Source organism: Lysobacter sp. ISL-50, assembly GCF_018612875.1.
Classification (GTDB): domain Bacteria; phylum Pseudomonadota; class Gammaproteobacteria; order Xanthomonadales; family Xanthomonadaceae; genus Lysobacter.
On sequence record NZ_JAGGRI010000022.1, the window covers coordinates 1 to 55,265 of the forward strand.

Consider the following 55,265-nt stretch of genomic DNA (forward strand, 5'->3'; position numbering starts at 1 on the left):
GCGAAGATCATCAAGTGACGAACTGACCCGTGCGCGCCAAAGGCGCGCACGGCTTTGTCAGTTCGTCATCCCCGCGAAGGCGGGGATCCAGAGACGAGGAAGAAGCCCCGAAGTCCGGCGCCGCCCCTCATCGAAGGCCAAGATGCTCAAAGCGGCAATCCCCGGATCGCCGCCAGCAACAAAGAAACCCGCGACGGGCCCAGCCCGTCGCCGGTTTTCTCAACCGCGGTCCCGCGACCGCGATTGAGAAAACCGGTAGTCCAAGTCCGGCCCGGAGAGGGCAGGGGCCGTATTCATCGTCCAGGAGGCGGGTGCTTGCACTCTCCGATCGGATGCATGTAGAATGCGCGACCACCGTGCCACCCCTGTTTATTCCGGGGCGGCGCAACCAGCGAAATGAGGAGCAGGATGCGCCTCGTATTCGCCAGACAGGGACATGTCGCACGGCAGCGCTCCATACGTTCTGGGCCCTCGGGCATCCAAAGAACGCTAAATGGAGCCATTCGTGCGTTTTATTCCGTCTGGGCGGGCCGGGAAACCGGGCCGCCTTAGCTTTTCCAGGCAAGGAAGCTCCGGGGCGAGGGTGTTGCCCTGGAGTGTTTGCGTTTTCGTGGGGTCGGCGCACCCAGAAGCCGTCCCGTCGCTCTTTTAACCAAGGAATTCCGTCATGGCGGACCAAAAGATCCGGATCCGGCTCAAAGCGTACGATCATCGTCTGATCGACCGCTCGGCCAGCGAGATCGTCGAGACGGCCAAGCGGACCGGCGCGCAAGTGCGCGGCCCGATCCCGCTGCCGACCAAGATCGAGCGCTACACCGTTCTCGTCTCCCCGCACGTCGATAAGGACGCGCGCGACCAGTACGAGACCCGCACGCACAAGCGCGTGCTCGACATCGTAGACCCCAACGACAAGACCGTGGACGCGCTGATGAAGCTCGAACTCGCGGCTGGCGTTGATGTCCAGATCAAGCTGACCTGAGGCACCCACCATGACCGCGAAGAAATATTCGTTGGGCATCGTCGGTCGCAAGGCCGGCATGAGCCGCTTCTTCACTGAAGACGGCAAGTCGGTTCCGGTGACCCTCATCGAAGCGACCCCGAACCGTATTACCCAGATCAAGACCACGGAAACCGACGGCTACAGCGCCGTGCAGGTGACCGTCGGCGTGCGCCGCGCGGCGCTCGTCAACAAGCCCGAAGCCGGTCACCTCGCCAAGGCGAAGGTCGAAGCAGGCCGCGGCTTGTGGGAACTGCGCGTGGAAGACGACAAGATCAACGCTTTCGAAGTGGGCGGCGAAATCAAGGCCGACATCTTCGAAGTGGGCCAGATCGTCGACGTCCAGGGCATCACCAAGGGCAAGGGCTTCCAGGGCACGATCAAGCGCTGGAACTTCAGCATGGGCGATGCGACGCACGGTAACTCGCTGTCGCACCGCTCGCCGGGTTCGATCGGCCAGCGCCAGACGCCGGGTCGCGTTTTCCCGGGCAAGAAGATGTCCGGTCACATGGGCGCCGTCCAGCAGAGCACGCAGGGCCTGGAAGTGGTCAAGGTCGACGCCGAGCGCGGCTTGATCGCGATCAAGGGCGCCGTGCCGGGCGCTCCGGGCGGTGACGTGATCGTCCGCCCGTCGAGCAAGGGAGCATAACGATGGAACTTGCCATCAACGGTAGCGACAAGAAGCTGTCGGTTTCCGACGCCATCTTCGATCGCGAATTCAGCGAAGACCTGGTTCACCAGGTTGTTGTGGCCTACCGCAACGCGGGCCGCGCCGGCACCAAGGCGCAGAAGACGCGTTCGGAAGTCAACGGCACCACCAAGAAGTCGAAGAAGCAGAAGGGCGGCGGTGCGCGTCATGGCGCGCTGACGGCTCCGATCTTCGTCGGCGGCGGCGTGACCTTCGCGGCCAAGCCGCGCAGCTTCGCCCAGAAGGTGAACCGCAAGATGTACCGCGCGGCGATCGCCGCGATCCTGTCGGAGTTGAACCGCCAGGGCCGCATCACCGTCGTCGAAAAGCTGGATATCGACTCGCCGAAGACCTCGGGCATGATCGCCATGCTGAAGTCGCTGGAAATGGGCCGTCGTCCGCTGCTCGTCACCGAGGAAGCGTCCGAGAATCTGTACCTCTCGGCCCGCAACCTGCCTTATGTGGAAGTCCGCGACGTGCAGGGACTCGATCCGGTGGCCCTCGTCGGCGCCGATTCGATCGTGTTCACCGCCGATGCGGTCAAGAAGATCGAGGAGTGGCTGGCATGAACGACGCCAAGCTCTACAGCATCATCCGCGCACCGCGCGTGTCCGAAAAGACCGCGCGTCTGCAGGAAGTCTCCAACCAATACGTCTTCGAAGTGGCGACGGACGCTACCAAGGCCGACATCAAAGTCGCCGTGGAAAAGCTGTTCGACGTGAAGGTCGAGGCTGTCAATGTGGTCAACGTGAAGGGCAAGCAGAAAGCCTTCAAGAACCGCATGGGCCGTCGCGCCGACTGGCGCAAGGCGTACGTGAAGCTGGCCGATGGCCAGTCGATCGACGTGATGGCCAAGGCCTGAGGAAAGATCCATGGCATTGATGACTTTCAAGCCCACTTCCGCCGGCCGCCGCAATGCGGTCCGCGTCGTGACGCCGGGCCTGCATAAGGGCGCGCCGCACGCGGCGTTGGTCGAAAAGCAGAGCAAGAGCGGCGGCCGTAACCACCACGGTCGCATCACCACCCGTCATATCGGCGGTGGCCACAAGCAGCATTACCGCATCATCGACTTCAAGCGCGACAAGGAAGGCATTCCGGCGCGCGTGGAGCGGATCGAATACGATCCCAACCGCACCGCGCACATCGCGCTGCTGTGCTACGTCGATGGCGAGCGCCGTTACATCATCGCCCCCAAGGGCCTGAAGGACGGCGATCAGGTGATCGCGGGCCGCGACGCTCCGATCCGCGTCGGCAACACGCTGCCGCTCACCAACATCCCGGTCGGCTCCACGGTGCATTGCATCGAAATGAAGCCGGGCAAGGGTGCCCAGCTCGCCCGCGCCGCCGGCGCCGGCGTGCAGCTGGTCGCTCGCGAGCAGGGCTACGCCACGCTGCGTCTTCGCTCCGGCGAAATGCGCAAGGTGCCGGTCGAGTGCCGCGCCACCATCGGCGAAGTCGGCAACGACGAGCACAGCCTCGAGAAGCTCGGCAAGGCCGGCGCCAAGCGTTGGCGCGGTATCAAGCCGACCGTTCGCGGCGCGGCCATGAACCCCGTCGATCACCCGCACGGTGGTGGTGAGGCGAAGGCTGGCCAGGGCAACCCGCATCCGGTCACCCCGTGGGGTGTTCCGACCAAGGGTTACAAGACGCGCAAGAACAAGCGCACCACGCAATTCATCGTGCGCGATCGCAGGGGTTAATCGGACATGGCACGTTCACTCAAGAAGGGCCCGTTCGTCGATCATCATCTGATGAAGAAGGTCGAAACCGCGGGCAACAACAAGAAGCCGATCAAGACCTGGTCGCGTCGTTCGATGGTGCTGCCGGAAATGGTTGGCTTCACGATCGCCGTCCACAACGGCAAGAATCACATCCCGGTGCTGGTCAACGAAAACATGGTTGGCCACAAACTTGGCGAGTTCGCTTTGACCCGTACGTTCAAGGGTCACGGCGGCGACAAGAAGTCGGGCAAGTAAGGAGATGACTATGGAAGCGAAAGCCATCCTGCGCACCGCGCGCATCTCCCCGCAGAAGGCCCGCCTGGTCGCTGACCAGGTGCGCGGTCTGTCCGCTGAGCGCGCCGTCAACCTGCTGAAGTTTTCGGACAAGAAGGCAGCTGCACTGATCCGCAAGGTCGTGGAGTCCGCCATCGCCAACGCCGAGAACAACCAGGGCGCCGACATCGACGAGCTCAAGGTCAAGACCATCATGGTGGACGAGGGTCCCGCACTGAAGCGCTTTATGGCTCGTGCGAAAGGCCGCGGCACCCGCATCCTCAAGCGCACCAGCCACATCACTGTGGTTGTGGGCGCGGGCAAGTAAGGCGGAGTCAGACAATGGGTCATAAAGTTCATCCGACCGGAATCCGCCTGGGCATCGCCAAGGACTGGAATTCCAAGTGGTTCGCCAACAAGAAGCAGTACGCCGAGTACCTGGCGGCTGACCTGAAGGTTCGCGAAATGCTTCGCAAGAAGCTGGCTCAGGCCGGCATCTCGAAGATCTTCATCGAACGTCCGGCGAACAACGCCCGCGTGACGATCCACACCGCCCGTCCGGGCGTGGTGATCGGCAAGCGCGGCGAGGACATCGAGAAGCTGCGTAAGGAAGTCAGCGCGCTGATGGGCGTTCCGGCGCACATCAACGTGACCGAGGTCCGCAAGCCGGAACTCGACGCGCAGCTCGTCGCCGAGTCGATCGCTCAGCAGCTGGAACGCCGCATCATGTTCCGCCGCGCCATGAAGCGCGCGGTCGGCAACGCGATGCGCCTGGGTGCCCTGGGCATCAAGGTCAACGTCGCCGGCCGTCTCAACGGCGCCGAAATCGCGCGTTCGGAGTGGTACCGCGAAGGTCGCGTGCCGCTGCACACGCTGCGTGCCGACATCGACTATGGCTTCGCTGAAGCCAAGACGACCTACGGCATCATCGGCATCAAGACCTGGATCTATAAGGGCGAAGTGTTCGACTTCTCCCAGGTGGGCCAGGAGAAGCAGGACGATTCGCCGCGCAGCGATCGTGGTGACCGCGGCGACCGCGGTGATCGTAACGACCGTCCGGGCCGTCCTGCCCGCGAACAGAGGTAATCCGTCATGTTGCAACCCAAGCGAACCAAGTACCGCAAGGTACACAAGGGCCGCAATGATGGCCTGAGCTGGAGCGGCAACGCCGTCAGCTTCGGCGAATACGGCCTCAAGGCAACCGCGCACGGTCAGCTGACCGCGCGCCAGATCGAGGCGGCCCGCCGTTCGATCAGCCGTTACGTCAAGCGTGGCGGCAAGATGTGGATCCGCGTGTTCCCGGACAAGCCGATCACCAAGAAGCCGATTGAAGTCCGAATGGGCTCCGGTAAGGGCAACGTCGAGTACTGGGTCGCTCAGATCCAGCCTGGTCGCATGATTTACGAGATCGAAGGCGTGGCTGAAGACGTGGCGCGCGAAGCGTTCCGTCTGGCCGCGGCCAAGCTCTCGGTGACCACCACTTTCGTTACCCGGACGGTGCGCTAATGGAACTCAAGCAACTTCGTCAGAAGTCGGCCGATGAGCTCAAGGCTCATCTGGTCGAGCTGCATAAGGAGAGCTTCGCTCTGCGCATGCAGAAGGCCACCGGCCAGCTGGCCAAGACCCACGAACCCCGCCGCGTGAAGCGCGAGATTGCTCGCGTGAACATGCTGCTGGGCGAGAAGAAGTAAGGACCCGCCATGACCGACAACAATACAGACAAGGCGCTGCGCACGGTTGAAGGCCGGGTCGTCAGCAACAAGATGGACAAGACCGTCACCGTGCTGGTCGAGCGTCAGGTCAAGCACGCGCTGTACGGCAAGTACATCCGTCGCTCGACCAAGCTCCACGCCCACGACGCCGATAACGCCTGCAAAGAAGGCGACATCGTGCGGGTGAAGGAAATTGCTCCGATGTCCAAGACCAAGAACTGGAGCGTGGTTGAAATCGTCAGCCGCGCGGCCGTCTAAGAGGAGGCTGAACCATGATCCAGATGCAAAGCTACCTCGGCGTTGCCGACAACTCCGGTGCTAAGGAAGTGATGTGCATCAAGGTGCTCGGCGGCTCCAAGCGCCGTTACGCGCACATTGGCGACATCATCAAGGTCACCGTGAAAGACGCGATCCCGCGCGGCAAGGTCAAGAAGGGCGACGTCTACGACGCCGTCGTGGTCCGCACCCGCAAGGGTGTGCGCCGTCCGGACGGCTCGCTGATCCGCTTCGATGGCAACGCTGCGGTGTTGCTCAACAACAAGCATGAGCCGATCGGCACCCGTATCTTCGGACCCGTGACTCGCGAGCTTCGCTCGGAGAAGTTCATGAAGATCGTCTCGCTCGCGCCTGAAGTGCTCTGAGCAGAGGAACTAGACCATGAACCGTATCAAGAAGGGCGATCAAGTGATCGTCACCGCCGGCAAGGACAAGGGCAAGAAGGGCGATGTGGTGCGCGTGCTCGGCGACAAGGTCGTCGTGTCGAACATCAACATCATCAAGCGCCACACCAAGCCGAATCCGCAGGCCAACCAGCCGGGCGGCGTGATCGAGCGCGAAGCGCCGATTCACATTTCCAACGTCATGCTGTTCAACCCTGCCACCGGCAAGGGCGAACGCATCGGTTTCAAGATGCTGGAGGATGGACGCAAACTGCGTGTGTTCCGCTCCAGTGGTGAGGCGGTTGACGCCTGAGGAATGCTGAAATGACCACCCGGCTCGAAGAGTTTTACAAGAAAGAAGTGGTTCCGTCGCTGACCGAAAAGTTCGGCTACAAGAACCCGATGGAAGTGCCGCGCCTCGTCAAGATCACGCTGAACATGGGCGTGGGCGAAGCGGCCACCAACAAGAAGATCCTGGAAAATGCCGTCGCCGACATGACCAAGATCGCCGGCCAGAAGCCGATCGTGACCAAGTCCCGCGTGTCGGTGGCTTCGTTCAAGATCCGCGACGGCTGGCCGATCGGCGCCAAGGTCACCCTGCGCCGCGCCAAGATGTACGAGTTCCTGGACCGCCTGGTCAACATCTCGTTGCCGCGCGTGCGCGACTTCCGTGGTGTCTCCGGCCGTTCGTTCGACGGCCGTGGCAACTACAACATGGGCGTCAAGGAGCAGATCATCTTCCCGGAAATCGATTTCGACCAGGTTGACGCCCTGCGCGGCATGGACATCGCGATCACCACGACCGCGAAGACCGACGCCGAGGCGAAAGCCCTGCTCGAAGCCTTCCGCTTCCCGTTCCGCAACTGAGTCTAGGATTGAACTATGGCTAAGACTTCCATGATCAACCGCGACATCAAGCGGACCAAGCTGGTGAAGAAGTACGCCGGCAAGCGCGATGCGTTGAAGAAGATCATCTCCAGCGACAGCGCTTCGTACGAAGACAAGGCCGAGGCGGTCATCAAGTTGCAGAAGCTGCCGCGCGACTCGTCGCCGAGCCGCCAGCGCAACCGTTGCGCCCTGACCGGTCGTTCGCGCGGCGTCTACAAGAAGTTCGGCCTGGGCCGCAACAAGCTGCGCGAAGCCACCATGCGCGGCGACGTGCCGGGCCTGCGCAAGGCAAGCTGGTAAATCTCTGGTACTATTACCGGCTTTCCCGGTTCCACCGCCGCGGCCCTCGGGCCGCGGCGGCGTTGTTGAAGCAACGTAACTAGCTGTATCTATTACTGAAATTCGCAATCCCGCGGATATCGGTGCTACTCATAGGTGATATTCAATGAGCATGACTGATCCCATCGCCGACATGCTGGTCCGCATCAAGAATGCGGCCGCTGTGCGCAAGCAGACGGTGAAAATGCCGTCGTCCAAGGTCAAGGTGGCTATCGCCGCCGTGCTGAAGGACGAGGGTTACATCCTGGATTCGCGCGTGACCGAAGTCGGTCCGGGCAAGTCCGAACTCGAAATCTCGCTGAAGTACTACGAAGGCAAGCCGGTGATCGAGCGCCTCCAGCGCTACTCCCGTTCGGGCCTACGCCAGTACCGCGGCAAAGACGGGTTGCCCAAGGTCCTCGGCGGCCTGGGTATCGCCATCATCTCCACCTCCAAGGGCATCATGACTGACGCCCAGGCGCGCCAGCAGGGCGTCGGTGGTGAAGTCCTGTGCTTCGTGGCCTAAGGGAGTAATCAGACATGTCCCGAGTTGCCAAGAAGCCGATCGCTCTCCCGAAGGGCGTCGAAATCAACATCCAGGCCGACACGATCGTCGCCAAGGGCCCGAAGGGCTCGCTGTCGATCGGTAAGCCCGCCGCCATCAATCTGAAGGTCGAGAACGGCGAAGCCCTGTTCACGACCGAAGACGCGGCGCTGATCCCGCTGACCGGCACCCTGCGCGCCATCCTCGCCAACATGGTGAAGGGCGTGTCGGAAGGCTTCGAGCGCAAGCTCGAGCTGGTCGGCGTCGGTTACCGCGCCTCGATGCAGGGCAGCGACCTGAATCTGGCCCTGGGTTTCTCCCATCCGGTTCTGTTCAAGGCCCCGGAAGGCATCACCATCGCGACCCCCACCCAGACCGAAATCCTGGTCCAGGGCGCGGACAAGCAGCGCGTCGGTGAAGTCGCCGCCAAGATTCGCGGTTTCCGTCCGCCGGAGCCCTACAAGGGCAAGGGCGTGAAGTACGCCGGCGAAGTCATCATCCGTAAGGAAGCCAAGAAGGCCTAACGGGTAGGGCGCCGGTCCTAGGGCCGGCGTCAAAACACCAAGCTTTCAGCTTTCGGAGATCAGAACATGAACAAGAACATCGCTCGTCTGCGTCGCGCCAAGTCGACCCGCTCGCACATCCGCAATCTCGGCGTCGCCCGTCTGACCGTGCTTCGCACCGGTCAGCACCTGTACGCCCAGGTCTTCACCGCCGACGGTTCCAAGGTCCTGGCCACGGCTTCGACCGTGCAGGCCGACGTCAAGGAAGGCCTGAAGAACGGCAAGAACGCCGAAGCCGCCGTCAAGGTCGGCAAGCTGATCGCCGAGCGCGCCAAGGCCGCGGGCATCGAGAAGGTCGCTTTCGACCGCTCGGGCTACCGCTACCACGGCCGCATCAAGGCGCTGGCCGATGCCGCGCGCGAAGGCGGTCTGCAGTTCTAATACGGCTTGCCGTATTCAGACTGATATCAGGCTTGAAAGCGTGGAGATTCGTCTCCACGCCTTTCGCATCGAACAGCTTCACCCGCCGACACGGGTTTGTGTCGGGCGCTTTGGCGGATTCCTGCCACTGCGCGGCACCCGAATCACTTCACAATCATAAGCGGCCACGCCGCAAATCCCTTTAATCAAAGAGACATCGAAATGGCAGACGATAGAGCCCCGCGGGGCCGCGACCGTGATCGCAACCGCGAAGAGATCGACGACGGCATGATCGAAAAGCTGATCGCGGTCAACCGCGTCAGCAAGACCGTCAAGGGCGGTCGCCAGTTCACCTTCACCGCGTTGACGGTGGTCGGCGACGGCAACGGCAAGGTCGGCTTCGGTTACGGCAAGGCGCGCGAAGTGCCGGTCGCGATCCAGAAGTCGATGGAATACGCCCGCAAGGCGATGAACAACGTGGACCTCAATGGCGGCACCTTGTGGCATGCCGTGAAGTCCGGCCATGGCGCGGCGCATGTGTACATGCAGCCTGCCTCGGAAGGTACCGGCGTGATCGCCGGCGGCGCGATGCGCGCCGTGCTCGAAGCGGTCGGCGTCAAGAACGTGTTGGCCAAGGCCACCGGTTCGCGCAACCCGATCAACCTGGTTCGCGCCACGCTGAAGGGTCTGACCGGCATGCATTCGCCGGCCAAGATCGCGGCCAAGCGCGGCAAGAAGGTGGAGGATCTCAACCATGGCTAAGGCTGCTAACAAGCCCGTCGAGGGCGGCACCGTCACGGTGCGCCTGGTCAAGGGTCTGCGTGGCTGTCAGTCGCGTCACCGCCTGTCGGTGAAGGCGCTCGGCCTGAACAAGCTCAACGACGTGCGGACGCTGAAAGACAGCCCGCAGGTTCGTGGCCTGATCAATACGGTCCACTACCTGGTTCAGGTCGAGGGCTAAGGAGAACATCATGCGTCTCAATACACTCAAGCCGGCTGACGGCGCCCGCGAAGACCGCAAGCGCGTCGGTCGCGGTATCGGTTCCGGCCTCGGCAAGACCGCCGGCCGCGGCCACAAGGGTTCTTTCGCCCGTTCGGGCAAGGGCAAGATCAAGGCCGGCTTCGAAGGCGGTCAGATGCCCATGCAGCGTCGTCTGCCGAAGATCGGCTTCCGCTCCAAGCTGAAGAACGATACGGCCGAAGTCCTGCTGTATCAGCTGGACAAGCTGGAAGCCGGCGAGATCGATTTCGCCGCGCTCAAGGCCGCGAAGCTCGTTCCGAGCAACGCCAAGCAGGCCAAGATCGTGAAGAAGGGCGAGCTGACCAAGAAGTTCGTGCTCAAGGGCGTGCTGGCCACGGCCGGCGCGAAGGCCGCGGTCGAAGCGGCCGGCGGCAAGGTCGAGGAGTAAGGGCTCAATGGCGCGCAGCGGCAACGCAATGGCTGGAATCGGCGGCGGACTCGGCAAGTTCACCGAGTTGCGTCAGCGTTTGCTGTTCGTCATCGGCGCGTTGATCGTCTATCGCATCGGCAGCTACATCCCGGTGCCGGGTATCAACCCGGAGGCGATGGTCAAGTTCATGGAGACCAAGCAGGGCACCATCGTGGACATGTTCAACATGTTCTCCGGTGGCGCTCTGCACCGTTTCAGCCTGTTCGCGTTGAACGTGATGCCGTACATCTCGGCATCCATCATCGTGCAGCTGCTGGTGCAGATCGTGCCGAGTCTGAAAGCCATCCAGAAGGAAGGCGAATCGGGCCGTCGCAAGATCAACCAGTGGTCGCGCATGGGTGCGATTCCGCTCGCGGTGTTCCAGGCATGGGGCATCGCGGCGGGTCTGCAGTCGAGCGTGGCGCCCGACGGTCTGCCGGTGGTGTACGCACCGGGCATGGGCTTCATCCTGACCGCCGTGATCTCACTGACCGCCGGCACCATGTTCCTGATGTGGCTGGGCGAGCAGATCACCGAGCGCGGTATCGGCAACGGCGTGTCGCTGATCATCTTCGCGGGTATCGTGGCGGGCCTGCCGGCCGCGGTGCTGGAGATGTTCGAGCAGATCCGCAACGGCGACATGAGCGCGATCGCGGCCATCGCCGTCATCGCCCTGGTGTTCGGCTTCACCTACCTGGTGGTCTTCGTCGAACGCGGCCAGCGCCGGATCACGGTCAACTACGCCCGTCGTCAGGGCGGTCGCAACGCCTACATGAATCAGGCGTCGTTCCTGCCCCTGAAGCTCAACATGTCGGGCGTGATCCCGGCGATCTTCGCTTCGAGCATCGTGATGTTCCCCGCGACCGCGGCGACCTGGTTCGCCCAGAGCAACAGCGGCAGCGGCGTGTCCGGCTTCCTCCAGCGCATGAGCCAATGGCTCAGCCCGGGTGAACCGGTGCACATGATCCTGTATGCTGGTCTGATCATCGGCTTCGCGTTCTTCTACACGGCGCTGGTGTTCAATTCGCAGGAAACCGCCGACAACCTCAAGAAGTCGGGCGCGCTGATCCCGGGCATCCGTCCCGGCAAGGCCGCCGCGGATTACGTTGATGGCGTGCTGACGCGGCTTACCGCGGCCGGCGCGATTTACCTGGTCATCGTCTGTCTCCTCCCGGAGATCATGCGTACCCAGCTCGGCACCTCGTTCTACTTCGGCGGCACCTCGCTGCTGATCGTGGTGGTCGTGATTATGGATTTCATCGCTCAAATCCAGGCTCATCTGATGTCGCATCAGTACGAGAGCCTGTTGAAGAAAGCGAATTTGAAGGGCGGCTCGCGCGGCGGTCTCGCGCGCGGGTGAGTCAGGACCGGTTCGCGCGCAAGAGTAGCGCGCGGGGCTGAGCAGGGCAGGTCATCGCATTGTTCAGCCAGTTCAGACTCGTCGCCGGAGCATGGGCACACTCCCCATGCCGTGGTTCCGTGGCACCTCTGGTGCCGCGGGGCTTCCTATTAACCCGAGACCTAGATATAATTTCCAGTTCACTCCGCCGGGATTGATCCGTCTCGGCCGCCAAATCAGTTGGAGATCGCCTTATGGCGCGTATTGCGGGCGTTAATTTGCCTGCCCAGAAGCATGTCTGGGTTGGCCTGCAAAGCATTTTCGGCATCGGCCGTACCCGTTCGAAGCAAATCTGCCAGACGGCAGGCGTGACTTCGACGACGAAGATCCGTGACCTGTCCGAGCCCGAAGTCGAGCGCCTGCGCGCCGAAGTCGGCAAGTTCGTGGTCGAGGGCGATCTGCGTCGTGAGGTCGGCATCGCCATCAAGCGTCTGATGGACCTGGGCTGCTACCGCGGCCTGCGTCACCGCCGCGGCCTGCCGCTGCGTGGTCAGCGTACCCGGACCAATGCACGTACCCGTAAGGGTCCGCGCAAGGCCATCAAGAAGTAAGGGGACCTAGACCATGGCCAAGCCGGCAGCAGTCAAGACCAAGAAGAAGATCAAGCGCATCGTCACCGACGGTATCGCCCACGTCCATGCTTCTTTCAACAACACCATCATCACGATCACCGACCGCCAGGGCAACGCGCTCTCGTGGGCGACTTCGGGCGGCGCGGGTTTCCGCGGCTCGCGTAAGTCGACCCCGTTCGCCGCCCAGGTGGCAGCCGAAAAGGCTGGCCGTGCTGCGCTCGACTACGGCGTCAAGTCGTTGGAAGTGCGCATCAAGGGCCCGGGTCCGGGTCGCGAGTCCGCCGTTCGTTCCTTGAACAACGTCGGGTACAAGATCATCAACATCATCGACGTGACGCCCATCCCGCACAACGGGTGCCGTCCGCCGAAAAAGCGTCGCGTCTGAGGAGCTGAAGAAAAATGGCTCGTTATATTGGCCCCACCTGTAAGCTCGCTCGTCGCGAAGGCGCTGACCTCGGTCTGAAGTCGTCCGCGCGCGCGCTCGACTCGAAGTGCAAGCTCGAGCAAAAACCCGGCCAGCATGGCCCCACCGCCCGCAAGGGCAAGCTGTCCGACTACGCCACCCAGCTTCGCGAGAAGCAGAAGGTCAAGCGTATCTACGGTCTGCTGGAACGTCAGTTCCGCAACTACTACAAGAAGGCCTCGACCAAGAAGGGCAACACCGGCGAGAACCTGCTGCAGTTGCTGGAAACCCGTCTGGACAACGTCGTCTACCGCATGGGCTTTGCCGTGACTCGTCCGGCTGCCCGTCAGCTGGTCTCGCACCGCGGCGTCACGGTCAACGGCAAGTCGGTCAACCTGCCTTCCTACCAGGTCAAGGCCGGCGATGCGATCGCTCTGTCCGAGCGCGCCCAGAAGCAGCTTCGCGTGCAGGAATCCCTGACCGTGTCGTCGCAGATGGACCTGTCGCCGTCGTGGGTCGAAGTGGACAGCAAGAAGTTCAGCGGCGTGTTCAAGGCGGTTCCGGATCGTGCGGACCTGCCGGCCGACATCAACGAAGCGCTGATCGTCGAGTTGTACAGCAAGTAATAGTGCAGGGCATCCGCCGGCATCCCTCGGGATTCCGGCGGAGAACCCGCAACCCAGGTCGGTGCGCCAGTCGCATCGGCCGCTCCCTCGATCCGAGGGGGCTCCAAGAGCTAAAGCCTCTCGCCGCCCCCCGGCCGAGGTCATTGGAGACACCGAAACATGACGGTTACCGCCAACCAGGTACTGCGCCCGCGCGGTCCGCAGATCGAACGCCTCGCCGGCAATCGCGCGAAAGTCGTGATTGAACCGTTGGAGCGCGGTTACGGCCACACGCTGGGCAACGCGCTGCGTCGCGTGCTGCTGTCGTCGATCCCGGGTTTCGCCATCACCGAGGTCGAAATCGACGGCGTACTGCATGAGTACACCACGGTCGAAGGTCTGGAAGAAGACGTGCTGGAAGTTCTGCTGAACCTCAAGGACGTCGCCATCCGCATGCACACCGGCGACGCTTCGACGCTGTCGCTGGCCAAGCAGGGTCCCGGCATCGTCACCGCCGGCGACATCAAGACCGACCACAACGTTGAAATCCTCAACAACGACCACGTGATCTGCCACCTGACCAAGGACACGGCGATCAACATGCGTCTGAAGATCGAACGCGGTTTCGGCTACCAGCCGGCGGCTTCGCGCCGTCGTCCGGACGAAGAAACCCGCGCGATCGGCCGCCTGATGCTGGATGCCAGCTTCTCGCCGGTCCGTCGCGTCGCTTACGCCGTGGAAGCCGCGCGCGTCGAGCAGCGTACCGACCTGGACAAGCTGGTTCTGGATATCGAAACCAACGGCACGATCGACGCCGAGGAAGCCGTGCGCACCGCCGCCGACATCCTCACCGATCAGCTGTCGGTGTTCGGCGACTTCACCCACCGCGACCGCGGTGCGGCCAAGCCGGCGACCAGCGGTATCGACCCGATCCTGCTGCGTCCGATCGACGACCTCGAACTCACCGTTCGTTCGGCCAACTGCCTCAAGGCCGAGAGCATCTACTACGTCGGCGATCTGATCCAGAAGACCGAAGTCGAGCTGCTCAAGACCCCGAACCTCGGCAAGAAGTCGCTCACCGAGATCAAGGAAGTGCTGGCTCAGCGCGGCCTGTCCCTCGGGATGAAGCTGGAAAACTGGCCGCCGGCCGGCATCGCTTCGCATGGGATGATGGGGTGAGTCCCAGCGCTTGCGCGGCATAGCCGCGCGCTGGGACGAACGCCCGGCGCACTGCGCCGGGCCGGGAACGAAAGGAGTCCACGCCGAGGGCAACCGAAGCGTGGATTCTTCACTCGAATCCTGCCGCATCCGCAACACCGCACCACGCACCAAGCCCCACCCCGCCGACGGACCCAGAAGTCCGCGGCCAGCCGATCAAGGAACGATCGGTTCGGACCACCCGCAGTCCAATGCACCAACGCCTGGATGGCGACAGCGAAGTCCAATCGTTTCAACATTCATCAGGAATCACAGTCATGCGCCATCAGAAAGCCGGCCGTAAGTTCAGCCGCACCAGTGCTCACCGCGACGCCATGTTCACCAACATGGCCGCTTCGCTGATCAAGCACGGTCTCATTCGCACCACCCTGCCGAAGGCCAAGGAGCTGCGTCGCGTCGCCGAGCCGCTCATCACGCTGGCGAAGAAGGACGGCGTCGCCAATCGCCGCCTGGCCTTCTCGCGCCTGCGCGACAAGGAAGCCGTCGGCACCTTGTTCGTCGAGCTCGGCCCGCGTTACGCCTCGCGTCCGGGCGGCTACCTGCGCATCCTCAAGTGCGGTTTCCGCGCTGGCGACAATGCGCCGATGGCCTATGTCGAACTGGTCGATCGTCCGCAAGCCGCGGCCGAGTAATCGAGCCGCGCCGGGCGACTGGCGCTGCGACGTGCAAGATCCGAAAACGACAAGGTCCGCGGCCGCTCATCCGGCCATGGACCCGTCAGCGAAACCCCGGCCCAGGCCGGGGTTTTTGCTTTTAGGCGACGGTTACGCCGGCAACGGTTGCAGCGGAAAATGATCACGACAGGCAGGTCCAGGTAGCGATTGGTTTGCGCGCGCAACTTTCGCCGCCGGGCGCAGTCGATGTTGACTGCGACGAAACGCCACGTTGCGCCACGACATGCCTATCCGACATTGGCGCGACCCGACCCAGACCCGTATGGTGTGAATATGAGCCCCTTCAAAGCCTCCTTCCGTATCCAGTACCTGCTCGGCTTCCTGGCCTGCGCGGCGCTGCTGGCGTATGCGTTCTACCTGCAGCTTTACCAGCACCTCGAGCCGTGCCCGCTGTGCATCTTCCAGCGCGTGGCGTTCGCCGCCCTGGGCGTGGTGTTTCTGATCGGCGGTCTGCATGGGCCGAAGAAGCCCGGCGGCCGTCGCAGCTACGGCGTCCTGGCGCTGTTAGCGTCGTTGGCGGGCATCGCCGTCGCCGGCAATCACGTGCGCCTGCAGCACCTGCCGCCGGATCAGGTCCCGGCCTGCGGCCCGGGGCTGAACTACATGGTCGAGGCGATGCCGCTGGCCAGCGTGATCCGCAAGGTCATGACCGGTTCGGGCGAATGCGCCGCGGTCGATTGGACCTTCCTGGGCCTGGCCATGCCGGCCTGGAGCCTGATCTGCTTCATCGTGCTGGCGCTGTGGGCGGCCTATGCCGCGTTCCGCGCACGTTGAACCGAGTAAGCCTTCTGTTTCAGCCGTCCCAACCCTCCCATTCACTCCAACCCTCCACACACCGCGACACCAACTGGAATCAAGGAAATGAGCGCTTCCGATCGCAACAGCAACCTTCGTGCCGTCAATCTGCCCGCCGACTGGAGCCCGACCTCCTGGCGTGAGCGCACCGCACTGCAGTTGCCCAGCTATCCGGACGCGACCGAGTTGGAGTCGGCGTTGCAGGAACTGCGTCAGTTGCCGCCGCTGGTGACCTCGTGGGAGATCCTCTCGCTCAAGCAGCAACTGGCCGAGGCGCAGGAAGGCAAGCGATTTTTGCTGCAGGGCGGCGATTGCGCCGAGAGCTTCGACCAGTGTTCCTCCGACGTCATCTCCAACCGCCTGAAGGTGTTGTTGCAGATGAGCCTGGTGCTGGTCCACGGCATGCGCAAGCCGGTGGTGCGCGTGGGTCGCTTCGCCGGCCAGTACGCCAAGCCGCGTTCGGCCGACAGCGAGACCATCGACGGCGTGACCTTGCCGAGTTACCGCGGCGACATGGTCAACGCGCCGGCCTTCAACGAGGCCGCGCGCAAGCCCGATCCGCGCCGCATGATCAAGGGCCACGCGCGTTCGGCGATGACGATGAATTTCGTCCGCGCCCTGATCGACGGCGGCTTCGCCGACTTGCATCATCCCGAGTACTGGAACCTGAGCTGGGTCGGTCACTCGCCGCTGGCCGACGAATACCGGCGCATGGTCAATGCGATCGGCGACGCGGTGCGTTTCATGGAAACGCTGTCGGGTTCGGAAGTGCACAACCTCAACCGGGTGGATTTCTACACCTCGCACGAAGCCTTGCTGCTGCCGTACGAAGAATCGCTGACCCGGCAGGTGCCGCGTCATTGGGGCTTCTTCAACCTCAGCACCCACTACCCGTGGATCGGCATGCGCACCGCCGCGGTCGAGGGCGCGCACGCGGAATATTTCCGCGGCATCCGCAATCCGATCGCGCTCAAGGTCGGTCCGTCGGTGACGCCGGATCAGCTGCTGCGCACGATCGATCTGCTCAATCCCGAGGATGAGCCGGGCCGCCTGACCTTCATCCACCGCATGGGCGCGACCGCGATCGCCGAGAAGCTGCCGCCGCTGCTCGATGCGATGCGCCGCGACGGCCGTCGCGTGCTGTGGGTGTGCGATCCGATGCACGGCAACACCGAGAGCACCAGCAACGGTTACAAGACCCGTCGCTTCCGCAACATCCGCTCGGAGATCGAAGACTCCTTCGAACTGCATGCGGCGGCGGGCACGCGCCTGGGCGGCGTGCATCTGGAGCTGACCGGCGAAGACGTGACCGAATGCCTGGGCGGCGCGCGCGAGCTCACCGAGAGCGATCTGGAACGCGCCTACCGCTCCACGGTCGATCCGCGCCTGAACTACGAGCAGGCGCTGGAAGTGGCGATGCTGATCGTGCGCAAGCAGGTGCAGATCGCCGCGCCGGCCTGAGGCTGCCCGCGCTCCGGCTTCGGCAACAAAAGCCCGCCGCATGGCGGGCTTCATTGCCGCCGGGCTGCATGCTTTTGTGCGAGATTTTTCGACATCCCTGCCGCGATCCGGACGCACCGACGCATCCGATGCGTGGCCCGGCCGAACCGCTGCGCTCAGACCGGCCTGACCCAATCGCGCAGCTTGCGCGCGCCGGCATCGGCGACCCGCAAGCCGCGCGAACTGCGCCGCCGGCGCGGTAGGCCCTGCTCCGCCACGCGCAGTCCGCTATCGGCGCCGGTTGCGAACGCGCGATCATCGACGTCGAACGCTTGTGGACCGGCAAACGGCGGGTGGACAACGCCCGCGTGCGGCAGCCGACGCCGATCGTGCGCGGCGAACGGGACCACGTCACCACATCGACGCCGATGCCGAGCGCTTGCGCGCCGAGATCGGCGGCGCGGCCGAACGCAGCGACGTCAAGATTTCAGGCGGCAATCACGCGTCGCATCCGCAGCCGCGGCGGACCGCATTGCGATCTACGGTCGGCGCGTTTGTGTGCGACTAGCCGCGCGATCCCCGCGCGCCGCTCAGGGACTCAGCGTCGCGCGATAACGTGGCGGCGTGCGCGCCTGGGCGGCCTGCTCGAAGGCGTAGCCCAGCGAGAGCAGTTGGGCGTCGCTCCAGCGTTTGCCGATGAACGCCAGGCCGATCGGCAGGCCCGAGGCCTCGCCCATCGGCACCGTCAGGCTGGGATAGCCGGCAACCGCGGCCGCGCCCCAGTTGTCGCCGCTCAAGACGTCGCCGTTGACCGGGTCGACCATGAACGCAGGCGAGGTGGTCGGAGCGATCAGGGCGTCGAGCTTGTGCTGCCTGAGCGCGGCATCGATGCCTTGCGCGCCGGCGAGCTGGCGCGCCTGCGCCGCGGCCTTGCGATAGGCCGGGTCCTTGAGGCTGTTCTTCCGCGCCGCCTGTTCCAGCAGCTCTTGGCCGAAATACGGCATTTCGTGCGCGGCGTTGGCGCGGTTGAAGGCGATCAGCTCGTCCATGGTCTTGATCGGCGCGCCGCTGTCGCGCAGATAGCGTTCCAGGCCGTCCTTGAACTCGTACAGCAGCACCTGCAATTCGGCTTCGCGCCATTTGCCGTCGTTGGGCATGCGCACCTCGACGATGGTCGCGCCGGCGTCGCGCATGAGCTTGAGCGCGCGCTGCAGCGCCGCGTTGCCCTCGGGCGGCAGCTTGACCGCGCTGTCGCGCAGCAGGCCCAGGCGCGCGCCGTTCAGCGAGTCGGCGTCGAGCGCGGCGACGTAATCGGCCAGGCGCTTGCCGGCCGCGGCCCGCGCCGCGGCGTCGTCGCCGGCCTCGGCCGCGGCAAGCACGCTGAGCAACTGTGCCGCGTCGGCAACGCTGCGCGCCATCGGCCCGGCGGTGTCCTGGCTGCTTGAGATCGGAATGATGCCGGCGCGGCTGACCAGCCCGACCGTGGGCTTGAAGCCGACCAGGCCGCTCATCGCCGACGGGCACAGCACGCTGCCGTCGGTTTCGGTGCCGACCCCGACCGCGGCCAGGTTCGCCGCGATCGCGGTGCCGGTGCCGCTGCTGGAGCCGCAGGCGCTGCGGTCGAGTACGTAGGGATTGCGGGTCAGCCCGCCGCGCGCGCTCCAGCCGGAGATCGAGCGATCGGAGCGGAAGTTGGCCCACTCACTGAGGTTGGTCTTGCCCAGGATCACCGCGCCGGCCGCGCGCAGCGCCGCGACCAGCGGCGCGTCGCGCTTGGGCCGGTGCTCGGCCAGGGCCAGAGAACCGGCCGAGTTGACCATCGGCGTGGTGTCGATGTTGTCCTTCACCAGCACCGGAATGCCGTGCAGCGGACCGCGGAGTTTGCCGGCCTTGCGCTCCTCGTCGAGTGCGCGCGCTTCGGCGATCGCGTTCGGATTGATTTCGATCACCGCGTTGAGCCGCGGGCCGTTGTCGTCGAGCGCGGCGATGCGGTCCAGGTAGGCCTGGGTCAGGCGCACGCTGCTCAGATTGCCGTCGGCCATGCGCGCGGCGAGGGTGGCGATGTCGGCCTCGACGATGCGTAGCGGATCGCCCTGTGCGAATCCCCTCGGCGCCGCGCCGTTCGCCGCCGCCGGGCGCGAGCTTCGCGATGCGCCGTCGCCGGCGCAACCGGCCAGGGCCAGGGCGAGCGCCAGTAGGCTGAGACGAGCGGTGAAATGGGGGCTGGGCATGGCCGGTTCCGGATCGGGACGCGCGAGGAATTCACGCGAGTATGCACGTGGTTCGGCGCAGTGGAAGCCGGATGCGATCGGGTAAGGCGGGCCGTGGCGTCTCGCGGCGCGTCGGCGGTGGAAGACGTGAGTCGGCGGCGTGCCTGGGATCTGCAGATGCGGCACAGCGGCGTTTTTTCGAGTTCGCGCGGCGTTCGGGGCCGTCGCGGGATCGCGCGGACTTAAGCGCAGGCGAATGCGCATCGGCGCGGAAAGAATGCGCGACGCCGATCGCTCTCACGCCGCGACTGCGAGCGCAGTTCGCGGCGCGGTGGGCGATCAGTCCTCGTCGGCGAGGTTCGCCGTCGTCGCGCGCATGCGGCGATACACGAACTGCGGCGCGGGCGCAGAGGATTCGGCGATCGCCAGCGCGCGCACCCGCGCGTGGTCGGGCGACTTTTCGCAGACCGGATCGAGCGTGTCGGCGCGGCCGCTCAGCGCCAGCGCCTGACAGCGGCAGCCGCCCCAGTCGCGTTCGCGATGTTCGCAGCCGCGGCACGGTTCGGGCATCCAGCCGGTGCCGCGATAACGGCGGAAAGCTTCCGAGTCGCGCCAGATGTCGCCCAGGCTGCGTTCGCGCACCGATTCGAAATGCAGATCGGCGATGGTCTCGGCGGCGTGGCAGGGCAGCACCTTGCCTTCCGGGGTGATGTTGACGAAGCGCTGCGCCCAGCCGCCCATGCAGGCCTTGGGCCGGCGCGCGTAGTAGTCGGGCGTGACGTAGTCGATGGTGAGCCGGCCGCGCAGCCGCAGGCGCGCGTCTTCGACCACGGCGGTGACCGCATCGAGTTGCGCGCGCGTGGGCATCAACGCAGCGCGATTCTTCAGGCCCCAACCGTAGTACTGCGTGTGCGCGACTTCCAAGCGCCCGGCGCCCAGTTCGAGCGCGAGTTCGATCATGTCCGCGACGCGTTCGGCGTTGTGCCGATGCACGACGGCGTTGAGCGTCAGCGGCAATTCCAGTTCGCCGCACCAGCGCGCCAGGGCCAGTTTGCGTTCGTGGCTGCCGGCGTAACCGGCGATGCGGTCGGCGCCTTCGCGGTGGCTGTCCTGGATGCTCAGTTGCAGATGGTCCAGGCCGGCGTGCTGCAGTTCCTGCAGGCGCTCGCGGCTGACGCCGACGCCGGAGGTGATGAGGTTGCAGTACAGGCCGTGTGCGCGCGCATGCCGCAGCAGTTCGGGAAGGTCCTTGCGCAAGGTCGGCTCGCCGCCGGAGAAATGCGCTTGCAGGATGCCGAGCTCGGCCGCTTGTTCGAGCACGCGCAACCATTGTTCGGTGCTCAGCTCGTCGCGCATGCCGAGCAACTGCAGCGGGTTGGAGCAATACGGGCACGACAGCGGGCAACGATGGGTGAGTTCCAGCAACACCGCCAGCGGCGGCGCCGGCTCGGGATCGGCGCGCAACGGCCGCGCTGATGCGGCGGTGGCGACCGTGGCGGCGTCGGCGCTCATGATGGGCGATACCGGGCGCGCATCGGCGTTGCCCTCACGACATCTGCGGCGCGAACGCCAGCATGCGTTTGTCGAGCAGGCCGGCGAACAGTTCCAGCACGTCGCTGTAGATTTCGCCGGCGTCGGCGCCGTACTCGGCCGCCAGCGCGGCGACGATGGCTTCGACGTCGGAACGCCCGTCGATGTGGGTGAGCACGGCGTGGGCGATGTCGTCGAGCTCGACCACGCGCTCCGGCGCCAGCAGCACCCACTGGTCGCGCGCGCGGTCGTGCTGCAGGCGCACGCCGATCGGGAAGCGCAGCACGCTGCCGGCGTCGATGGTCGCGGTCATGGCGGCGTCCGCCGCGGATCGAACGCGCCCGGCGGAATCAGCCGCGGCTCGACATAGGCCAGGTGCAGCGCGTCGAGCATCGACCACAGTACCTCGCACTTGAAGCGCAGCGCGTCGCAGACCGCGTCCTGCTGCTCGCGCGTGCGCGCATGGCGCTTGACGTAGTCCAGGGCGAAGTTCGCGTCCTGCGGCGCCTGGTGCAGGCGCGAGTCGAAATAGGCCAGCGCCTGGGGCGAGACGAAATCGTAATTGGCCAGCATGCCGGCGACGCGCTGGCCGATGATGGTCGGCGCGAACAATTCCGTGAGCGAGGAGGCGATCGCCTCCAGCAGGCTGCGTTCGCGCACGAAGTGGATATAGGCCTGCACCGCGAACCGCGTCGCCGGCAGCAGCGCGCGGCCGGATTCGACCAGTTCGCGGTCCAGCCCGAGCGCATCGGTCAGATGCAGCCAGCGCGCGATGCCGCCGTCGCCTTCGCGTTCGCCGTCGTGATCGACGATGCGCTGGCGCCACACGCGGCGCAGTTGCGGATCTTCGATGCGGGCGAGCAGGGCGGCGTCCTTGAGCGGGATGCAGCGCTGGTACTCGAAACGATTCAGCGCCCAGGCCTGGACCTGGCAGCGATCCAGCTGCCCGCCGTGCAGCAGGCCGTGGAAGGGATGTTTGTCGTGATAACGCTCGGCGCCGATCGCGCGCAGCCGCGCTTCCAGTTGCTCCGGCGACAGCAGTTCACGATCGTGCGACGCGTGGGCGCGCGGCAGGTCGGCGGCGCTGGCGTTCATAGGCTCACTTCCATGCCGTCCTCGGCGACATCCCAGCCGTGCGCGCGGGCTTGCGCGCGCTCGGGCGAGGATTCGTCCAGGACCGGGTTGGTGGTGTTGAGATGGATGAAGATCTTGCGCCGCACGTCCAGCCCGGCGAACGCGGCCAGGGTGCCGGCGTCGTCATCGCCGTTGCCGCCGGCGATGCTCATGTGGCCCATGCGCGCGCCGGTCTTGCTGCCGACGCCGGCGCGCTGCATTTCGTCGTCGCGCCACAAGGTGCCGTCGAAGAACAGCAGCGCCGCGCCGTGCAGGCGTTCGCGCAAGGCCGGAGTCAGCGCGGCGCAGCCGGGGATGTAGTAGAAGCGTTCGCGACCGTCGGAAATTTCCAGGCCGACCGTCTCTTCCTCGCCGCCGCGCAGATCGCCGTTGGCGCGCGACTCCATGAACAACGGCACTTTGCCCGGGACGCTGAAGGCGGTGACGCGCAGACCCAGCGGCGCGTCGAGGCCGGCAATGTCCAGCGGCGCCTCCAAAGTCAGCGCGCGGCGGGTGACGTAGTCGGGATGAAGCGAGTCGAAGATCGGATTCTGGCTGAGCACGTCGAGTACGCGCGCGCTGGCCCACAGGTCGAAGCGCTGGCGTTCGCGCATCGACAGCAGGCCCGCGATGTGATCGATTTCGCCGCTGGTCAGCAGCACCGCTTCGATCGGCGAATGGCGCAGATCGCGCTGCGGCCACAGCGCGGGCGCGGCGAGGATCTGCTGGCGGAAGTCGGGAGAGGCGTTGATCAGCAGCCAACGCTCGCCGTCGGCGCTGACCGCGATGCTGGCCTGGCTGCGGCGCCGATGGCCGGGCTCCTGGCGCCAGGCGCGCCGGCTGCCGGAGGTGTTGCAGTTCCACTGCGGATAGCCGCCCCCGGCCGCCGCACCGAGCACGAGGACGCGCATCATCGATGAACCATCGATGCGATGCGCGGCCGCGTGTGCGTTGCGACGGCGGAAGCGGACATGCTCAGAACAGATCGCCGGAGGAGTACGAATTGATTTCGCAACCGACCGAGATTTCGCGGATCTGAGGCTTGGACCAAGTCTTCATAAGCGTTCCTCATGTTGGACAGTGGGCTGTGAGCGTGGCAACCGCGTGCTTGGGAGGGCGCGCGTGCGCATCGGTGGGGTATTCGGCATGCCGCTGGATGCGCTGCGGCGGCATGTCTCGCAACTCGCGTTGCGATGCCGAAACCATACACCGGAGCGGTGCGCGATGCCTGTGACTTCAGCCCGAACGGGTTGGAATGCAGGCACGGTGAAAATTAATCCGCAGCTAACATTCGGGTGCGCGCTCGGGCACGGCGGCGAGGGCTTGAGGGTGTCTTGGGGGGAGGGAGCTTTTGTTGTAGGAGGGAGCTTCAGCCCCGATGCTTTTCGGTCAAGTCACCGCGGACTTACAAGCGATCTGACCGAAAAGCATCGGGGCTGAAGCTCCCTCCTACAGCTAAAAGCAGGGGCGTCGGCGGGCTCAGCGGCGCCGCTTGAAAATGTCGCGGGCGAGAACCCAAACCACGATCACGTTGATTATGAGAACCGCCGTGGCGAGCCAGCCCGGGTGGCGGGTCAGCGCGTAGATATCGAACGGCAGGTACAGCGCCGCGCCCAGGCAGCCCAGCCATGAGGCCCAGGCCTTGGCCTTCCACAGGCCCCAGGCTTCGATCAGGTGCAGCATGCCGTAGGCGAGCACGATGGCCGCGGCCAGGTGTACCGAATTGGGGCTGATGCTGTGCGCGAGCCAGGCCAGCGAGCCGTGCTCGGGGTCCAGGTGGAAGCGCTTGATGAGTTCTTCGATCCAGCGCTGCAGCGGCGCCGGCCCGAGCAGTTCCAGGCCGCTGGCGGCCGACAGCGCGAGCGCGCCCTTGGCCGCTTCGACCGCGGCGATCACGTGCAGGCCCGGATGGGCCTTGGGGTTGGCGTCGTAGTGGCGTTCGGGCGCGGTCATCGCGCGCGCGCCGGCCAGTGTCGGGCGGAGCCGCGCGCGACGGCGTGGGAGCAGGGGATTGCGATCAGACCGTGCACATGCATGCCGCTTCGATCCTTATGACGCGCCAAGGTTCGCAACGCGGCGAGGCGGGCGGCCCGGCGGACGCGGCACGCGCCGATGCGCGATGCCGCCGTGCCCCAAGTCCCGCGTGACGCTTCGTTGCGGCGAAGCGTACTGACTTGGGGCGAGGGCGCCGCGGTTCAAGCCGGCGGCGCCCCTGCTGCGATCAGGCCGCGCGCGAGGCGCGCTTGCGATCGCTCTCGGTGAGGAACTTCTTGCGCAGGCGGATTTCCTTCGGCGTGACTTCGACCAGTTCGTCGTCTTCGATGAAGTCCAGCGCCTGCTCCAGCGTGTACTTGATCGCCGGGCTCAGCTGGATCGCATCGTCCTTGCCCGAGGCACGCATGTTGGTCAGCGGCTTGGTCTTGATCGCGTTGACGGTGAGGTCGTTGTCCTTCGAGTGGATGCCGACCAGCTGGCCCTCATACACGTTGTCGCCTTCGGCGGCGAACAGCCTGCCGCGCTCCTGCAGCGGCCCAAGCGAATAGGCCGGGGTGGTGCCCGGCGCATTGGCGATCATCACGCCGTTGATGCGCTTGGCGATCGCGCCCTGTTCCTTCGGACCGTAGTGGTCGAACACATGGAACAGCAGGCCCGAACCCTGGGTCAGCGTGCGGAATTCGTTCTGGAAGCCGATCAGGCCGCGGGCCGGGATCATGTAATCCAGGCGCACGCGTCCCTTGCCGTCGGACACCATGTCCTTCAACTGAGCCTTGCGCGTGCCGAGCTTCTCCATGACGCCGCCCTGGTGCTGCTCTTCGATGTCGACCACCAGTTGCTCGACCGGCTCCATCAGCTTGCCGTCGATTTCCTTGATGATGACTTCCGGCCGCGACACGGCCAGCTCGAACCCTTCGCGGCGCATGTTCTCGATCAGCACCGACAGGTGCAGTTCGCCGCGGCCCGAGACCAGGAATTTGTCCGGATCGGAGCCTTCTTCGACCTTCAGCGCCACGTTGTGCAGCGTTTCGCGCACCAGGCGCTCGCGCAGCTGGCGGCTGGTGAGGAACTTGCCGCCGCTCAGATCCTTATTGCCGGCGAACGGCGAGTTGTTCACCTGGAAGGTCATGCTGATGGTCGGCTCGTCCACGGTCAGGGCGGGCAGGGCTTCCGGAGTGTCCAGCGCGCACACGGTGTCGGAGATCGACAGATCGGCGACGCCGGAGATGGCGACGATGTCGCCGGCCTCGGCTTCCTCGGTCTCCAGGCGCTCTAGGCCCAGGAATCCGAGCACCTGCAACACCTTGCCCTGGCGCTTCTTGCCGTGACGGTCGATCACGCTGACCGGCATGTTGCGGCGGACCTTGCCGCGCTGGATGCGGCCGATGCCGATCAGGCCGACGAAGTTGCTGTAGTCCAGCTGGCTGATGCGCATCTGGAACGGGCCGTCGAGATCGACTTCCGGCGGCGGGACGTGCTTCATGATCGCTTCGTACAGCGGGGTCATGTCGCCGGAGCGCGCGGCGTCGTCCAGGCTGGCGTAGCCGTGCAGCGCCGAGGCGTAGACGATCGGGAAGTCGAGCTGCTCGTTGGTGGCGCCGAGCTTGTCGAACAGGTCGAACACCTGGTCGATGACCCAATCCGGACGGGCGCCCGGGCGGTCGATCTTGTTGACCACCACGATCGGCTTGAAGCCCATCGCGAACGCCTTCTGGGTGACGAAACGGGTCTGCGGCATCGGGCCGTCCATCGCGTCGACCAGGATCAGCACCGAATCGACCATCGACAGCACGCGCTCGACCTCACCGCCGAAGTCGGCGTGGCCTGGGGTGTCGACGATGTTGATGCGGTTGCCCTGCCAGGTGATGGCGGTGTTCTTGGCCAGGATCGTGATGCCACGTTCCTTTTCCTGGTCGTTGCTGTCCATCGCGCGCTCGGCCAGCACCGTGCGTTCGGACAGCGTGCCGGACTGCTTCAACAGACAGTCGACGAGGGTGGTCTTGCCATGGTCGACGTGAGCGACGATGGCGATATTGCGCAGGCGTTCGATGGACATGCGATTGGACGCCGGGAGGCGCGATAGCTGAGGAAGATAGCCGGCCATTATACCGGTCAAAGGTGGCAAGTGCCTGCCGGGGCGGGCTTTATTCATGTCGGGCCGGTTTTATGAACGGGCAGGCCCGACAAAAGGCGGGAATGGCCTTGCGGGAGCGGCGAAACCGCGCCATCCGAAGCCCGGCCAACTCCGGCCGCCGAGCCTCCCCGGGACGTCCGCCTGCCGCCGGCCGGCCGCGTTCGGGCCCTGCGCCGACGCATTCAGCTCCGGGCCGCGATCGAGGCCCGGGCCCCGGCGACGCGATCCGGGCCGTACCCGCGCTGCCGCGGCTCGCGCCGCTCCGGCCAGGGCTTCGGCCCCGGCGAGGTTTTTTTCGCTTCGGTACCATTGAGGATTGCTCCGGCCGCCGCCATCTCGGCCGGCGAACCGTTTTCCCATCCCCATCGCTACACCTGGAGTGCGCTGCATGAGCCTGATCGCCACCTTCGACACCGAGCGCGGCCCGATCCGCGTCGAACTCGCCGCCGACAAGGCGCCGTTGACCGTCGCCAACTTCGTCAATCTGGCCCAGCGCGGCTTCTATGACGGCCTGAACTTCCACCGCGTGATCCCGAACTTCATGATCCAGGGCGGCTGCCCGCAGGGCACCGGCACCGGCGGCCCGGGCTACCGTTTCGAGGACGAGGCCCGCAACGGCCTGGGCCACCAGCGCGGCGTGCTGTCGATGGCCAATGCCGGCCCGGGCACCAACGGCAGCCAGTTCTTCATCACCCACATCGTCTGCGACTGGCTGGACGGCAAGCACACCGTGTTCGGCAAAGTGCTGGAAGGCCTGGAGATCGTCGATACGGTCAAGCAGGGCGACAAGATCAACTCGGTGAAGATCGAAGGCGACGTCGCCGCCGTTCTGGCCGCCAAGGCCGATCGCGTGGCCGACTGGAACAAGGTGCTCGACGAGAACAAGCGCGCCTGAGTCCGGGTTGCGCTCATCTCGCGGGGCCGCAGGGCTTCGCGATGCGAAAAGACGGCCGAAAGGCCGTCTTTTTCGTTTGCGCCCCGGAATCAGGCCGCTTTTGTGGGAGGCAGCTTTTGTAGGGAGGGGGCTCTTGTGGGAGGGAGCTTAGTTGTGGGAGGGCGCTTTAGCCCCGACGCTTTCCGGCCCGATCGCATCGGGCTCTCACCTGGGCTGATCGAAAAGCATCGGGGCTGAAGCTCCCTCCCACAAAAGCATCCCTTCCCACTCGCGGCAGCGCCGCGAAAGGCCAGATCGCAAACCAGGGCCCGGCCATCGCTGTGCTACCATTTTGCGGCTAGAACCAGCGGTTCCAGTGCGTCCGGCGACAGCGCCCGTAAGCGGGCGCGGCCGTCGCAACCGCCGCTGCGTCCAGCGTCCTCGCTACTCATCTCCGCACGCTCCGTCGTACACCACCCCACGAGGTTTACACGATGCCCCAGCTCGCCCGGCGCATCGGTCGCGCCAAGCCCAGCGCGATCATGCAGGTTGCCGAAAAGGCCAAGCGGCTCAAGGCCGAAGGCCGCGACATCATCAGCTTCTCGATCGGCGTTCCCAACTTCCTGCCCGGCGACCATGTCTACGCCGCCGTGCGCGAAGCGCTGGCCAAGGATAGCGGCCAGTACGGCAGCAACCGCGGCGCCGACGCGCTGCTGGACGCGTTCATCGAGCACATGAGCAAAATCGGCCTGACCGGCTACGGCCGCGTCAACTGCGCCACCGGCATCGGCGCCAAACACGTGATCTACAACATCGCCGAGGCGCTGTTGGACGAAGGCGACACGATCGTCTTCCCGACCCCGTACTGGACCAGCTATCTCGACATCGCCGAGATCGTCAACGCCAAGATCGACCTGCTGCCGTGCCCGGCCTCGCAGGACTACAAGCTCACCCCGGCCCAGCTCGAAGTCGCGCTGGCGAAGAAGCCGAAGGTGTTCTTGTTCAACAACCCGTCCAACCCGACCGGCATGGTCTACGGCAAGGACGAAATCGATGCATTGGCCGCGGTCATCGCCAAGTACCCGGACACCTGGGTCATCACCGACGACATCTACAACCGCATGGTGTTCGACGGCCTGGGCTATCACAACTTCGTGCACTCGCATCCCGAGTTGCGCGACCGCGTGATCTTCATCGACTCGCTGTCCAAGACCTACGGCATGCCGGGTTGGCGCGTGGGCTTCATGGCCGGTCCGGAAGTGATCGCGCAGGCCGTGACCACGATGAACTCCAACCACATCACCAACGTTCCGGAAATCGTCACCGCCGCCGCCGTGGCCGCGCTGTCGGGTCCGCAGGACGTGCCGACCGCCCGCTGCGCCGAATTCCAGGCCAAGCGCGATCAGGTCATGGACGTGATGAATTCGATCCCCGGCGTGGTCTGCCCGCGTCCGCAGGGCGCGTTCTACGTGTTCCCGGACATCAGCGTCGCCTTCGGCAAGACCCACGGTCCCAGCGGCCTGAAGATCGGCAACGACATGGATCTGTGCAACGCCTTGCTGGAAACCAAGGGCGTGGCCTGCGTGCCGGGTTCGGCGTTCGGCGAGCCGCGCGCGCTGCGCATCAGCTACACCTGCCCGACGCCGCAGTTGGCGCCGGGTCTGCAGCGCTTCCAGGAGTTCTTCGCCGAGCTCGCCTGAGCCCGGCGACAGAACCGGCCCGCGACAAGGAATCCAGCGATGCGCGTAAGTACCGTGCTGTGCATATTGGCCGCGCTCTTCGTGGGCGCGGCCGGGGCGAAATTCGCCAAGTCCGGCGGCTGGTCGCAGTGGATCTCCGATCGTCCCGCGCAACTCGCGCCGGACGATCCGCGCCACAGCACCGGCGACAAGCGCATCGTCATGCTTGCGGCGGAGTGGTGCGGTTACTGCGAAAAACTGCGCAAGGATTTCGAACTGGCCGACGTGCGCTACACCCTCATCGACGTCGATACCGCCGCGGGCCAGAAAGCGATGAACGCGGTCGGCGCGCGCGGCGTGCCGGTCACCATCGTCGGCCAGGACATCGTTTACGGCTACAACAGGGACGAGATCAAAGACCGTCTCGAACCGTTGGGCTACCGCCTGTGAGCGCGCGGCGGCCGCCGCGCGCTCGACTCCATCCATAACGCGGGCCGCGTGCCCGCCACACTGTTCACTAGCGAAGGAAACACCCCGATGAAGACCCCCGTCCGCGTTGCCGTCACCGGTGCTGCCGGCCAGATCGGCTACTCGCTGCTGTTCCGCATCGCTTCCGGCGAAATGCTCGGCAAGGATCAGCCCGTCATCCTGCAGCTGCTGGAACTGCCGCTGGAGAAGGCCCAGGCCGCGCTCAAGGGCGTGATCATGGAACTGGAAGACTGCGCGTTCCCGCTGCTGGCCGGCATCGTCGGCACCGACGACGCCGAAGTCGCGTTCAAGGACGCCGACATCGCCCTGCTGGTCGGCGCGCGTCCGCGCGGTCCGGGCATGGAGCGCAAGGACCTGCTGCTGGAAAACGCGAAGATCTTCACCGCCCAGGGCGCGGCGCTGAACAAGGTCGCCTCGCGCGACGTCAAGGTGCTGGTGGTCGGCAATCCGGCCAACACCAACGCCTACATCGCGATGAAGTCGGCGCCGGACCTGCCGGCGAAGAACTTCACCGCCATGCTGCGCCTGGACCACAACCGCGCTCTGAGCCAACTCGCCGCCAAGGCCGGCGTCGCCGTGGGCGACATCGAGAACCTGATCGTGTGGGGCAACCACAGCCCGACCATGTATCCGGACTACCGCTTCGCCAAGGCCGGCGGCGCGTCGCTGAAGGACAAGATCAACGACGCCGCCTGGAACGCCGACACCTTCATTCCGGTCGTGGGCAAGCGCGGCGCGGCGATCATCGAAGCGCGCGGCCTGTCCTCGGCCGCCTCGGCCGCCAACGCCGCCATCGACCACGTCCGCGACTGGGTCCTGGGCAGCAACGGCAAGTGGGTGACCATGGGCGTGCCGTCCGACGGCAGCTACGGCATCCCGGAGACGGTGATGTACGGCGTGCCGGTGATCACCGCCAATGGCGAGTACACCCGCGTGGAAGGCCTCGAAATCGACGCCTTCAGCCGCGAGCGCATGGACAAGACCCTGGCCGAGCTGGAAGAAGAGCGCGCCGGCGTCGCTCACCTGCTGGGTTGATCGAAGCGCCGGGCGCGGTTCGGCCCGGATGGATGCATGAACGGGGCGGCTCAGGCCGCCCCGTTCTTTTTTTCGGATGCCGGGCGGTTTTTGTAGGAGGGGCTTCAGCCCCGATGCTTTTGTTTCAGATGTGGGAGGGGCTTTAGCCCCGACGCCCTGCGCACAGATCGCCGCGGTCTGAAACAAAAGCATCGGGGCTGAAGCCCCTCCCACAAAAGCCCCTCCCACAAAAGCCGGCAAAAGCCGGCGCGGCCCCCGGCCCGTGGCGGAGCGTGTAGGATCGGTCCCGCTCTCAGCCCGAGGGGTATCCAGTCCGATGAGCGCAACCCTGCGCCTGTTGATCGCCGACGACCACCCGATGTTCCGGGCGGCGCTGCGCTATGCGCTGGGCGAGATCGCGCCCGGCGCGCAGATCGTCGAGGTCGCCAGCCAGAGCGCATTGGAAGCGGCCATCGCCAGCGGCGGCGAATTCGACCTGGCCATGCTCGACCTGATGATGCCCGGAGCGATGGGCTTCTCTTCGCTGGTCTACGCGCGCGGCGAACGCCCCGAGCTGCCGGTGGTGATCATTTCCTCCAACGAACATCCGCGCACGATCCGCCGCGCGCAGCAGTTCGGCGCCTCCGGCTTCGTGCCCAAGTCGGCGCCGTCCTCGGTGCTCGGCGAAGCGGTCAACGCCGTGCTCGCGGGCGAAGTCTGGTTTCCCTCGCAAAAGGCCGATCGCGACGAAGGCGACGCGCAACTCGCCGATCGCCTGTCCCAGCTGACGCCGCAACAGATGCGCGTGCTGCTGCGGCTGGCCGACGGCCTGCTCAACAAGCAGATCGCCTACGAGCTGTCGCTGGCCGAGAACACCGTGAAGATCCACGTCACCGCGATCCTGCGCAAACTCGGCTGCCACTCGCGCACGCAAGCCGCGGTGCTGGTGAAGGGGCTGGCGCTGGACGAAGACGGCGCCGGCCTGCACGACGACGCGCTGCGCCTGTCCTGAGCCGCGCGCTCAATCCCGCGCGATCGGGGTATCCACGATCAGCGCCGGATCGAGCAGGCGAATGCGCCGGTCCACGAAATAACCGCCGCCCTCGGTGTAGTGCAGAAAAGCGCGCCCGCACTGGCGGCATCGCCAGACATCGCAGTGATTGCACGGATAGCGGTCGATCGCGATCGGCGCGTCGGCGGACCAGTAGTGCGTGCCGCGCGGATGGTATTCCTCGACGCTGAGCTCGTAGTCCGGCGCCGCGATCAAGGTGGCGATCCGCTCCAGCCGCGACTGCGGCAGATCCATCGGCATGCTGGTCCAGGCGATCGGCGCCGGCGCGACGCAGGCGCAGGCGCCGGTAATCGCGGCCGAGTCGCGCGCCAGCGCGCGCAAGGCGGCGAGGTCGAGCAAGGGCAGGTCGGGCATGACGCGTGCAGGGGAGGGCGAAGCCCAGTGTGCTACCGAATCGGGTCCGGCGCGGCGGCCGTGGGCGTGCGACGCCGATACCGACCGTCCCGGCAAACTGCGGGTTTACCGACGGCGCGCTTACAGGCCCATGCCGAGCAACCGCGTCGCCAGCGCGCGCAGCGCCGCCGGTCGCAGCGGCTTGGGCAGGAAACTCCAGTCGCGTTCGGCCGCGCGCGTGCGCAGCGACGGGTCGGCATCGGCCGACATCAGCACCACCGGCGGCATGCGTTTCCACTTGGCTTCCAACTGGGTACCCAGTTCGAAACCGGTGCTTTCGCCGAGCCGGTAGTCGAGCAGCAGCAGGTCCGGCATCGTCGCCGACGAGGCCTTGGTCAGCGCCTCGGCGGCGGTGCCGGCGGTTTCGACCGCGCAGCCCCAATCGCCAAGCAAGCGCTGCGCGGCCTGGCGCGAATGCAGGTCGTCGTCGATCACCCACACCCGGCGGCCTTGCAGCGGCGAATCCTGGTCCTGCGCGGTAAGGCGGTCGGCCGCGGCGAGCGGCGGCGCGGTTTCCGGCGCGGACGGGGCGGCCTGCGCGTAGGGCACTTCGAGCGAAAACACGCTGCCGTGCCCGGGCCAGGAGCGCAGGTGCACGCGATGGCCGAGCAACAGCGCCACCCGGCGCACGATCGCCAGACCGAGCCCGGCGCCGCGCTGCGGCGCTTCGACGCCGGTGTCCAGGCGCTGGAATTCCTCGAAGATCAGTTCGCGCTTGTTCGCCGCGATGCCCGGGCCGGTGTCCCACACCTCGATGCGCACGCGGCCCGGCAAACGCCGCGCGCCGATCACGATGCGGCCGTCGCGGGGAGTGAATTGCATCGCGTTGGAGACGAAGTTCTGCACGATCCGGCGCAGCAGCACCTCGTCGCTGTCGATCACCGCGCTGGAGGCGATGCAGTGCAGGCGCAGGCCGCGCGATTCGGCCAGAATGCGGAACTGGCTGTCGATGCTGGCGAACAGGCGCGACAACGGCAGCGCGGCGCGGCGCACTTCCAGCGCTCCCGATTCCAGGCGCGAGATGTCCAGCAGGCTGGACAGGATGTCGTCCTGCGCGGCCAGCGCGGCCTCGATGTGATCGCTCAGCTCGCGGCCTTCCGCATCGCTCACGCGCCGCCGCAGCGATGACAGGTACATGCGCGCGGCGTTCAAGGGCTGCAGCAGATCGTGCACGGCGGCGGCGACGAAGCGGGTCTTGGAACGATTGGCGCGCTCGGCCTCGCCCTTGGCGCTTTGCAGATCGCTGGTGCGCTGCTCGATGCCGCGTTCCAGGCTGTCGGCCAGCGTGCGCAGATCGCGCGCAGCCTGCTTGTAGGCGGTGATGTCGGCGTAACTGGTGACGAAGCCGCCGTCGGGCATCGGATTGCCGCGGATCTCGATCACCGTGCCGTCGGGGCGTTCGCGCTCGTGCAGATAAGGCTGGCCGCGCTGCAGATGATCCAGGCGGCGCCGGATCGCGTCTTCCGGATCGGCGCCGAGCAGGCCGCGGCGCGCGTTGTAGCGGATCAGGTCTTCGATCGGCCGGCCGACCTGCAACAGCTCGGGCGGATACCGGAACAGCTCGGCATAGCGCTGATTCCACGCCACCAGCCGCAGTTGCGCATCGACCACGCTGACGCCCTGCGGCAAATGTTCCAGGCTCTGGCCTTCGCCCAGGCTCGCTTGCCGCGCCGCGTGGACCACGCCGTCCTGGGCGTTGCGCAACGCTTCGGCGTGGTGCTCGACCATTCGCTCCAGCTCCTGCCGGCTGCGCAGGCGCAGGCTGGCGATGCGGTTGCGCTGCATCAGCAGCAGCGCGACCGAGACCAGCAGCAGCCACGCGCCGGCGGCCACCGCGCGCGCGATCCAGGCGGTGCGGATGCTCGGCGTGGTGTCGCGCAGCAGGTGCAGGGTCCAGTCTTCGCGCGGCAGGTGCAGCGATTGCCACAGCATCGGCTCGCGCATGCCCGGCTCGCGCAGGCGCACCACGCGCGCACCGTCGCCGACTTCGCGTTCCAGCCGGAACGAGGCCGGCCGCAGTTTCTGCCCTTGATACTGGCGGGTGCGCTGCAACTCGCCGTTTTGCGCCGGCGTCGGTGTGCGCAGCATGCGGTAGCGCCATTGCGGCTGCGCGGTCAGGAACACCACGCCGTTGGCGTCGCTGAGCAGGACCAGATCGCCGCGTTCGCTCCAGTCCGAGCGGATGTCTTCCAGCTCGACCTTGACCGCGACCGCGCCGACCGCGCCGCCGCGTTCGTCGTGGATGGCGCGGGCGATGAAGTGGCCGGGCACGTGCGTGGTCACACCGATCGCATAGAACTCGCCCGAGCCTTCGGCCATGGCTTTCTGGAAATACGGGCGGAACGCGTAGGAATGGCCGACATTGCTGTTGGGCAGGTCCCAGTTGCTCGCGGCCAGGCCGATGCCGTTGCCGTCGATCAAGGTCAGCGTGCTGGTGCGGTTGGCGAAATTGAGCTGGACCAGTCGCTCGTTGGCGCGCTGGCGCTGGACGCGGTCGGCGGGATTGGCCAGGGTCGCGCGCAACTGCGGGTCCAGCGACAACACCGCCGGCATGATCCGGTAGCGATCGATGTGCTGCTCGATCACCTGCGCGCGCTGCGCCAACAGCACGCTGGCCTCGCCGGCCTGACGCTGCAAGGCCTGCGAATAGGCGATGCGGCCGACGATCAGCATGGTCAGCAACGCGCCGGCCAGCGGCAGCACGATCCACAGGGCGGTCTGGAGCTGGTGGCGGCGGGGGATCAAGGTGTTGCCGCCGGGAATCGGGAATTGGGAATCGGGAATCGTAAAAGCGAGATCGACGCGGGCTGTGGAATGCGCGGGGAAAAGGTTAAGCGCGATGAGTGCTGGCGGGGCATCGTGATATCCGCTGCGCGGGCTTGGCTTGCATCGTACAACTGGAAATCGGGAATCGGGGATCGCAAAGGCCGGTGCGCGGCTATTTGCGGATGGGGTAAGAGGTTCAAGCCAGAGGTCTGTAGCTCTGGCTTTTACGATTCCCAATTCCCAATTCCCAATTCCCAATTCCCGCTTTTACGATTCCCGACTCCCAATTCCCGATTCCCGTCCCCTCAGAACTGCACCTGCGCCCGAACTTCCATCACGTCCGGATCGGCCGACAACAGGCCCTTGTCGGCCTTCACCCGCACGTAGTTGGCCTGGAACTTGAAGTGCGTGGTCAGGTACCAGTTCACGCCCACGGTCCAGTCGCGCTGCTTGCCGCCGGCGATGCCGCCGTCGTCCAGATCCAGTTCGCCGAAGCGCGTCAGCAACTCCACCGCGCCGTAGCCGTGCGCGGGCTTGATGTTGCCGACGTTGTTGCCGGTGTAGGGCCGGGTTTCGCCGGTCAGCACCCAGCTGCCGGTGACGTAGTAGCCGCTGGCGGTGAAGTCGCGCGCGCCGTTGTCGCGTTCGGCGGTCGCGCGCAGATACTCGGCCTGCACCGACCACGGGCCGTCGATCCACAAGGCTTCCAGGCCGTTGCGCACGATCTTGTCGGTATTGCGCAGGCTGCCCGAATCGACCAGCCGCACCGGCGTGAGGCCGTTCATCGGCCGCGCGCGGAAACGCGCGGCGGGGCCGAAATAGGCGCCGCGGCCATCGGTGAAACCGTGCGGGTTCTCGACCGAACCGGTCAGGCCCAGGTGCACGACGTGATCCTTGTCCTTGACCGGCGTCCACACCGCGCGCCCGGCGGCGGTGGTGCCCGGGTTGTCGCCCTGCAGATCGTGGCCGAAGAAGTACGCCGCGCTGACCGCGTAGCGCGGACGTTCCATCGACCACTCCACGCCGGTGCGGCGGCCTTCGTAGATCGCCTGCGAGGCGGCCGACTGTTCCAGCATGCTGACGGTGCGCGAGGCGGCGACGCTCTCCATGCTTACCGGCGTCTTGAAGTAACCCACGCGCAGCTTGCCGTAGTCGGCGCCGAACCAGGCCTTGGTGTCCAGGCGCAGGGCGACGTCGAGCCAGAGCTTGGATTCGAAATCGAACACCGCGGTGAAATCGTAGACGTCTTTCTTTTTCAGGTTCATGCCGAATTCGCGGCGACGGTAGTGGCCGTCGTCGGACAGGTCGGTCGCGGCGGTGCCGTAGCCGTCGCCGGAAAAGTCCACCACGTCGTAGGCGAAGTTGCCGGTCGCGGAAATCTCCGTGCCGTCGCCGAAGGTGTACTTGGTCGGCCAATCGTCGAAGTTGCCGGCCTGCGCGGCGCAGGGCAACGCGGTCAGGGACAGGGCGAGGGCGAGGCGATCGATGCGCATGGTCGGTCGTGCTCCAGGGTCGTTGTTACCGCCGTCCTGGCAGCAGGAAATCGCGCCGGGCGCGCTGTGCGGCCGGCCGGGGAAAGGATGGGGTTGCGGCGGCCCGCGCGCGCGGCGCGCGGGCCGATGGAACTCAGGCGGCCTTGTCGCTCAGCGGACCGTGGTGATCGCTCGGCAGGTCGGCGTCGAGGTCGAGCGCGCTCGGCGGATTGAGCAGCTCATGATTGAGCTTGTCGCGGTCGAGCTCGTTCTCCCAACGCGCCACCACCACCGTGGCCACGCCGTTGCCGATCAGGTTGGTCAGCGCGCGCGCTTCGCTCATGAAACGGTCGATGCCCAGGATCAGCGCCAGTCCCGCGACCGGCACCGCCGGCACCACGGTCAGGGTCGCGGCCAGGGTGATGAAGCCCGCGCCGGTCACGCCCGACGCGCCCTTGGAGGTCAGCATCGCCACCGCCAGCAGGGTGATTTCCTGGGTCAGGGTGAGTTCGACGTTGAGCGCTTGCGCCACGAAGATCGCCGCCATCGTCAGATAGATGTTGGTGCCGTCGAGGTTGAACGAATAACCGCTGGGAACCACCAGGCCGACCACCGGCTTGGAACAGCCCAGGCGTTCGAGCTTGCGCATCAGCGGTACCAGCGCCGATTCCGACGACGAAGTGCCCAGCACCAGCAGCAGTTCGTCGCGGATATAGCGGATGAAGCGCAGGATGCTGAAGCCGGTGAGGCGGGCGATGGCGCCGAGCACGATCAGCACGAACAGGGCGCAGGTGAGATAGAAGCTGCCCATCAGCTTGAGCAGCGGGCCGAGCGATTCGATGCCGAACTTGCCGATGGTGAAGGCCATCGCCGCGCCGGCGCCGATCGGGGCCAGCTTCATGACCATGCTCATGATGCCGAAGAACGCTTTCGACAGCGTCTCGAACAGATCCATGACCTTTTCGCCGGCCTTGCCCATGTGCAGCAGGGCGAAGCCGAACAGCACCGCCAGCAGCAGCACCTGCAACAGGCTGCCCTCGCCGGTGAAGGCGTCGGTGAAGGTCTTGGGGATGATGTGCAGGAGGAAATCGACCGTGCTTTGTTCTTCAGCCTTGTGCGCGTAGCCGATGGCCTCGGCGACCTTCTTCGGGTCCAGATCGGCCACGTTGGCGTTGAAGCCCGCGCCCGGCTTCAGCGTGTTGACGACCACCAGGCCGATCACCAGGGCGAAGGTCGACACCACCTCGAAATACAAGATCGCCTTGGCGCCGACGCGCCCGACCTTCTTGACGTCGGCGACGCCGGCGATGCCGAGCACCACGGTCAGGAAGATGATCGGGCCGATCAACATCTTGATCAGCGAGATGAAACCGTCGCCCAGCGGCTTGAGCTTGACGCCGAAATCGGGGAAGAAATGCCCGACCACACCGCCGAGGATGATGGCGGCCACCACCCATAGATAGAAACGCGAGGCTGGCGATTTCATGGTTTCGTTCCTGTAGCGCGACGAAGGGAAAAGGGAAGGGCGATCAGTCGTGATCGATCTGCGAATGCTTGCGGGTGTCGGGCATGAACGCGTAGACCAGCAGCGAGCAGGCGATGCAGGCGCTGACGTACCAGAAGAAGCCGGTTTCCATGCCGATCTGCTTGAACCACAGCGCGATCGGCTCGGCGGTGCCGCCGAACAGGGCGACGGTGAGCGCGTAGGGCAGGCCAACACCGAGCGCGCGGACTTCGACCGGGAACAATTCCGCCTTCACCACCGCGTTGATGGCGGTGTAGCCGCTGACCGCGCTGAGCAGGATCATGATCAGCCAGAACGCCTGCATCGGCGATTGCGCGTCGCGGATCCAGTGCATCACCGGCACGGTCAGCACGGTGCCGAGCACGCCGAAGGCGATCAGCAGCGGGCGCCGGCCGATCCGGTCCGACAGCGCGCCGACCAGCGGCTGCATCAGCATGTACACGAACAGGCTGGCGGCGTTGATCAGCGACGCGGTTTCCTTGTCGAAGCCGGTGCTGATGGTGAGGAACTTCAGCATGTAGTTGGTGTAGGTGTAGAACGCCAGCGTGCCGCCCATGGTCAGGCCGACCACGGTCAGCACCGCGCGCGGATGCTGGGCCAGCGTGCGCAGCGAACCTTCCTTGCGCTTGGGCGTGTCGCTGGCCTGCAGCTTGGTGAACGATTCGGTTTCCTGCATGTTGCGGCGAAGGTACAGGGCGATGACCGCGGCCATCGCGCCGATCGCGAACGGAATCCGCCAGCCCCAGTCGCGCAATTGTTCTTCGTTCAGGACGAACTGCTGCAGCACGATCAGCACCATCAGCGCGAGCAGCTGGCCCATGATCAGGGTGACGTAGAGGAAGCTGGACCAGAAGCCGCGGTTTTCGCGCGAGGACATCTCGCTCAGATAGGTCGCCGAGCTGCCGTATTCGCCGCCGACGCTCAGGCCCTGCATCAGCCTTGCGGCCACCAGCAGGATCGGCGCGAACACGCCGATGGTTTCGTAGCCGGGGGTGAAGGTGATGATGAGCGAGCCGGCGCACATCATCAGCACCGACAGCATCAGCGCGGCCTTGCGGCCGCGGCGGTCGGCGTAGCGACCGAACACCCAGCCGCCGAGCGGGCGCATCAGGAAGCCGACGGCGAAGATCGCCGCGGCGTTGAGCGCCTGCGAAATCTTGTCGCCCTTGGGGAAGAACACGTGGGCGAAGTACAGCGAGAACGCGCTGTAGACGTACCAGTCGTAGTACTCGACCAGATTGCCGATCGATCCGGAGAAGATCGACTTGAGCCGTTGTCCCGGGCTCATGGCCGCAGCGCTGAAGGGAATGTCGGCGGTGGTGATCGCGCTCACGGCGGCTCCTGCAACGGCGGTATGGCGGGTTGTGCGTCGTTGTCGCGGTGCGATCGTTCGCGGCGCGGCAACGGCGGGCGCGGCACGTCCCTGCACCCGGCGCCGATGGTGGGCTGGGGGGCGGGGTGGGCCAATAGCACCTTAGGGTTAGGGATCTGATGCGGAGTGTGCGTGGGGTTGGAAATACGCCGCTGAGCGCCGTTCAGTGGCAGGTCGCGCGCGCCGCGGGCGGGGTAGTGCTTTAGTCGAAGGCTGCCACCGCGGCGCGAACGATGCCGTGCCGGCTCGGCGAATCGTCGCGTCGTCGTTCCGCAGCTCACCGCGGCGGCGCGCGCCGCCATCTGCACGTCATCTGCGCCATTCATGCTTGTCCGGATGTGTCCGTCCTGCCCCCGGAGAGAGTCATGAAGTACCCCCACACCACGGCCGCGCTCGCGCTGGCGATTTCGACCGCGCTGGCGACCGTGCCGGTTTACGCCGCCACCGCCGCCGCCGATGCGCCCGCCAGCGCCGCGTCCGACGCGTCCGCCGACGCCTCCGCCGGCATGAGCGGCGAGACCACCACGCTCGACGCGGTGTCGGTAATCGGCATGGGCGAAACCCGTCAGGTGCAGCGCGTCAAGCTCGCCGACATCGAGAAGACCACGCCCGGCACCAGCGCGCAGAAGATCCTCAACAAGCTGCCCGGCATCTCGGTGCAGTCCAACGACGCCTACGGCGCCAACGAGGAATCGCAGACCATCAGCCTGCGCGGCTTCAACCAGCGCCTGCTCGGCTACACCCTCGACGGCATCCCGCTGGGCGACAACAGCTACGGCAACTACAACGGCCTGGGCATCAGCCGCGCGCTGATCGGCGAAAACCTGGCCAGCGCCGAACTCGCCGCCGGCATCGGCTCGCTCGGCACCGCCTCGACCAGCAACCTCGGCGGCACCTTGCAGTATTACTCTTCCGATCCGCAGGCCGAATTCGGCCTGCGCGTCGCGCAGACCTTCGGCAGCGACAACACCCGCCGCACCTATGCGCGCCTGGACACCGGCGAGCACGGCGGCTTCTCGATGTATCTGTCCGGCTCGCTGCTCAGCGCCGACATGTGGTCGCGTCCCGGCGACAACCAGGACCAGAACCAGGTCAACCTAAAGGCGGTGTACAACTTCGGCGACGGCAACCGCATCAGCGCCTATGTCGCCAGCGCCGAGACCAGTCAGGCCAACTACGCCTATCTGTCGAAGGCCTTGCTCGCGCGCGGCGCGGATTGGGACTGGAATCTGTACAAGCCCGACTGGCAGCGCGCCATCGCCGCGGCGTACTGCGCGCCCAAGCCGTGGCCGGCCAACCAGCATCGCGCCGGCGACCCGCGTTGTTCGTTCACCAGCCCGGCGGCGACGATCGACGACGCCTACTACGCCAGCCGCGCCATCCGCACCGACCATCTGGCCGCGCTGGCCGGCGAGTTCAATCTCGGCGAAGGCCTGCTGCTGAAGTCGCAGGCCTATTACCACGACGACCGCGGCCAGGGCCATTGGTGGTCGCCGGGCAATTACTCGTACCCGAATACGCCCAAGGCGATCCCGATCTCGATCCGCAGCACCAACTACGGCATCAACCGCTACGGCGTGATGAGCTCGCTGGCCTGGGAGATCGGCAACCACCGCATCGAAGGCGGCTTCTGGTACGAGAGCAATCACCACGACGTGCAGCGCAATTTCTATTTCATTCAAGGCCCGGTCAACGACGATCGCTTCCTCAACGATCCCGACCGCCGGCTGTTCTTCCAGAAGTACCGCATCAACACCCGCCAGGCCTATCTGCAGGACACCATCAGCCTGCTCGACGGCCGCATGACCGTGGACGTGGGCGCCAAGAGCACCCAGGTGGACATGCGCGCGCGCCAGGTCGATCCGCGCGCGATGGAAGTGCCCAACGCGACCGGGCGCCTGGAAACCAAGGACAGCTTCCTGCCGCAGATCGGCGTGGGCTACAAGCTCGGCGAAGGCCAGGAATTGTTCGCGGCCTACACGGAAAACGTCGCCGCCTTCGTCGGCGGCGGCGCCGGCGGCCCGCTGGCGATCGGCCAGGCCGCGTTCGATGCGCAAAAGGCCGACCTCAAGCCGGAAGAATCGCAGACGCTGGAAGCCGGTTACCGCCGCGTCGGCGAGACCTATCAGGCCTCGTTGAGCGTGTACAAGGTCAAGTTCGACAACCGCCTGCTGTCGTTGAACCCGTGCTCCAGCATCGAAGCCGGCACCCGTCCGGAGTGCATCACGAAGTTCTTCAACGTCGGTTCCGTGGACAGCTACGGCAGCGAGCTGGTCTTCATCTGGAAGCCGAGCGAACACTTCGAGTGGTACAACGCGCTGTCGTGGAACAAGTCTACTTATCAGGACAACTACATCGACAGCGGCAAGGTCGTGCAGACCCGCGACAAGCGCGTGGTCGATGTGCCGGACAAGATGCTGTCCAGCGAGATCAGCTATCGCAACGGCCCGTGGCTGGCGACGCTGAGCGGCAAATACACCGGCAAGCGCTATTACACCTACACCAACGATAACGGCTTCGGCGGCTCGACCACCTTCGACGCGGCGGTGCGCTATACCTTCGACGCGATGGGGCCGTTCCGGCAGTGGTCGATCGCGCTCAACGGTACCAACCTGGGCGACAAGCGCACGGCGAGCAACCTGACCGCGTTCAGCGCCTCCGATCCGCAGGGCAAGACCTATGCCTTCCATGCCAATGCGCCGCGGCAGGTGTTTTTGACCTTCGATGCCCGGTTCTGATGGGGTGATGTAGAGGTGCGGCGGCCCGAAGTGGGCCGTCGCATGCATGATTTCGCAGTCATTGTTTGGCTCGTCATTCCCGCGAATGCGGGAATGACAGTGGTGGTTTTTGCTGCGACCTGATCGAAGTGCATCGGGGCTGAAGCCCCTCCTACAACAGACTTCGATAATGCGCCGAGGTCTTTTGTGGGAGGGGCTTCAGCCCCGATGCTCTTGTCCCAGAACTGGCCGATCTGTCCGATCAAAAACCCGCAGTAGACCTAGCGCCCCTCCGGCAACCCCGACAACCGCGCCACCATCCGCTCCAGCGCAGCCGCATCGCGCAACACCACATGCCGATAGCGCAGCGCGATCCAGCCCTGTTGCTCCCACGAGCGCAGTTCCTTGCTCACGCTCTGTCGGGTCGCGCCGAGCATGCTGGCCAGATCGTCCTGCGGCAGCGCCAGGTCGATCAGCCGGCCTTCGGCTTCGTCCACGCCGTACACGCGCGCCAGTTCCAGCACGCGCTTGCCCAGGCGCGCGGCCAGCGGCAGGGTCAGGGCGTCTTCGACGAACTCCAGCACCGTGCGCAGCTTGCGGCACAGCAGGCGGGTGAAGCCGCGATACAACTCCGGGTGTTCGTTCAGCAGGGCCAGGAACCGCGTGCGCGGCAATAGCAGGATCTCGGTGTCGCCGACCGCCCGTGCATCCTGCGGACGCGGCTCGCCGTCGAACATCGATACCTCGCCGAACCAGCTGCCGGGTTCGAACAGCACGAACAGCATCTCGCGCCCGTTCGGCGTCGGCACGCTCATGCGGATGCGGCCGCGGACCACGCCGTACAGGCCGTCGGCGGCGTCGCCGCGCGCGTACAGCAGCTCGCCGTCGCGCAGGCGCCGGTGCACCGACATCGCCTCCAGGTGCGCGACCACGGCCGGCGACAGGTCGCGCAGCCAGGGATCGGCGGTGAGCGGCGAGCGATCGTGCATGCGGGCTCCGGTGGCTGCGGGGTGCGGCAAGTGTCGGCCAGGCGACGGTCGCCGCCGCCGGCTCCGGGGTATTTTGCGCTCAGCCAACCCGAAGGTAAGCCACGATGAGCGCACGCCCGATTGCCGGCCACGACGGCTCCGCCGAGGAATGGGCGCTGCGGGTCGATCTGGCCGCCGCCTACCGGCTGATCGCCCTGCACGGCTGGGACGATCTGATCTTCACCCATCTCACCGCCCGCGTCCCCGGCCCTGAGCACCATTTCCTGATCAACCCCTACGGCATGGGCTTCGCGGAGATCACCGCGTCCTCGCTGGTCAAGGTCGGCCTGGACGGGCAGCCGGTCGGCGCCTCGGAGTATCCGGTCAATCCGGCCGGATTCGTGATCCACAGCGCGGTGCACGCCGCGCGCGAAGACGCCTTGTGCGTGATGCACACCCATTCGCTCAACGGCGTGGCGGTGTCGGCGCAGAAGGACGGCGTGCTGGCGATTTCGCAGCAGTCCTTGTTCGTGCTGGCGGCGCTGGGCTATCACGACTACGAGGGCGTGGCCCTCAACGACGCTGAGAAGCCGCGGCTGGTCGCCGACCTGGGCCGCAATACTTTCCTGATGCTGCGCAATCACGGCCTGCTGACCGTGGGCGCGAGCGTCGCGGATGCGTTCCTGGCGATGTACATCTTCGAGGCCGCCTGCGCGATCCAGGTGCGCGCGCTGGCCGGCGCGCGCGAGCTGCTGCCGATTCCGGCGCCGATCCTCGCCGGTATCCAGGCGCAGGCGGCGCAGGTGACGCGCGGGCTGGGCGGGGCGCTGGCGTGGCCTTCGTTGCTGCGGCGCTTGGCGCGGGAGAGTCCCGGGTACGAGCAATGAGGCGGCGGCGCGAACTGAGCGAAGTGCATCGGGGCTGAAGCCCCTCCCACAAAAGACCTCTGCATCGGGGCTGAAGCCCTCCCACAAAAGACCTCCTGAGTGAAGGGCATCGGGGCTGAATCCATTCCCACAAAAGACCTCGGTGCGGGGAGCGACTTGACGGCGGCGTGTATACGCGGCGCATCATCGCTGTGTCGCGGCGTCGATCCGGGCTGCGCGCGCCATTCAGGAGAAACGCCGTGCAGGACAGCCTGTTGCTCAAGATCGGCCTGCCGATCGCGATCGCCATCATCATGTGCGGCATCGGCCTGACTCTCAGCGGCGAAGACTTCCGCCGCGTCGGCCGCCATCCCAAGCCGGTCGTGGTCGGCCTGATCGGCCACTACCTGCTACTGCCGGCGCTGGGCTTCGCGGTGGCCTGGATGTTTCCCGATTCGCTCGAATTCGCGGTTGGCTTCGTGCTGGTCGCGGCCTGTCCCAGCGGCAGCAGTTCGAACGCGCTGACCTATCTGGCCCGCGGCAACGTCGCCCTGGCGGTGACCCTGACCGTGATCAGCGCGCTGGTGACGTTCGTCAGCGTGCCCTTGCTGGTGAATCTGGCGCTGCAGTGGTTCGGCGGCGAAGCCCGCCAGATCCGCCTGCCGGTCGCGCAGACCGTGATGCATCTGGCCGCGCTGGTGCTGGTGCCGGTGTTGCTCGGCATGGGCGTGCGCCGGGTCGCGTCGGGTTTCGCGCTGCGGGTCGAACCGTGGGTGAGCCGGTTCGCGCTGGGGCTGTTGTTGTTGCTGATCGTGGCGATCATCGTGACCCAGCGCGACCTGCTGTGGCGCAGTTTTCCCGAACTGGGGCCGGCGGCGCTGGGGATGTGCGCGGCGGCGATCGGCGGCGGGTTTTTGCTGGCGCGGATCAGCGGCCTGGCGCTGCGCGATGCGATCACCGTCGGCATGGAGGTCGGCGTGCAGAACAGCACGCTGGCGATCGTGATCGCGCTGACCTTGCTGCAATCGCCGCAGATCGCGGTGCCGGCGGCGATGTACGGGCTGATGATGTATCTGCCGGCGTTCGCGGTGGTGGTGCTGGGGCGGCGCGCGGTGGCGCGCGATGAGGCGCGCGGCGCCGTCGCCTGAGCCCCTCTCCCGTTGACGGGAGAGGGGTTGGGGTGAGGGCGCGCCCTCTTCCGGTCCTTCGGACCACCTTCTCCCGCAAGCGGGAGAAGGGTAGTACTCAGCGCCAGTCGATCGTCCCGCGCACCACGTTGCTCACCCGTCCGCCCGACCAGACTTCGCCGTCGGCGTCCACGCGCAGTTCCAGGCGCGCGTCGAAACCGACTTCGCGGCCCTGGCTGACCGTGTAATGGCCGTCGCGGCCGGGCAGGGCGCCGTTGTGGTTGAGCCATGCCGCCAAGGTGGCGTTGGCCGCGCCGGAGGCGGCGTCCTCGAACTGCGCCGGCGCCCCGACGAAGGCGCGCACGACCAGATCGTAGTCGCGGCCGGCGTCGGCACGCGCGAACGCGCACAGGCCCATGCTCTCGGTGCTCTCGGCCAGGGCGCCGATGGCGGCCCAGTCCGGGCTCGCCGCGCGCAGGGCGGCTTCGTCGCGCAGCTCGGCCAGCCACCAGCGGCGGCCGCCGTCCATCAGCGCCGGCGGCAGCGCGCCCAGGGGCAGGCCGCGCAGGGTCGCGGCCAAGCGCGGGTCGCCCGCGCTGGCGGTCTCGACCACGCGCGCGCGCGGCGTGCGCACGGCGATCGTGCGCGCCTCGCCCTCGCCATCGACCGCCAGCGGCAACAGACCGGCCACGCCTTCCTGGACCAGACGGCCGTCCACCGGCGCGGCCAGGCCGGCTTCCAGCACCACGCAGGCGGTGCCGACGCTGGGATGGCCGGCGAAGGGGACTTCGCGGCGCGGGCTGAACATGCGGATGCGGTAGCTGGCGCCGGGCTGGGACGGCGGGAACACGAAGGTGGTTTCCGGCAGTCGGGTCCAGCGGGCGATGGCCTGCATGGCGGCGTCGTCGAGTCCTTGCGCATCCAGGACCACGGCGAGCGGATTGCCGGCGCCGGGGCGGTCGGCGAACACATCCAGTTGCAGATAGCGGCGTTGCGTCATTTCGGGAAGAGGTCCGATGGGCCCATGCGGTGGCGGGACAAGGGCGGTGCCAGGGAATAACGATAGAAAAGAATGCGTCGCAAGCTACAGCCAGGGTACGTTCGGGAGCCGGCCAGTTCGACTAGAATCGTCGCTTCGTGCCCGGCTCCCGGATGAGCGCGCGGCTGTCGAAGGTGCGGCGTCCGCGCGAAGTTCCGCCGGGCGCTGCTCACAAGGCCGCGATTCTAGGCGCGCACGACCCGCAAGTGTGGAATCCCGCGACGTCCGCATCGACGCCGTCGCGGGCGGATCGACCTGCCCCGGCCGCGTGCCGGGCCCTAATCGAAGTGAAACGACAACCGAGGAAGACGTGCAGACGCAACAGACTGGCTGGGTGGTGCTCAAGTTCGGTGGTACCTCGGTATCTCGCCGTAACCGTTGGGACACGATCGGACGCCTGGCTGGGAAACGTCTGAAACAAGACGGCCGGCGCGTGCTGGTCGTGGTCTCCGCGTTGTCGGGCGTCACCAATGAATTGCAGGCGATCGCCAACGCCCCGGCCGGGGTCGATGACGGCATCGCCGCGCGCTTCGCCGGCCTGGTCGAGCGCCACCGCTCGTTCTGCGCCGAACTGAGCCTGGACCCGGACACGGTGCTCGGCGAGCGCCTGGCGAAACTGGTTGCGTTGGAAACCGATCCGCGCGCGGCGAACCGCGCGCTGGATTGGCAGGCCGACGTGCTGGGCCAGGGCGAATTGCTGTCCTCGACCCTGGGCGCGGCCTACCTGCGCTCGCAGGGCCACGACTTCGGTTGGTGCGACGCGCGCGACTGGCTCGACGCGGTCTCGCTGCCCAACGCCAGCGACTGGGCCCAGCGCCTGTCGGTGAACTGTCGCCATCAGGCCGAGCCCGGCTTCGCCGAGCGCTTCGACGCGCAGCCGACCGCGATGCTGATCACCCAGGGCTTCATCGCCCGCCACGGCGACGGCGGCACGGCGATCCTCGGCCGCGGCGGTTCCGATACCTCGGCGGCGTACTTCGGCGCGCTGCTCAAGGCGCAGCGCGTGGAAATCTGGACCGACGTGCCGGGCATGTTCAGCGCCAATCCGCGCGAAGTGCCCGACGCGCGCCTGCTGGCCCGGCTGGACTACGCCGAAGCGCAGGAAATCGCCACCACCGGCGCCAAGGTGCTGCATCCGCGCTCGATCGCGCCGTGCCGCGACGCCGGCGTGCCGATGGCGATCCTCGACACCGAGCGCCCGGACCTGCCCGGCACGCGCATCGACGCCAGCGCGGTCACCGTGCCCGGCGTCAAGGCGATCAGCCGCCGCAACGGCATCGTGCTGGTGGCGATGGAAAGCATCGGCATGTGGCAGCAGGTCGGCTTCCTGGCCGACGTGTTCGAACGCTTCAAGCGCCACGGGCTGTCGATCGACTTGATCGGTTCGTCGGAAACCAACGTCACCGTGTCGCTGGACCCGAGCGAGAACCTGGTCAACAGCAACGTGCTCGAAGCGCTGTCGGCGGATCTGGCCGAAGTGTGCCGGGTCAAGGTGATCGCGCCGTGCGCGGCGATCACCCTGGTCGGCCGCGGCATGCGTTCGCTGCTGCACCGGCTGTCCGACATCTGGGCCGCGTTCGGCCGCGAGCGCGTGCATCTGATCTCGCAGTCGTCCAACGACCTCAACCTCACCTTCGTCATCGACGAAGCCGACGCCGACGGCCTGCTGCCGCATCTGCATCACGAACTGATCCGCGGCGGCGCCATGCCGGTGCGCGACGAGAGCGTGTTCGGCCCCAGCTGGCGCAGCATCCAGGACGAAGGCAACGGCAAGCCGCCGCGCCCGGCGCCATGGTGGCGCGGCAAGCGCGCGCGCCTGCTGGCGATGGCCGCGGCCGGCACGCCGCGTTACGTCTACGATCTGGCCACCGTGCGCGAACGCGCGCGCTCGCTGATCGGCACCCAGGCGGTGGATCGCTGCTTCTACGCGATGAAGGCCAACTCGCATCCGGCCGTGCTCAAGACGATCGTCGGCGAAGGCTTCGGCCTGGAATGCGTGTCGCTGGCGGAAATCGAGCGGGTGTTCTCCGCGATCCCGCACATGGCGCCCGAGCGCGTGCTGTTCACGCCGAGCTTCGCGCCGCGGCACGAGTACGAAGCCGCGCTCAAGCGCGGCGTGATCGTCACGCTCGACAACGTCGAAGCGCTCAAGCGCTGGCCGGAGGTGTTCTGCGGCCGCACCTTGTGGCTGCGACTGGACCTGGGCCATGGCGAAGGCCATCACGAGAAAGTCCGCACCGGCGGCGTCGCGGCCAAGTTCGGCCTGCCGCTGGCGCGTTTCGACGCCTTCATCGAAGAAGCGCGCAAGCTCAACATCCGCATCAGCGGCCTGCACGCGCATCTGGGCAGCGGCATCGACGATCCGCAGCACTGGCGCGGCGTCTACGCCAGCCTCGCCGGTCTGGCCGACAGCGTCGGTACGATCGAGACCATCGACATCGGCGGCGGCCTGCCGGTGGCGTACACGCCCGAAGCGCCGAGTTTCGATCTGGCGCAATGGCGCGCCGGGCTGGAAGAAATCAAGGCCGCGTATCCGCGCTACGGCCTGATCATCGAGCCGGGCCGCTATCTGGCCGCCGAAAGCGGCGTGCTGCTGATCAGCGTGACCCAGGTGATCGAAAAAGACGGCGTGCGCCGGATCGGCTGCGACGCCGGCATGAACGCGCTGATGCGTCCGGCCATGTACGAGGCCTATCACGGCATCCACAACCTCAGCCGCCTCGACGACACCCAGGTCGCCGCGTTCGACGTGGTCGGCCCGGTGTGCGAGAGCAGCGACGTGCTCGGCCGCGCCCGTCCGATGCCGGTCGCCACCGAGGAAGGCGACGTCGTCCTGGTCGCCGACGCCGGCGCCTACGGCATGGCGATGGCCAATACCTACAACCTGCGCGCGCTGCCGGTGGAGGAGGTGATCGAATGAAACCGACTCCGTCCACGGCCCGCGCGCGCATCGCTTCGATTTCGGGAAAACGCTTGTGAGTGCTCAATTCCAGCGCGACGCGGTGCGCGCCTTCCGTTTCGTCCGCTGCGGCCTCGACGCCGCGACCGGCGTCGCCGAACTGGTCTATGCCTTCGACGACGGCCCGGAGCTGACCGAGACCATCACCATTCCCGGCGCGCCGTTCGCGCTGGCCGGCGCGCGCGCGCATGCGGTCGAGCGGGCGCTGCGCTTGCTGCATCTGATCGCCGGCGTGAGCTATTACAAGGCGGCGGTGCCGGAAGAGATCCGCATCGATTCGTATGCGATCGATGCCGACACCGCGGCGCTGCTGGAGCTGATCTACGTCAACGGGCTGGGCGAATTCGCTTATCGCAATGGCCTGGATCTGCACGGGAAGATTCGTTTTCCCGTGGGCGAGGGCGTGCCCTCACCCCAGCCCTCTCCCGCAAGCGGGAGAGGGAGTTCTTCAGAAGCACCGCCACTGCTCCCTCTCCCGCTTGCCACCCAAGGTGACTTCCTTCGGGGCGCGGGAGAGGGCCGGGGTGAGGGCTGCGCCCCAGCATTGGGCCTGCGCCAACACGCCCTGGTCGCCATCGGCGGCGGCAAGGATTCGCTGGTCAGCATCGAAGCCCTGCGCGCGATGGAGATCGGGCAGACCGTCACCTGGATCGGCGGCTCGCAGCTCATCAAAGCCTGCGCCCAGCGCACCGGCCTGCCCACGCTCAATCTCGGCCGCGCGCTGGCGCCGCAGTTGTTCGAACTCAATCGCCAGGGCGCCTACAACGGCCACATCCCGGTCACGGTGGTGAACTCGGCGATCATGGTCCTGGCCGCGCTGCTGCACGGCGTGGATCAGGTGGTGTTTTCCAACGAGCGCTCGGCCAGCTACGGCAGCCTGATCGAGGGCACGGGCGAGGTGAACCACCAGTGGTCCAAGGGCTGGGCCTGCGAACAGGCATTCGGCGATTACGTCCAGCGCCATGTCGCCGCCGATCTGCATTACTACTCGCTGCTGCGTCCGCTCAGCGAACTGGCGGTGGCGCGGCAGTTCGCCCGCACCGATCGCTACGACGCGCATTTCAGCAGCTGCAATCGCAATTTCCATATTCTCGGCGAGCGGCCGGTGAGTCGCTGGTGCGGGGTGTGTCCCAAGTGCCACTTCGTGTTCCTGGCGCTGGCGCCGTTCATGACCAAGCCGCGCCTGGTCGGCATCTTCGGCCGCAATCTGCTCGACGATCCGGCCCAGACCGACGGCTTCGACGCGCTGCTGGAATACCGCAACCACAAGCCGTTCGAATGCGTCGGCGAGGGCCGCGAATCGCGCGCGGCGCTGGCGGCGTTGGCCGAACGTCCGGAATGGCGCGAGGACGCCCTGGTCGAACGCTTCGCGCGCGAGATCCGTCCGCAACTCGGCGACGACGATCTGCGCATCGAACCGCTGCTGACGCTGGACGAAGAACAGCGCCTGCCGCCGCCGTTGTGGGAACGCTTGCGTGCGTATTTCGCAGCTTGAAGGCCAGCGCGTCGCGCTGTGGGGCTGGGGCCGCGAGGGACGCGCGGCCTATCGGGCGATCCGCTCGCGCCTGCCCGAACTCGCGCTGACCCTGTTCTGCTCGCCGGAAGAAGCCGCTGAAGCCCGCGGCCTGCACGATCCGCGCCTGAATATCGAAACCGCGGCCAGCGCCGAACGCCTGAGCGCGTTCGACTGGGTGATCAAGTCGCCCGGCATCAGCCCGTATCGCGCCGAGGCCCTGGCCGCGGCCGAACAGGGCACGCGCTTCATCGGCGGCACCGCGCTGTGGTTCGGCGAGGACATCGGCGGCCGCACGATCTGCGTGACCGGCACCAAGGGCAAGAGCACCACAACCTCGCTGCTGGCGCATCTGCTGCGTGCAGGCGGCCATCGCACCGCGCTGGTCGGCAATATCGGCGTGCCCCTGCTGGAAGTGCTGGAGCCGTCGCCGCCGCCGGAATTCTGGGCGATCGAATTGTCGAGCTATCAAACCGGAGATGTCGGCATGGGCGGCGCTCGGCCGGACGTCGCGATCGCGCTGAACATCTATCCCGAACACCTGGACTGGCACGGCTCGCAAGCGCGCTACATCGAAGACAAGCTGCGCCTGCTGACCCAGGGCAAGCCGCGCATCGCGGTGTTGAACGCGAACGATCCGGTGCTGTCCGCGCTGCAATTGCCCGACAGCCGGATTCATTGGTTCGGCGATGAGGCCGGCTGGCATCTGCGCGGCGACGCGCTGTGGCGCGGCGATCGCGAAATCATGGACACCGCCGCGTTGCCGCTGCCCGGCCGCCACAACCGCGGCAATCTGTGCGCGGTGCTGACCGCGATCGAAGCGCTCGGCATCGACGCCGCGCCGCTGGCGCCGCACGCGGCGAGCTTCAAGCCCTTGCCCAACCGCCTGCAGCCGATCGGCGCGCGCGACGGCATCGCCTATGTCAACGATTCGATCAGCACCACGCCGCATGCGACCTTGGCGGCGCTGGAATGCTACGCCGGCCGGCGCATCGCGCTGCTGGTCGGCGGCCACGACCGCGGCGTGGAATGGCGCGGCTTCGCCGAGGCGATGCGGCGGCAGGCGCCGCTGGCGATCGTGACGATGGGCGAGAACGGTCCGCGCATCCACGAGCTGCTGGCGCCGGTCGCGGCGCAGGCCGGATTCCATCTGAGCGCGGCGAAAGATCTCGCCGACGCGATGGAGCAGGCGCGCGCAGCGCTGGGCGGCGAGGGCGGCGTGGTGTTGATGTCGCCGGGCGCGCCGAGCTTCGGCCCCTATCGCGATTACGTCGCGCGCGGCCGCCATTTCGCCGAACTGGCCGGGTTCGATCCCGATTCGATCAGCGCGATCGCTGGTCTGGGAATGGGGGGCGGTTGAGGAAAGAGTTCAGAGGAGTGAGGAGTGAGTAAAAGCACGGTGTCCAGACCCAGCTTTTGCGTTTACTCACTCCTCACTCCTCTGAACTCGCTCCTCGCCCTATCCAGAACTTGCGCCTTCACGATCCGAGCCGCGCCTTCACATGCGAGCGCCGCACAGACGCGCTAGGCTTGGGCCTTTCCCCAATCCGGAGTCCGCCATGCGCCGTCTCGCCACCGCCTTGTCGCTAGTGCTGTGCGCTTCGCCGTCGTTCGCGGCGATGCAGGCTAAACCGGTGGAATGGAAGATCGGCGAAGACAACTTCAGCGGCGTGCTGGTCTACGACAACGTCAACGCGATCAAGCGTCCCGGCCTGGTGATGGTGCCCAACTGGATGGGCATCACCGACAACGCGATCCAGCACGCGAAGGACATCGCCGGCGACGACTACGTCGTGCTGGTCGCCGATGTCTACGGCAAGAACGTGCGGCCGAAGAACAAGGACGAGGCCAAGGCCGCGGTCGGCAAGGCCTACGGCGACGCCACGACGCTGCGCAAGCGCATCAACGAAGCGGTGGCGGTATTGAAGGCGCAGGACAAGACCGCGCCGCTGGACGCGAGCCGGATCGGCGCGCTGGGCTTCTGCTTCGGCGGCTCGACCGTGCTGGAACTGGCGCGCACCGGCGCGAACCTGGCCGGCATCGTGAGCTTCCACGGCGGCCTCAAGGCGCATCTGCCGGGCAACGGCGTCAAGGTCAACACCCCGGTGCTGGTGCTCAACGGCGCGGCCGACAAGTCGGTGCCGAACGAGGACATCGTCGCATTCGAAAAAGAAATGGACGAAGCCGGCGCCGATTGGCAACTCGTGAACTACAGCGGCGCGCGTCATTGCTTCGCCGAAATCGAGAACGCCAACAACGCGCCGGAAGACAATTGCCGCTACGACGAACGCGCGTCCAAGCGCTCGTTCGCGGCGATGCGGGCGTTCTTTGCGGAGCGGTTTGGGGTGCGCTGACCCGCGAAGGGGGAATCCAAAGACTTCAGCGTCATCTCTCCAGTCCGTCATTCCCGCGAAGGCGGGAATCCAGAGTCTTCAGAGTCATCCTTCAAGTCCGTCATTCCCGCGAAGGCGGGCTCCGCTTTACTTCGGCGGAGCCGAACATCCAGAGACTTAAGCGCCATCCTTCCAAGCCGTCATTCCCGCGAACGCGGGAATCCAAAGACTTCAGCGTCATCTCTCCAGACCGTCATTCCCGCGAAGGCGGGAATCCAGAGACTTAAGCGCCATCTTTCCAGGCCGTCATTCCCGCGAAAGCGGGCTCCGCTTTACTTCGGCGGAGCCGAACATCCAGCGACTTCAAACGTTCTCGCACGAAAGGCCCTGGATTCCCGCGTTCGCGGGAATGACGTTCTTGGAACATCGCGTTGAAGTGCCTGAATGTTCGGCTCCGCCGAAGTAAAGCGGAGCCCGCGTTCGCGGGAATGACAGCTTGAGTGCGGCTTGAGGCCTGGCGTGCTTCGTTGAACGCAGTCTTACGTCACCACAGCGCCAACTCAACGCCTACCAGCCCACCCCAAACGAACAACGGCAGCCCAAGGCTGCCGTTATCCCTCTACCGATCGATGCACCCGGAACAGCGCGCCCCACAACCGGGCGCGCCCGCAACCCCAACGATCAGTGATCCCGACTAACCGCATACCGCGCCAATCCGCGCAGCGCCGCCGTGTAGTCGCTGTCGTCCAGCCCTTCCAGCGCCGCCTCGGCGGCCTGCGCATAGTCTTCGGCGCGCCGGCGGCTGTAGTCCAGGCCGCCGGTGGCGCGGATCGCCGCCAGCACCTCGGGCATGGCCTCGGTGTCGCCGTGCTCGACCGCCGCGCGCAGGCGCGCGCGCACGGAGTCGTCGTCGCTGTGGGCGATGGCGTGGATCAGCGGCAGCGTGGCCTTGCCCTCGGCCAGGTCGTCGCCGAGGTTCTTGCCCAGGGTCTGCGCGTCGGAGGCGTAATCGAGCACGTCGTCGGCGATCTGGAAGGCATAGCCCAAGGCCAGCCCGTAATCGTGCAGGCGCTGCTGGACCCGAGCGTCGGCGCCGGCCAGCACCGCGCCCAGGCGCGTGGCGGCGGCGAACAGCACCGCGGTCTTGCGCTCGATCACCCGCAGATAGGCCGCTTCGTCCGTATCCGGATTGCGCACGTGCAGCAGCTGCAGCACTTCGCCCTCGGCGATCTGGTTGGTGGTGTCGGCGAGGATCTTCATGACCTCCAGCCGGTCGAGTTCGACCATCAGCTGGAAGCTGCGCGAGTACAGGAAGTCGCCGACCAGCACGCTGGCGGCGTTGCCCCACACCGCGTTGGCGGTGCGGCGGCCGCGGCGCAGGTCGGATTCGTCGACCACGTCGTCGTGCAGCAAGGTCGCGGTGTGGATGAACTCGACCACGGCCGCGAGCTGGTGGGCGTCCGGGCCGCGGTGGCTCAGGGCCCCGGCCGCCAGCAGCAACAGCATCGGCCGCAGGCGCTTGCCGCCGGCGCCGACGATGTACTCGGCGACCTGGTTGATCAGCACCACGTCCGACGCCAGCCGGCGCCGGATCAGGGCGTCTACGGCCGCCATGTCGTCGCGGGCCAGGGACTGGATGTTCGCCAGGTCGAGGACTGACAGGGTCGTAGCGCTGGGAGGCATGGGACGGCCGAATCGTTGGGACATGAATTATAGGGCTTGTGTCGCTTTGCATCTCAGCCCTGCGCGAGCACGCCACTCACGGCGCCGCCCACGCGTATGGCAAGCGTGACTGATCCGCGCGTCGGGCTGAATCAGCTGAATTCCAGAATCTGCGATTTAGCAGACAATTTGCGCTCTTTTTAAGGCTGTTTTGGATGTATGTCGCGTCGATATTTCACGCGGCTTCTGCATGCATAACGTTAATTTCTGTCTGAAAGGGCACATTCAGTTTGCCGAGATTGGGGCTTTAAGACGTAACCCAGGCACTTCGTAATTCGCCCGCCGGCAGGGTCCAAAGCTGACGGGGGAGGTCACTCTTCTGACCAGGAAGGGCGCTTTTGTGCGATGGGTCGCTCGTTTTTATTGTGATGGCCATTGAAATAGTAATGTGATGGATGGCACACTATTTGCCATCCTGTCCTGTGTGGCAGTGCTCAACACGTATTTGGCGTTAGGGGTTCCACGGTACTTCTGGTGCATCTGTCGGCACTTTCCCTCGTAGGGAAGGTGTTGGTGGGGTGGAAATAAGGGGGAGGCACGTTATGACGTGTCAGGGGCTGAGTATCGGTATCCAAGGGGATGTCGCTGGTCCGGCCGCCATGTGGCGGCTTCCTGCTGTTTGTCGAGCGGCCGCGCAAGTGCGGCCGGCGTCAGGCGGCTCCTGTCCAAAGCGAATTGAACAGCCAGGCCTCGGTGCTTGGGTTGGCGTGGCGAATGTGCCGAGCGAACTCCACGCGCAAGACCCCGCAGTAGTTCAAGCGCAAGCGTGCGCTGTATCAACAACACGTTTTATGTGGATGTAGAGCCGTCCCGGGCTTGAGCGCTCAGCGTTCGCCCACGCATCAGGCATTCGTCGTACCTGCACGACCCGCAATACGAACAAACCCGCAGCAAGCACGTCGACCAGCCGGTCGGCGGCGTCCGGACATCGCCGCAGGGCGATGGACGATGTCGTCCCGGCGCTTACCGAACTCCTGTTTGGGCTAACGCATGAAAATCGCCACTACTCGTACTCCGGCCAGCCAATCGTCCGTCCACCGCGACGTCCGTGCTGGATCGCGCATTGCTCGAACCGGAGTGCGTGTGCTGCTTGCAGCCGTGCTGACCCTGGCCGGCCTGCCGGC

58 protein-coding genes (1 of these 58 running past the window's edge) are annotated in these 55,265 nt (G+C 66.1%); 42 read left to right on the top strand and 16 right to left on the bottom strand.

What is annotated here, in order from left to right:
* The first annotated feature begins 667 nt into the window (after nt 1-667).
* From rpsJ to J7J50_RS14125, 29 genes are all read left to right on the top strand, one after another.
* Nucleotides 668-979: a 30S ribosomal protein S10 gene (gene rpsJ, locus J7J50_RS13985; RefSeq protein WP_022968186.1), complete on the top strand. Its 312-nt coding sequence runs from the start codon at nt 668-670 to the stop codon at nt 977-979.
* A 10-nt stretch (nt 980-989) separates the two neighbouring features.
* A complete protein-coding gene (gene rplC, locus J7J50_RS13990) occupies nt 990-1,646 on the top strand; it encodes a 50S ribosomal protein L3 (RefSeq protein WP_057943878.1) in 657 nt (218 codons plus the stop codon).
* 2 nt (nt 1,647-1,648) lie between these two features.
* Entirely contained in the window at nt 1,649-2,254 is a 606-nt protein-coding gene (gene rplD / locus J7J50_RS13995) for a 50S ribosomal protein L4 (protein ID WP_057943877.1), read from the top strand.
* Nucleotides 2,251-2,547 (top strand): 50S ribosomal protein L23, encoded by a 297-nt coding sequence (gene rplW, locus J7J50_RS14000; protein WP_057943876.1) that lies wholly within the window; start codon nt 2,251-2,253, stop codon nt 2,545-2,547. The genes rplD and rplW overlap by 4 nt, the downstream gene beginning before the upstream one ends.
* A 10-nt stretch (nt 2,548-2,557) precedes the next feature.
* Complete coding sequence (gene rplB, locus J7J50_RS14005; RefSeq protein WP_057943875.1) at nt 2,558-3,385, top strand: 50S ribosomal protein L2; 828 nt, start codon at nt 2,558-2,560, stop codon at nt 3,383-3,385.
* A gap of 6 nt (nt 3,386-3,391) precedes the next feature.
* Nucleotides 3,392-3,661, top strand: a complete 270-nt coding sequence (gene rpsS / locus J7J50_RS14010) for a 30S ribosomal protein S19 (protein ID WP_057943874.1) — start codon at nt 3,392-3,394, stop codon at nt 3,659-3,661.
* 10 nt (nt 3,662-3,671) lie between these two features.
* On the top strand, nt 3,672-4,007 hold the full coding sequence (rplV, locus tag J7J50_RS14015; protein WP_057943873.1) for a 50S ribosomal protein L22: 336 nt from the start codon (nt 3,672-3,674) through the stop codon (nt 4,005-4,007).
* Nucleotides 4,008-4,021: 14 nt separating this feature from the next.
* The gene (rpsC, locus tag J7J50_RS14020) at nt 4,022-4,765 is read left to right on the top strand and encodes a 30S ribosomal protein S3 (RefSeq protein ID WP_057943872.1); all 744 of its coding nucleotides are present in this window, start codon (nt 4,022-4,024) and stop codon (nt 4,763-4,765) included.
* A gap of 6 nt (nt 4,766-4,771) precedes the next feature.
* Nucleotides 4,772-5,185, top strand: coding sequence for a 50S ribosomal protein L16 (rplP, locus tag J7J50_RS14025; RefSeq protein ID WP_036111797.1), 414 nt, complete (start codon nt 4,772-4,774; stop codon nt 5,183-5,185).
* Complete coding sequence (rpmC, locus tag J7J50_RS14030) at nt 5,185-5,370, top strand: 50S ribosomal protein L29 (RefSeq protein ID WP_057943871.1); 186 nt, start codon at nt 5,185-5,187, stop codon at nt 5,368-5,370. Before rplP ends, rpmC begins: the two co-directional genes overlap by 1 nt.
* Before the next feature lie 9 nt (nt 5,371-5,379).
* Nucleotides 5,380-5,649, top strand: coding sequence for a 30S ribosomal protein S17 (rpsQ, locus tag J7J50_RS14035; RefSeq protein WP_057943870.1), 270 nt, complete (start codon nt 5,380-5,382; stop codon nt 5,647-5,649).
* A 14-nt stretch (nt 5,650-5,663) separates the two neighbouring features.
* Nucleotides 5,664-6,032: a 50S ribosomal protein L14 gene (rplN, locus tag J7J50_RS14040; protein ID WP_031373826.1), complete on the top strand. Its 369-nt coding sequence runs from the start codon at nt 5,664-5,666 to the stop codon at nt 6,030-6,032.
* Nucleotides 6,033-6,048: 16 nt separating this feature from the next.
* Nucleotides 6,049-6,363: a 50S ribosomal protein L24 gene (rplX, locus tag J7J50_RS14045; RefSeq protein ID WP_215057522.1), complete on the top strand. Its 315-nt coding sequence runs from the start codon at nt 6,049-6,051 to the stop codon at nt 6,361-6,363.
* Nucleotides 6,364-6,374: 11 nt separating this feature from the next.
* Nucleotides 6,375-6,917, top strand: a complete 543-nt coding sequence (gene rplE, locus J7J50_RS14050) for a 50S ribosomal protein L5 (protein WP_057943868.1) — start codon at nt 6,375-6,377, stop codon at nt 6,915-6,917.
* A gap of 15 nt (nt 6,918-6,932) precedes the next feature.
* Nucleotides 6,933-7,238, top strand: coding sequence for a 30S ribosomal protein S14 (gene rpsN / locus J7J50_RS14055; protein WP_057943867.1), 306 nt, complete (start codon nt 6,933-6,935; stop codon nt 7,236-7,238).
* A 145-nt stretch (nt 7,239-7,383) separates the two neighbouring features.
* Nucleotides 7,384-7,782, top strand: a complete 399-nt coding sequence (gene rpsH, locus J7J50_RS14060; protein ID WP_057943866.1) for a 30S ribosomal protein S8 — start codon at nt 7,384-7,386, stop codon at nt 7,780-7,782.
* A 14-nt stretch (nt 7,783-7,796) separates the two neighbouring features.
* The gene (gene rplF / locus J7J50_RS14065) at nt 7,797-8,324 is read left to right on the top strand and encodes a 50S ribosomal protein L6 (RefSeq protein ID WP_215057521.1); all 528 of its coding nucleotides are present in this window, start codon (nt 7,797-7,799) and stop codon (nt 8,322-8,324) included.
* Nucleotides 8,325-8,390: 66 nt separating this feature from the next.
* On the top strand, nt 8,391-8,744 hold the full coding sequence (gene rplR, locus J7J50_RS14070; RefSeq protein ID WP_057918898.1) for a 50S ribosomal protein L18: 354 nt from the start codon (nt 8,391-8,393) through the stop codon (nt 8,742-8,744).
* 201 nt (nt 8,745-8,945) lie between these two features.
* Entirely contained in the window at nt 8,946-9,485 is a 540-nt protein-coding gene (rpsE, locus tag J7J50_RS14075; protein ID WP_046657640.1) for a 30S ribosomal protein S5, read from the top strand.
* Entirely contained in the window at nt 9,478-9,684 is a 207-nt protein-coding gene (gene rpmD, locus J7J50_RS14080; protein WP_036111762.1) for a 50S ribosomal protein L30, read from the top strand. The genes rpsE and rpmD overlap by 8 nt, the downstream gene beginning before the upstream one ends.
* Nucleotides 9,685-9,694: 10 nt before the next feature.
* Nucleotides 9,695-10,132 carry a 50S ribosomal protein L15 gene (gene rplO / locus J7J50_RS14085; protein ID WP_036111758.1) on the top strand — a complete coding sequence of 146 codons (438 nt, stop codon included), beginning with the start codon at nt 9,695-9,697 and terminating at the stop codon, nt 10,130-10,132.
* A gap of 7 nt (nt 10,133-10,139) precedes the next feature.
* Nucleotides 10,140-11,513, top strand: coding sequence for a preprotein translocase subunit SecY (gene secY / locus J7J50_RS14090; RefSeq protein WP_215057520.1), 1,374 nt, complete (start codon nt 10,140-10,142; stop codon nt 11,511-11,513).
* A 233-nt stretch (nt 11,514-11,746) separates the two neighbouring features.
* Complete coding sequence (gene rpsM / locus J7J50_RS14095) at nt 11,747-12,103, top strand: 30S ribosomal protein S13 (RefSeq protein WP_036111754.1); 357 nt, start codon at nt 11,747-11,749, stop codon at nt 12,101-12,103.
* 13 nt (nt 12,104-12,116) lie between these two features.
* Complete coding sequence (gene rpsK / locus J7J50_RS14100) at nt 12,117-12,509, top strand: 30S ribosomal protein S11 (protein ID WP_036111750.1); 393 nt, start codon at nt 12,117-12,119, stop codon at nt 12,507-12,509.
* 14 nt (nt 12,510-12,523) lie between these two features.
* On the top strand, nt 12,524-13,153 hold the full coding sequence (gene rpsD / locus J7J50_RS14105; RefSeq protein ID WP_036111747.1) for a 30S ribosomal protein S4: 630 nt from the start codon (nt 12,524-12,526) through the stop codon (nt 13,151-13,153).
* Between the two features lie 159 nt (nt 13,154-13,312).
* The gene (rpoA, locus tag J7J50_RS14110; protein ID WP_057943863.1) at nt 13,313-14,311 is read left to right on the top strand and encodes a DNA-directed RNA polymerase subunit alpha; all 999 of its coding nucleotides are present in this window, start codon (nt 13,313-13,315) and stop codon (nt 14,309-14,311) included.
* A 296-nt stretch (nt 14,312-14,607) separates the two neighbouring features.
* Nucleotides 14,608-14,982, top strand: coding sequence for a 50S ribosomal protein L17 (rplQ, locus tag J7J50_RS14115; RefSeq protein ID WP_057943862.1), 375 nt, complete (start codon nt 14,608-14,610; stop codon nt 14,980-14,982).
* 315 nt (nt 14,983-15,297) lie between these two features.
* Nucleotides 15,298-15,798: a disulfide bond formation protein B gene (locus J7J50_RS14120; RefSeq protein WP_057943861.1), complete on the top strand. Its 501-nt coding sequence runs from the start codon at nt 15,298-15,300 to the stop codon at nt 15,796-15,798.
* Nucleotides 15,799-15,885: 87 nt separating this feature from the next.
* Nucleotides 15,886-17,280, top strand: a complete 1,395-nt coding sequence (locus J7J50_RS14125) for a 3-deoxy-7-phosphoheptulonate synthase class II (RefSeq protein WP_215057519.1) — start codon at nt 15,886-15,888, stop codon at nt 17,278-17,280.
* Between the two features lie 155 nt (nt 17,281-17,435).
* Here J7J50_RS14125 and J7J50_RS14130 read toward each other — a convergent pair whose 3' ends face one another.
* From J7J50_RS14130 to typA, 8 genes are all read right to left on the bottom strand, one after another.
* The gene (locus J7J50_RS14130; protein WP_215057518.1) at nt 17,436-17,669 is read right to left on the bottom strand and encodes a hypothetical protein; all 234 of its coding nucleotides are present in this window, start codon (nt 17,667-17,669) and stop codon (nt 17,436-17,438) included.
* Nucleotides 17,670-17,849: 180 nt separating this feature from the next.
* Complete coding sequence (locus tag J7J50_RS14135; RefSeq protein WP_215057517.1) at nt 17,850-19,490, bottom strand: amidase; 1,641 nt, start codon at nt 19,488-19,490, stop codon at nt 17,850-17,852.
* 318 nt (nt 19,491-19,808) lie between these two features.
* Nucleotides 19,809-20,981, bottom strand: a complete 1,173-nt coding sequence (gene pqqE / locus J7J50_RS14140; protein WP_215057516.1) for a pyrroloquinoline quinone biosynthesis protein PqqE — start codon at nt 20,979-20,981, stop codon at nt 19,809-19,811.
* Between the two features lie 34 nt (nt 20,982-21,015).
* A complete protein-coding gene (gene pqqD / locus J7J50_RS14145; protein WP_215057515.1) occupies nt 21,016-21,312 on the bottom strand; it encodes a pyrroloquinoline quinone biosynthesis peptide chaperone PqqD in 297 nt (98 codons plus the stop codon).
* On the bottom strand, nt 21,309-22,094 hold the full coding sequence (gene pqqC / locus J7J50_RS14150; protein WP_215057514.1) for a pyrroloquinoline-quinone synthase PqqC: 786 nt from the start codon (nt 22,092-22,094) through the stop codon (nt 21,309-21,311). Before pqqC ends, pqqD begins: the two co-directional genes overlap by 4 nt.
* Nucleotides 22,091-23,023: a pyrroloquinoline quinone biosynthesis protein PqqB gene (pqqB, locus tag J7J50_RS14155; protein WP_215057526.1), complete on the bottom strand. Its 933-nt coding sequence runs from the start codon at nt 23,021-23,023 to the stop codon at nt 22,091-22,093. The genes pqqC and pqqB overlap by 4 nt, the downstream gene beginning before the upstream one ends.
* 568 nt (nt 23,024-23,591) lie before the next feature.
* A complete protein-coding gene (locus J7J50_RS14165) occupies nt 23,592-24,065 on the bottom strand; it encodes a DUF2127 domain-containing protein (RefSeq protein WP_215057513.1) in 474 nt (157 codons plus the stop codon).
* Between the two features lie 268 nt (nt 24,066-24,333).
* Complete coding sequence (typA, locus tag J7J50_RS14170; RefSeq protein WP_215057512.1) at nt 24,334-26,163, bottom strand: translational GTPase TypA; 1,830 nt, start codon at nt 26,161-26,163, stop codon at nt 24,334-24,336.
* A gap of 466 nt (nt 26,164-26,629) precedes the next feature.
* On the opposite strand from typA, the gene J7J50_RS14175 reads away from it, so the two are divergent.
* The 5 genes from J7J50_RS14175 to J7J50_RS14195 all read left to right on the top strand — a co-directional run bounded on the left by J7J50_RS14175 (nt 26,630) and on the right by J7J50_RS14195 (nt 31,309).
* On the top strand, nt 26,630-27,136 hold the full coding sequence (locus J7J50_RS14175) for a peptidylprolyl isomerase (RefSeq protein ID WP_215057511.1): 507 nt from the start codon (nt 26,630-26,632) through the stop codon (nt 27,134-27,136).
* Nucleotides 27,137-27,609: 473 nt separating this feature from the next.
* Nucleotides 27,610-28,815, top strand: a complete 1,206-nt coding sequence (locus tag J7J50_RS14180; protein ID WP_215057510.1) for a pyridoxal phosphate-dependent aminotransferase — start codon at nt 27,610-27,612, stop codon at nt 28,813-28,815.
* A 39-nt stretch (nt 28,816-28,854) separates the two neighbouring features.
* Entirely contained in the window at nt 28,855-29,244 is a 390-nt protein-coding gene (locus J7J50_RS14185) for a glutaredoxin family protein (protein ID WP_215057509.1), read from the top strand.
* A gap of 87 nt (nt 29,245-29,331) precedes the next feature.
* Entirely contained in the window at nt 29,332-30,318 is a 987-nt protein-coding gene (locus J7J50_RS14190; protein WP_215057508.1) for a malate dehydrogenase, read from the top strand.
* A 316-nt stretch (nt 30,319-30,634) separates the two neighbouring features.
* A complete protein-coding gene (locus tag J7J50_RS14195; protein WP_215057507.1) occupies nt 30,635-31,309 on the top strand; it encodes a response regulator transcription factor in 675 nt (224 codons plus the stop codon).
* Nucleotides 31,310-31,318: 9 nt separating this feature from the next.
* On the opposite strand, the gene J7J50_RS14200 is transcribed toward J7J50_RS14195, so the two are convergent.
* The 5 genes from J7J50_RS14200 to J7J50_RS14220 all read right to left on the bottom strand — a co-directional run bounded on the left by J7J50_RS14200 (nt 31,319) and on the right by J7J50_RS14220 (nt 38,858).
* The gene (locus J7J50_RS14200; RefSeq protein WP_215057506.1) at nt 31,319-31,723 is read right to left on the bottom strand and encodes a hypothetical protein; all 405 of its coding nucleotides are present in this window, start codon (nt 31,721-31,723) and stop codon (nt 31,319-31,321) included.
* Between the two features lie 120 nt (nt 31,724-31,843).
* Nucleotides 31,844-34,507 (bottom strand): PAS-domain containing protein, encoded by a 2,664-nt coding sequence (locus J7J50_RS14205; RefSeq protein ID WP_251044669.1) that lies wholly within the window; start codon nt 34,505-34,507, stop codon nt 31,844-31,846.
* 326 nt (nt 34,508-34,833) lie between these two features.
* Nucleotides 34,834-36,021 carry a porin gene (locus J7J50_RS14210; protein ID WP_215057505.1) on the bottom strand — a complete coding sequence of 396 codons (1,188 nt, stop codon included), beginning with the start codon at nt 36,019-36,021 and terminating at the stop codon, nt 34,834-34,836.
* 133 nt (nt 36,022-36,154) lie between these two features.
* The gene (locus J7J50_RS14215) at nt 36,155-37,486 is read right to left on the bottom strand and encodes a dicarboxylate/amino acid:cation symporter (protein ID WP_215057504.1); all 1,332 of its coding nucleotides are present in this window, start codon (nt 37,484-37,486) and stop codon (nt 36,155-36,157) included.
* A 43-nt stretch (nt 37,487-37,529) separates the two neighbouring features.
* Nucleotides 37,530-38,858, bottom strand: a complete 1,329-nt coding sequence (locus tag J7J50_RS14220) for an MFS transporter (RefSeq protein WP_343222510.1) — start codon at nt 38,856-38,858, stop codon at nt 37,530-37,532.
* Between the two features lie 404 nt (nt 38,859-39,262).
* On the opposite strand from J7J50_RS14220, the gene J7J50_RS14225 reads away from it, so the two are divergent.
* Nucleotides 39,263-41,635, top strand: a complete 2,373-nt coding sequence (locus J7J50_RS14225) for a TonB-dependent receptor (protein WP_215057503.1) — start codon at nt 39,263-39,265, stop codon at nt 41,633-41,635.
* A gap of 260 nt (nt 41,636-41,895) precedes the next feature.
* Here J7J50_RS14225 and J7J50_RS14230 read toward each other — a convergent pair whose 3' ends face one another.
* Nucleotides 41,896-42,603 carry a Crp/Fnr family transcriptional regulator gene (locus tag J7J50_RS14230; protein ID WP_215057502.1) on the bottom strand — a complete coding sequence of 236 codons (708 nt, stop codon included), beginning with the start codon at nt 42,601-42,603 and terminating at the stop codon, nt 41,896-41,898.
* 104 nt (nt 42,604-42,707) lie between these two features.
* Here J7J50_RS14230 and J7J50_RS14235 point away from each other — a divergent pair, with 104 nt between their 5' ends.
* Both J7J50_RS14235 and J7J50_RS14240 read left to right on the top strand, forming a co-directional pair.
* On the top strand, nt 42,708-43,469 hold the full coding sequence (locus tag J7J50_RS14235) for a class II aldolase/adducin family protein (protein WP_215057501.1): 762 nt from the start codon (nt 42,708-42,710) through the stop codon (nt 43,467-43,469).
* A gap of 239 nt (nt 43,470-43,708) precedes the next feature.
* Nucleotides 43,709-44,596 carry a bile acid:sodium symporter family protein gene (locus J7J50_RS14240; protein ID WP_215057500.1) on the top strand — a complete coding sequence of 296 codons (888 nt, stop codon included), beginning with the start codon at nt 43,709-43,711 and terminating at the stop codon, nt 44,594-44,596.
* Nucleotides 44,597-44,693: 97 nt separating this feature from the next.
* Here J7J50_RS14240 and J7J50_RS14245 read toward each other — a convergent pair whose 3' ends face one another.
* A complete protein-coding gene (locus J7J50_RS14245; protein WP_215057499.1) occupies nt 44,694-45,575 on the bottom strand; it encodes a PhzF family phenazine biosynthesis protein in 882 nt (293 codons plus the stop codon).
* Nucleotides 45,576-45,924: 349 nt separating this feature from the next.
* On the opposite strand from J7J50_RS14245, the gene J7J50_RS14250 reads away from it, so the two are divergent.
* The 4 genes from J7J50_RS14250 to J7J50_RS14265 all read left to right on the top strand — a co-directional run bounded on the left by J7J50_RS14250 (nt 45,925) and on the right by J7J50_RS14265 (nt 52,440).
* A complete protein-coding gene (locus tag J7J50_RS14250; protein ID WP_343222511.1) occupies nt 45,925-48,534 on the top strand; it encodes a bifunctional aspartate kinase/diaminopimelate decarboxylase in 2,610 nt (869 codons plus the stop codon).
* 55 nt (nt 48,535-48,589) lie between these two features.
* Complete coding sequence (locus tag J7J50_RS14255; protein WP_343222512.1) at nt 48,590-50,068, top strand: endonuclease domain-containing protein; 1,479 nt, start codon at nt 48,590-48,592, stop codon at nt 50,066-50,068.
* Nucleotides 50,049-51,446, top strand: coding sequence for a UDP-N-acetylmuramoyl-L-alanine--D-glutamate ligase (gene murD / locus J7J50_RS14260; protein ID WP_215057497.1), 1,398 nt, complete (start codon nt 50,049-50,051; stop codon nt 51,444-51,446). Before J7J50_RS14255 ends, murD begins: the two co-directional genes overlap by 20 nt.
* A gap of 199 nt (nt 51,447-51,645) precedes the next feature.
* Complete coding sequence (locus J7J50_RS14265) at nt 51,646-52,440, top strand: dienelactone hydrolase family protein (protein WP_215057496.1); 795 nt, start codon at nt 51,646-51,648, stop codon at nt 52,438-52,440.
* A gap of 660 nt (nt 52,441-53,100) precedes the next feature.
* Here the strand turns inward: J7J50_RS14265 and J7J50_RS14270 are convergent.
* On the bottom strand, nt 53,101-54,102 hold the full coding sequence (locus tag J7J50_RS14270) for a polyprenyl synthetase family protein (RefSeq protein WP_215057495.1): 1,002 nt from the start codon (nt 54,100-54,102) through the stop codon (nt 53,101-53,103).
* Nucleotides 54,103-55,224: 1,122 nt separating this feature from the next.
* Between J7J50_RS14270 and J7J50_RS14275 the strand changes: the two genes are divergently transcribed.
* Nucleotides 55,225-55,265: part of a DUF11 domain-containing protein coding region (locus J7J50_RS14275; protein WP_215097503.1), annotated on the top strand (this coding region is incomplete at its 3' end). 1,489 nt of the annotated region lie beyond the right edge of the window; the window shows 41 of its 1,530 annotated nt.

What these genes read in the sequence shown, in the direction of transcription:
- rpsJ (WP_022968186.1), top strand. Translation starts at nt 668, where the DNA reads ATGGCGGACCAAAAGATCCGGATCCGGCTCAAAGCGTACGATCATCGT.
- rplC (WP_057943878.1), top strand. Translation starts at nt 990, where the DNA reads ATGACCGCGAAGAAATATTCGTTGGGCATCGTCGGTCGCAAGGCCGGC.
- rplD (WP_057943877.1), top strand. Translation starts at nt 1,649, where the DNA reads ATGGAACTTGCCATCAACGGTAGCGACAAGAAGCTGTCGGTTTCCGAC.
- rplW (WP_057943876.1), top strand. Translation starts at nt 2,251, where the DNA reads ATGAACGACGCCAAGCTCTACAGCATCATCCGCGCACCGCGCGTGTCC.
- rplB (WP_057943875.1), top strand. Translation starts at nt 2,558, where the DNA reads ATGGCATTGATGACTTTCAAGCCCACTTCCGCCGGCCGCCGCAATGCG.
- rpsS (WP_057943874.1), top strand. Translation starts at nt 3,392, where the DNA reads ATGGCACGTTCACTCAAGAAGGGCCCGTTCGTCGATCATCATCTGATG.
- rplV (WP_057943873.1), top strand. Translation starts at nt 3,672, where the DNA reads ATGGAAGCGAAAGCCATCCTGCGCACCGCGCGCATCTCCCCGCAGAAG.
- rpsC (WP_057943872.1), top strand. Translation starts at nt 4,022, where the DNA reads ATGGGTCATAAAGTTCATCCGACCGGAATCCGCCTGGGCATCGCCAAG.
- rplP (WP_036111797.1), top strand. Translation starts at nt 4,772, where the DNA reads ATGTTGCAACCCAAGCGAACCAAGTACCGCAAGGTACACAAGGGCCGC.
- rpmC (WP_057943871.1), top strand. Translation starts at nt 5,185, where the DNA reads ATGGAACTCAAGCAACTTCGTCAGAAGTCGGCCGATGAGCTCAAGGCT.
- rpsQ (WP_057943870.1), top strand. Translation starts at nt 5,380, where the DNA reads ATGACCGACAACAATACAGACAAGGCGCTGCGCACGGTTGAAGGCCGG.
- rplN (WP_031373826.1), top strand. Translation starts at nt 5,664, where the DNA reads ATGATCCAGATGCAAAGCTACCTCGGCGTTGCCGACAACTCCGGTGCT.
- rplX (WP_215057522.1), top strand. Translation starts at nt 6,049, where the DNA reads ATGAACCGTATCAAGAAGGGCGATCAAGTGATCGTCACCGCCGGCAAG.
- rplE (WP_057943868.1), top strand. Translation starts at nt 6,375, where the DNA reads ATGACCACCCGGCTCGAAGAGTTTTACAAGAAAGAAGTGGTTCCGTCG.
- rpsN (WP_057943867.1), top strand. Translation starts at nt 6,933, where the DNA reads ATGGCTAAGACTTCCATGATCAACCGCGACATCAAGCGGACCAAGCTG.
- rpsH (WP_057943866.1), top strand. Translation starts at nt 7,384, where the DNA reads ATGAGCATGACTGATCCCATCGCCGACATGCTGGTCCGCATCAAGAAT.
- rplF (WP_215057521.1), top strand. Translation starts at nt 7,797, where the DNA reads ATGTCCCGAGTTGCCAAGAAGCCGATCGCTCTCCCGAAGGGCGTCGAA.
- rplR (WP_057918898.1), top strand. Translation starts at nt 8,391, where the DNA reads ATGAACAAGAACATCGCTCGTCTGCGTCGCGCCAAGTCGACCCGCTCG.
- rpsE (WP_046657640.1), top strand. Translation starts at nt 8,946, where the DNA reads ATGGCAGACGATAGAGCCCCGCGGGGCCGCGACCGTGATCGCAACCGC.
- rpmD (WP_036111762.1), top strand. Translation starts at nt 9,478, where the DNA reads ATGGCTAAGGCTGCTAACAAGCCCGTCGAGGGCGGCACCGTCACGGTG.
- rplO (WP_036111758.1), top strand. Translation starts at nt 9,695, where the DNA reads ATGCGTCTCAATACACTCAAGCCGGCTGACGGCGCCCGCGAAGACCGC.
- secY (WP_215057520.1), top strand. Translation starts at nt 10,140, where the DNA reads ATGGCGCGCAGCGGCAACGCAATGGCTGGAATCGGCGGCGGACTCGGC.
- rpsM (WP_036111754.1), top strand. Translation starts at nt 11,747, where the DNA reads ATGGCGCGTATTGCGGGCGTTAATTTGCCTGCCCAGAAGCATGTCTGG.
- rpsK (WP_036111750.1), top strand. Translation starts at nt 12,117, where the DNA reads ATGGCCAAGCCGGCAGCAGTCAAGACCAAGAAGAAGATCAAGCGCATC.
- rpsD (WP_036111747.1), top strand. Translation starts at nt 12,524, where the DNA reads ATGGCTCGTTATATTGGCCCCACCTGTAAGCTCGCTCGTCGCGAAGGC.
- rpoA (WP_057943863.1), top strand. Translation starts at nt 13,313, where the DNA reads ATGACGGTTACCGCCAACCAGGTACTGCGCCCGCGCGGTCCGCAGATC.
- rplQ (WP_057943862.1), top strand. Translation starts at nt 14,608, where the DNA reads ATGCGCCATCAGAAAGCCGGCCGTAAGTTCAGCCGCACCAGTGCTCAC.
- J7J50_RS14120 (WP_057943861.1), top strand. Translation starts at nt 15,298, where the DNA reads ATGAGCCCCTTCAAAGCCTCCTTCCGTATCCAGTACCTGCTCGGCTTC.
- J7J50_RS14125 (WP_215057519.1), top strand. Translation starts at nt 15,886, where the DNA reads ATGAGCGCTTCCGATCGCAACAGCAACCTTCGTGCCGTCAATCTGCCC.
- J7J50_RS14135 (WP_215057517.1), bottom strand. Translation starts at nt 19,490, where the DNA reads ATGCCCAGCCCCCATTTCACCGCTCGTCTCAGCCTACTGGCGCTCGCC.
- pqqE (WP_215057516.1), bottom strand. Translation starts at nt 20,981, where the DNA reads ATGAGCGCCGACGCCGCCACGGTCGCCACCGCCGCATCAGCGCGGCCG.
- pqqD (WP_215057515.1), bottom strand. Translation starts at nt 21,312, where the DNA reads ATGACCGCGACCATCGACGCCGGCAGCGTGCTGCGCTTCCCGATCGGC.
- pqqC (WP_215057514.1), bottom strand. Translation starts at nt 22,094, where the DNA reads ATGAACGCCAGCGCCGCCGACCTGCCGCGCGCCCACGCGTCGCACGAT.
- pqqB (WP_215057526.1), bottom strand. Translation starts at nt 23,023, where the DNA reads ATGCGCGTCCTCGTGCTCGGTGCGGCGGCCGGGGGCGGCTATCCGCAG.
- J7J50_RS14165 (WP_215057513.1), bottom strand. Translation starts at nt 24,065, where the DNA reads ATGACCGCGCCCGAACGCCACTACGACGCCAACCCCAAGGCCCATCCG.
- typA (WP_215057512.1), bottom strand. Translation starts at nt 26,163, where the DNA reads ATGTCCATCGAACGCCTGCGCAATATCGCCATCGTCGCTCACGTCGAC.
- J7J50_RS14175 (WP_215057511.1), top strand. Translation starts at nt 26,630, where the DNA reads ATGAGCCTGATCGCCACCTTCGACACCGAGCGCGGCCCGATCCGCGTC.
- J7J50_RS14180 (WP_215057510.1), top strand. Translation starts at nt 27,610, where the DNA reads ATGCCCCAGCTCGCCCGGCGCATCGGTCGCGCCAAGCCCAGCGCGATC.
- J7J50_RS14185 (WP_215057509.1), top strand. Translation starts at nt 28,855, where the DNA reads ATGCGCGTAAGTACCGTGCTGTGCATATTGGCCGCGCTCTTCGTGGGC.
- J7J50_RS14190 (WP_215057508.1), top strand. Translation starts at nt 29,332, where the DNA reads ATGAAGACCCCCGTCCGCGTTGCCGTCACCGGTGCTGCCGGCCAGATC.
- J7J50_RS14195 (WP_215057507.1), top strand. Translation starts at nt 30,635, where the DNA reads ATGAGCGCAACCCTGCGCCTGTTGATCGCCGACGACCACCCGATGTTC.
- J7J50_RS14200 (WP_215057506.1), bottom strand. Translation starts at nt 31,723, where the DNA reads ATGCCCGACCTGCCCTTGCTCGACCTCGCCGCCTTGCGCGCGCTGGCG.
- J7J50_RS14210 (WP_215057505.1), bottom strand. Translation starts at nt 36,021, where the DNA reads ATGCGCATCGATCGCCTCGCCCTCGCCCTGTCCCTGACCGCGTTGCCC.
- J7J50_RS14215 (WP_215057504.1), bottom strand. Translation starts at nt 37,486, where the DNA reads ATGAAATCGCCAGCCTCGCGTTTCTATCTATGGGTGGTGGCCGCCATC.
- J7J50_RS14225 (WP_215057503.1), top strand. Translation starts at nt 39,263, where the DNA reads ATGAAGTACCCCCACACCACGGCCGCGCTCGCGCTGGCGATTTCGACC.
- J7J50_RS14230 (WP_215057502.1), bottom strand. Translation starts at nt 42,603, where the DNA reads ATGCACGATCGCTCGCCGCTCACCGCCGATCCCTGGCTGCGCGACCTG.
- J7J50_RS14235 (WP_215057501.1), top strand. Translation starts at nt 42,708, where the DNA reads ATGAGCGCACGCCCGATTGCCGGCCACGACGGCTCCGCCGAGGAATGG.
- J7J50_RS14245 (WP_215057499.1), bottom strand. Translation starts at nt 45,575, where the DNA reads ATGACGCAACGCCGCTATCTGCAACTGGATGTGTTCGCCGACCGCCCC.
- J7J50_RS14265 (WP_215057496.1), top strand. Translation starts at nt 51,646, where the DNA reads ATGCGCCGTCTCGCCACCGCCTTGTCGCTAGTGCTGTGCGCTTCGCCG.
- J7J50_RS14270 (WP_215057495.1), bottom strand. Translation starts at nt 54,102, where the DNA reads ATGCCTCCCAGCGCTACGACCCTGTCAGTCCTCGACCTGGCGAACATC.